The 54,946-nt window shown below is 69.6% G+C and carries 60 protein-coding genes (1 of these 60 running past the window's edge); 26 read left to right on the top strand and 34 right to left on the bottom strand.

Annotated features, from left to right (window positions below; all coding sequences use genetic code 11):
• A protein-coding gene (locus SD37_RS36185) for a serine hydrolase domain-containing protein (protein ID WP_044854583.1) crosses the window boundary here: on the top strand, positions 1–240 show its 3' end. 798 nt of this gene lie to the left of the window's left edge; 240 of the gene's 1,038 nt are visible here — the last part of the coding sequence; its start codon lies off the left edge, out of view; the stop codon is at positions 238–240.
• A 14-nt stretch (positions 241–254) separates the two neighbouring features.
• Here the strand turns inward: SD37_RS36185 and SD37_RS36180 are convergent, their stop codons facing one another.
• Positions 255–743 carry a hypothetical protein gene (locus SD37_RS36180; RefSeq protein WP_044854584.1) on the bottom strand — a complete coding sequence of 163 codons (489 nt, stop codon included), beginning with the start codon at positions 741–743 and terminating at the stop codon, positions 255–257.
• Positions 744–892: 149 nt separating this feature from the next.
• Positions 893–1,345, bottom strand: a complete 453-nt coding sequence (locus SD37_RS36175; protein WP_044854766.1) for an adenylyltransferase/cytidyltransferase family protein — start codon at positions 1,343–1,345, stop codon at positions 893–895.
• A 94-nt stretch (positions 1,346–1,439) separates the two neighbouring features.
• On the opposite strand from SD37_RS36175, the gene SD37_RS36170 reads away from it, so the two are divergent.
• The gene (locus SD37_RS36170; RefSeq protein ID WP_044854585.1) at positions 1,440–2,336 is read left to right on the top strand and encodes a DNA-3-methyladenine glycosylase family protein; all 897 of its coding nucleotides are present in this window, start codon (positions 1,440–1,442) and stop codon (positions 2,334–2,336) included.
• 10 nt (positions 2,337–2,346) lie between these two features.
• On the opposite strand, the gene SD37_RS36165 is transcribed toward SD37_RS36170, so the two are convergent.
• The 7 genes from SD37_RS36165 to SD37_RS36135 all read right to left on the bottom strand — a co-directional run bounded on the left by SD37_RS36165 (position 2,347) and on the right by SD37_RS36135 (position 7,297).
• Positions 2,347–2,535 carry a hypothetical protein gene (locus SD37_RS36165; protein WP_037316151.1) on the bottom strand — a complete coding sequence of 63 codons (189 nt, stop codon included), beginning with the start codon at positions 2,533–2,535 and terminating at the stop codon, positions 2,347–2,349.
• A 28-nt stretch (positions 2,536–2,563) separates the two neighbouring features.
• Positions 2,564–2,914 (bottom strand): GntR family transcriptional regulator, encoded by a 351-nt coding sequence (locus SD37_RS36160; protein ID WP_044854586.1) that lies wholly within the window; start codon positions 2,912–2,914, stop codon positions 2,564–2,566.
• A gap of 83 nt (positions 2,915–2,997) precedes the next feature.
• Positions 2,998–3,669, bottom strand: a complete 672-nt coding sequence (locus SD37_RS44170) for a hypothetical protein (protein ID WP_145926814.1) — start codon at positions 3,667–3,669, stop codon at positions 2,998–3,000.
• Between the two features lie 26 nt (positions 3,670–3,695).
• The gene (locus SD37_RS36150; protein ID WP_044854588.1) at positions 3,696–4,241 is read right to left on the bottom strand and encodes an NUDIX hydrolase; all 546 of its coding nucleotides are present in this window, start codon (positions 4,239–4,241) and stop codon (positions 3,696–3,698) included.
• Positions 4,238–5,575: a coenzyme F420-0:L-glutamate ligase gene (locus SD37_RS36145; protein WP_044854589.1), complete on the bottom strand. Its 1,338-nt coding sequence runs from the start codon at positions 5,573–5,575 to the stop codon at positions 4,238–4,240. Before SD37_RS36145 ends, SD37_RS36150 begins: the two co-directional genes overlap by 4 nt.
• Entirely contained in the window at positions 5,568–6,566 is a 999-nt protein-coding gene (gene cofD, locus SD37_RS36140) for a 2-phospho-L-lactate transferase (RefSeq protein WP_044854590.1), read from the bottom strand. The genes SD37_RS36145 and cofD overlap by 8 nt, the downstream gene beginning before the upstream one ends.
• Positions 6,563–7,297, bottom strand: coding sequence for a GNAT family N-acetyltransferase (locus SD37_RS36135; protein WP_083255178.1), 735 nt, complete (start codon positions 7,295–7,297; stop codon positions 6,563–6,565). Before SD37_RS36135 ends, cofD begins: the two co-directional genes overlap by 4 nt.
• Positions 7,298–7,350: 53 nt before the next feature.
• Here SD37_RS36135 and SD37_RS36130 point away from each other — a divergent pair, with 53 nt between their 5' ends.
• The 3 genes from SD37_RS36130 to dapC all read left to right on the top strand — a co-directional run bounded on the left by SD37_RS36130 (position 7,351) and on the right by dapC (position 9,058).
• Complete coding sequence (locus tag SD37_RS36130) at positions 7,351–7,539, top strand: hypothetical protein (protein ID WP_044854592.1); 189 nt, start codon at positions 7,351–7,353, stop codon at positions 7,537–7,539.
• A gap of 110 nt (positions 7,540–7,649) precedes the next feature.
• Positions 7,650–7,970, top strand: a complete 321-nt coding sequence (gene fdxA, locus SD37_RS36125; protein ID WP_016331413.1) for a ferredoxin — start codon at positions 7,650–7,652, stop codon at positions 7,968–7,970.
• Complete coding sequence (gene dapC, locus SD37_RS36120; RefSeq protein WP_044854593.1) at positions 7,967–9,058, top strand: succinyldiaminopimelate transaminase; 1,092 nt, start codon at positions 7,967–7,969, stop codon at positions 9,056–9,058. The genes fdxA and dapC overlap by 4 nt, the downstream gene beginning before the upstream one ends.
• 104 nt (positions 9,059–9,162) lie before the next feature.
• On the opposite strand, the gene SD37_RS36115 is transcribed toward dapC, so the two are convergent.
• Positions 9,163–9,771, bottom strand: coding sequence for a TetR/AcrR family transcriptional regulator (locus tag SD37_RS36115; protein WP_044854594.1), 609 nt, complete (start codon positions 9,769–9,771; stop codon positions 9,163–9,165).
• A gap of 79 nt (positions 9,772–9,850) precedes the next feature.
• On the opposite strand from SD37_RS36115, the gene SD37_RS36110 reads away from it, so the two are divergent.
• A complete protein-coding gene (locus SD37_RS36110; RefSeq protein ID WP_044854595.1) occupies positions 9,851–11,257 on the top strand; it encodes an FAD-dependent monooxygenase in 1,407 nt (468 codons plus the stop codon).
• Here the strand turns inward: SD37_RS36110 and SD37_RS36105 are convergent.
• From SD37_RS36105 to SD37_RS36095, 3 genes are all read right to left on the bottom strand, one after another.
• Entirely contained in the window at positions 11,244–12,212 is a 969-nt protein-coding gene (locus SD37_RS36105) for a CHAD domain-containing protein (protein WP_044854596.1), read from the bottom strand. The genes SD37_RS36110 and SD37_RS36105 overlap by 14 nt on opposite strands.
• 249 nt (positions 12,213–12,461) lie before the next feature.
• The gene (gene dapD, locus SD37_RS36100) at positions 12,462–13,448 is read right to left on the bottom strand and encodes a 2,3,4,5-tetrahydropyridine-2,6-dicarboxylate N-succinyltransferase (RefSeq protein ID WP_044854597.1); all 987 of its coding nucleotides are present in this window, start codon (positions 13,446–13,448) and stop codon (positions 12,462–12,464) included.
• Positions 13,449–13,476: 28 nt separating this feature from the next.
• Complete coding sequence (locus SD37_RS36095; RefSeq protein ID WP_236725200.1) at positions 13,477–13,866, bottom strand: hypothetical protein; 390 nt, start codon at positions 13,864–13,866, stop codon at positions 13,477–13,479.
• Positions 13,867–13,914: 48 nt separating this feature from the next.
• Here SD37_RS36095 and dapE point away from each other — a divergent pair, with 48 nt between their 5' ends.
• Positions 13,915–15,000, top strand: coding sequence for a succinyl-diaminopimelate desuccinylase (dapE, locus tag SD37_RS36090; protein ID WP_044854599.1), 1,086 nt, complete (start codon positions 13,915–13,917; stop codon positions 14,998–15,000).
• A 145-nt stretch (positions 15,001–15,145) separates the two neighbouring features.
• On the opposite strand, the gene SD37_RS36085 is transcribed toward dapE, so the two are convergent.
• Positions 15,146–16,402 (bottom strand): helix-turn-helix domain-containing protein, encoded by a 1,257-nt coding sequence (locus tag SD37_RS36085; protein ID WP_044854767.1) that lies wholly within the window; start codon positions 16,400–16,402, stop codon positions 15,146–15,148.
• 111 nt (positions 16,403–16,513) lie between these two features.
• Between SD37_RS36085 and SD37_RS36080 the strand changes: the two genes are divergently transcribed.
• Positions 16,514–17,296 (top strand): DUF3152 domain-containing protein, encoded by a 783-nt coding sequence (locus SD37_RS36080; RefSeq protein WP_044854600.1) that lies wholly within the window; start codon positions 16,514–16,516, stop codon positions 17,294–17,296.
• Positions 17,297–17,357: 61 nt separating this feature from the next.
• Here the strand turns inward: SD37_RS36080 and SD37_RS36075 are convergent, their stop codons facing one another.
• From SD37_RS36075 to SD37_RS36055, 5 genes are all read right to left on the bottom strand, one after another.
• A complete protein-coding gene (locus SD37_RS36075) occupies positions 17,358–18,413 on the bottom strand; it encodes a chitinase (protein WP_044854601.1) in 1,056 nt (351 codons plus the stop codon).
• Between the two features lie 204 nt (positions 18,414–18,617).
• Positions 18,618–20,216 (bottom strand): M28 family peptidase, encoded by a 1,599-nt coding sequence (locus SD37_RS36070; RefSeq protein WP_044854602.1) that lies wholly within the window; start codon positions 20,214–20,216, stop codon positions 18,618–18,620.
• A gap of 94 nt (positions 20,217–20,310) precedes the next feature.
• A complete protein-coding gene (locus SD37_RS36065; RefSeq protein ID WP_145926812.1) occupies positions 20,311–22,575 on the bottom strand; it encodes a M4 family metallopeptidase in 2,265 nt (754 codons plus the stop codon).
• 278 nt (positions 22,576–22,853) lie between these two features.
• A complete protein-coding gene (locus tag SD37_RS36060) occupies positions 22,854–24,176 on the bottom strand; it encodes a helix-turn-helix domain-containing protein (RefSeq protein ID WP_083255177.1) in 1,323 nt (440 codons plus the stop codon).
• A gap of 37 nt (positions 24,177–24,213) precedes the next feature.
• Positions 24,214–24,423, bottom strand: a complete 210-nt coding sequence (locus SD37_RS36055; protein WP_044854603.1) for a DUF397 domain-containing protein — start codon at positions 24,421–24,423, stop codon at positions 24,214–24,216.
• A 182-nt stretch (positions 24,424–24,605) separates the two neighbouring features.
• Here SD37_RS36055 and SD37_RS36050 point away from each other — a divergent pair, with 182 nt between their 5' ends.
• The 3 genes from SD37_RS36050 (at position 24,606) to SD37_RS36040 (ending at position 27,944) form a co-directional block, all read left to right on the top strand.
• Positions 24,606–26,468, top strand: a complete 1,863-nt coding sequence (locus SD37_RS36050; RefSeq protein WP_044854604.1) for a glycoside hydrolase family 9 protein — start codon at positions 24,606–24,608, stop codon at positions 26,466–26,468.
• Positions 26,469–26,580: 112 nt separating this feature from the next.
• Positions 26,581–27,366, top strand: a complete 786-nt coding sequence (locus SD37_RS36045; protein ID WP_034324028.1) for an LOG family protein — start codon at positions 26,581–26,583, stop codon at positions 27,364–27,366.
• Positions 27,366–27,944 carry an LOG family protein gene (locus tag SD37_RS36040; protein ID WP_044854605.1) on the top strand — a complete coding sequence of 193 codons (579 nt, stop codon included), beginning with the start codon at positions 27,366–27,368 and terminating at the stop codon, positions 27,942–27,944. The genes SD37_RS36045 and SD37_RS36040 overlap by 1 nt, the downstream gene beginning before the upstream one ends.
• A 408-nt stretch (positions 27,945–28,352) precedes the next feature.
• Here SD37_RS36040 and SD37_RS36035 read toward each other — a convergent pair whose 3' ends face one another.
• Positions 28,353–29,027 carry a lysophospholipid acyltransferase family protein gene (locus SD37_RS36035; protein WP_044854606.1) on the bottom strand — a complete coding sequence of 225 codons (675 nt, stop codon included), beginning with the start codon at positions 29,025–29,027 and terminating at the stop codon, positions 28,353–28,355.
• 51 nt (positions 29,028–29,078) lie between these two features.
• Between SD37_RS36035 and SD37_RS36030 the strand changes: the two genes are divergently transcribed.
• Positions 29,079–29,984 carry a glucosyl-3-phosphoglycerate synthase gene (locus tag SD37_RS36030; RefSeq protein WP_044854607.1) on the top strand — a complete coding sequence of 302 codons (906 nt, stop codon included), beginning with the start codon at positions 29,079–29,081 and terminating at the stop codon, positions 29,982–29,984.
• A gap of 346 nt (positions 29,985–30,330) precedes the next feature.
• Here SD37_RS36030 and cydC read toward each other — a convergent pair whose 3' ends face one another.
• From cydC to SD37_RS36010, 4 genes are read right to left on the bottom strand one after another with little or no spacing between them, the layout of a single operon-like run.
• Complete coding sequence (cydC, locus tag SD37_RS36025) at positions 30,331–31,884, bottom strand: thiol reductant ABC exporter subunit CydC (RefSeq protein ID WP_044854608.1); 1,554 nt, start codon at positions 31,882–31,884, stop codon at positions 30,331–30,333.
• Positions 31,881–33,440 carry a thiol reductant ABC exporter subunit CydD gene (gene cydD / locus SD37_RS36020; protein WP_044854609.1) on the bottom strand — a complete coding sequence of 520 codons (1,560 nt, stop codon included), beginning with the start codon at positions 33,438–33,440 and terminating at the stop codon, positions 31,881–31,883. Before cydD ends, cydC begins: the two co-directional genes overlap by 4 nt.
• Before the next feature lie 9 nt (positions 33,441–33,449).
• Entirely contained in the window at positions 33,450–34,442 is a 993-nt protein-coding gene (locus tag SD37_RS36015) for a cytochrome d ubiquinol oxidase subunit II (RefSeq protein ID WP_044854610.1), read from the bottom strand.
• Between the two features lie 3 nt (positions 34,443–34,445).
• A complete protein-coding gene (locus SD37_RS36010; protein ID WP_044854611.1) occupies positions 34,446–35,624 on the bottom strand; it encodes a cytochrome ubiquinol oxidase subunit I in 1,179 nt (392 codons plus the stop codon).
• Positions 35,625–35,764: 140 nt separating this feature from the next.
• On the opposite strand from SD37_RS36010, the gene SD37_RS36005 reads away from it, so the two are divergent.
• Genes SD37_RS36005 through SD37_RS35975 form a run of 7 tightly spaced genes read left to right on the top strand, consistent with a single transcriptional unit; the run spans position 35,765 to position 39,446 of the window.
• Entirely contained in the window at positions 35,765–36,091 is a 327-nt protein-coding gene (locus SD37_RS36005; RefSeq protein ID WP_005155407.1) for a helix-turn-helix transcriptional regulator, read from the top strand.
• On the top strand, positions 36,088–36,762 hold the full coding sequence (locus SD37_RS36000; RefSeq protein ID WP_044854612.1) for a permease prefix domain 1-containing protein: 675 nt from the start codon (positions 36,088–36,090) through the stop codon (positions 36,760–36,762). Before SD37_RS36005 ends, SD37_RS36000 begins: the two co-directional genes overlap by 4 nt.
• Positions 36,759–37,433, top strand: a complete 675-nt coding sequence (locus tag SD37_RS35995) for a permease prefix domain 1-containing protein (RefSeq protein WP_044854613.1) — start codon at positions 36,759–36,761, stop codon at positions 37,431–37,433. The genes SD37_RS36000 and SD37_RS35995 overlap by 4 nt, the downstream gene beginning before the upstream one ends.
• A gap of 28 nt (positions 37,434–37,461) precedes the next feature.
• Positions 37,462–38,136, top strand: a complete 675-nt coding sequence (locus tag SD37_RS35990; protein ID WP_083255176.1) for a permease prefix domain 1-containing protein — start codon at positions 37,462–37,464, stop codon at positions 38,134–38,136.
• On the top strand, positions 38,133–38,435 hold the full coding sequence (locus SD37_RS35985; RefSeq protein ID WP_044854614.1) for a DivIVA domain-containing protein: 303 nt from the start codon (positions 38,133–38,135) through the stop codon (positions 38,433–38,435). The genes SD37_RS35990 and SD37_RS35985 overlap by 4 nt, the downstream gene beginning before the upstream one ends.
• Positions 38,432–38,881 carry an SRPBCC family protein gene (locus SD37_RS35980; protein ID WP_044854615.1) on the top strand — a complete coding sequence of 150 codons (450 nt, stop codon included), beginning with the start codon at positions 38,432–38,434 and terminating at the stop codon, positions 38,879–38,881. Before SD37_RS35985 ends, SD37_RS35980 begins: the two co-directional genes overlap by 4 nt.
• The gene (locus SD37_RS35975; protein WP_044854616.1) at positions 38,874–39,446 is read left to right on the top strand and encodes a DNA-3-methyladenine glycosylase I; all 573 of its coding nucleotides are present in this window, start codon (positions 38,874–38,876) and stop codon (positions 39,444–39,446) included. Before SD37_RS35980 ends, SD37_RS35975 begins: the two co-directional genes overlap by 8 nt.
• Here the strand turns inward: SD37_RS35975 and SD37_RS35970 are convergent.
• Positions 39,443–39,931 (bottom strand): hypothetical protein, encoded by a 489-nt coding sequence (locus tag SD37_RS35970; RefSeq protein WP_044854617.1) that lies wholly within the window; start codon positions 39,929–39,931, stop codon positions 39,443–39,445. The genes SD37_RS35975 and SD37_RS35970 overlap by 4 nt on opposite strands.
• Positions 39,932–40,041: 110 nt before the next feature.
• Positions 40,042–40,836 carry an enoyl-CoA hydratase-related protein gene (locus tag SD37_RS35965; protein ID WP_044854618.1) on the bottom strand — a complete coding sequence of 265 codons (795 nt, stop codon included), beginning with the start codon at positions 40,834–40,836 and terminating at the stop codon, positions 40,042–40,044.
• 196 nt (positions 40,837–41,032) lie between these two features.
• On the opposite strand from SD37_RS35965, the gene SD37_RS35960 reads away from it, so the two are divergent.
• Together SD37_RS35960 and SD37_RS35955 are read left to right on the top strand one after the other, a co-directional pair.
• Positions 41,033–41,200 (top strand): DUF3117 domain-containing protein, encoded by a 168-nt coding sequence (locus SD37_RS35960; protein ID WP_005155393.1) that lies wholly within the window; start codon positions 41,033–41,035, stop codon positions 41,198–41,200.
• A 90-nt stretch (positions 41,201–41,290) separates the two neighbouring features.
• A complete protein-coding gene (locus tag SD37_RS35955; RefSeq protein WP_044854619.1) occupies positions 41,291–42,766 on the top strand; it encodes a leucyl aminopeptidase family protein in 1,476 nt (491 codons plus the stop codon).
• A 182-nt stretch (positions 42,767–42,948) separates the two neighbouring features.
• Here the strand turns inward: SD37_RS35955 and SD37_RS35950 are convergent, their stop codons facing one another.
• Together SD37_RS35950 and SD37_RS35945 are read right to left on the bottom strand one after the other, a co-directional pair.
• Positions 42,949–43,560: a phosphatase PAP2 family protein gene (locus SD37_RS35950; RefSeq protein WP_044854620.1), complete on the bottom strand. Its 612-nt coding sequence runs from the start codon at positions 43,558–43,560 to the stop codon at positions 42,949–42,951.
• A gap of 69 nt (positions 43,561–43,629) precedes the next feature.
• Positions 43,630–44,514: a LysR family transcriptional regulator gene (locus SD37_RS35945; protein WP_418189836.1), complete on the bottom strand. Its 885-nt coding sequence runs from the start codon at positions 44,512–44,514 to the stop codon at positions 43,630–43,632.
• Between the two features lie 105 nt (positions 44,515–44,619).
• Between SD37_RS35945 and SD37_RS35940 the strand changes: the two genes are divergently transcribed.
• Positions 44,620–45,855: an MFS transporter gene (locus SD37_RS35940; protein ID WP_174567930.1), complete on the top strand. Its 1,236-nt coding sequence runs from the start codon at positions 44,620–44,622 to the stop codon at positions 45,853–45,855.
• Positions 45,856–45,881: 26 nt separating this feature from the next.
• On the opposite strand, the gene SD37_RS35935 is transcribed toward SD37_RS35940, so the two are convergent.
• On the bottom strand, positions 45,882–46,535 hold the full coding sequence (locus SD37_RS35935; RefSeq protein ID WP_037316264.1) for an O-methyltransferase: 654 nt from the start codon (positions 46,533–46,535) through the stop codon (positions 45,882–45,884).
• 198 nt (positions 46,536–46,733) lie between these two features.
• On the opposite strand from SD37_RS35935, the gene sigE reads away from it, so the two are divergent.
• Both sigE and SD37_RS35925 read left to right on the top strand, forming a co-directional pair.
• Complete coding sequence (sigE, locus tag SD37_RS35930) at positions 46,734–47,336, top strand: RNA polymerase sigma factor SigE (RefSeq protein WP_044854623.1); 603 nt, start codon at positions 46,734–46,736, stop codon at positions 47,334–47,336.
• The gene (locus SD37_RS35925; protein ID WP_044854624.1) at positions 47,333–48,028 is read left to right on the top strand and encodes an anti-sigma factor family protein; all 696 of its coding nucleotides are present in this window, start codon (positions 47,333–47,335) and stop codon (positions 48,026–48,028) included. Before sigE ends, SD37_RS35925 begins: the two co-directional genes overlap by 4 nt.
• A 9-nt stretch (positions 48,029–48,037) precedes the next feature.
• Here the strand turns inward: SD37_RS35925 and SD37_RS35920 are convergent, their stop codons facing one another.
• Positions 48,038–48,694 carry an LppU/SCO3897 family protein gene (locus SD37_RS35920; protein ID WP_044854625.1) on the bottom strand — a complete coding sequence of 219 codons (657 nt, stop codon included), beginning with the start codon at positions 48,692–48,694 and terminating at the stop codon, positions 48,038–48,040.
• Between the two features lie 161 nt (positions 48,695–48,855).
• On the opposite strand from SD37_RS35920, the gene SD37_RS35915 reads away from it, so the two are divergent.
• Together SD37_RS35915 and tatB are read left to right on the top strand one after the other, a co-directional pair.
• On the top strand, positions 48,856–50,397 hold the full coding sequence (locus SD37_RS35915) for a trypsin-like peptidase domain-containing protein (RefSeq protein WP_044854771.1): 1,542 nt from the start codon (positions 48,856–48,858) through the stop codon (positions 50,395–50,397).
• A 55-nt stretch (positions 50,398–50,452) separates the two neighbouring features.
• Positions 50,453–50,872 carry a Sec-independent protein translocase protein TatB gene (gene tatB, locus SD37_RS35910; RefSeq protein WP_065913047.1) on the top strand — a complete coding sequence of 140 codons (420 nt, stop codon included), beginning with the start codon at positions 50,453–50,455 and terminating at the stop codon, positions 50,870–50,872.
• 126 nt (positions 50,873–50,998) lie between these two features.
• Here tatB and SD37_RS35905 read toward each other — a convergent pair whose 3' ends face one another.
• From SD37_RS35905 to SD37_RS35890, 4 genes are read right to left on the bottom strand one after another with little or no spacing between them, the layout of a single operon-like run.
• Positions 50,999–52,144 carry an Mrp/NBP35 family ATP-binding protein gene (locus SD37_RS35905; protein ID WP_044854627.1) on the bottom strand — a complete coding sequence of 382 codons (1,146 nt, stop codon included), beginning with the start codon at positions 52,142–52,144 and terminating at the stop codon, positions 50,999–51,001.
• Between the two features lie 9 nt (positions 52,145–52,153).
• Entirely contained in the window at positions 52,154–52,663 is a 510-nt protein-coding gene (locus tag SD37_RS35900) for a DUF1003 domain-containing protein (RefSeq protein ID WP_044854628.1), read from the bottom strand.
• Positions 52,656–53,975 (bottom strand): magnesium transporter MgtE N-terminal domain-containing protein, encoded by a 1,320-nt coding sequence (locus tag SD37_RS35895; RefSeq protein ID WP_044854629.1) that lies wholly within the window; start codon positions 53,973–53,975, stop codon positions 52,656–52,658. Before SD37_RS35895 ends, SD37_RS35900 begins: the two co-directional genes overlap by 8 nt.
• A gap of 44 nt (positions 53,976–54,019) precedes the next feature.
• Positions 54,020–54,931, bottom strand: a complete 912-nt coding sequence (locus tag SD37_RS35890; protein ID WP_044854630.1) for an aminoglycoside phosphotransferase family protein — start codon at positions 54,929–54,931, stop codon at positions 54,020–54,022.
• Between the last annotated feature and the right edge of the window lie 15 nt (positions 54,932–54,946).

Genomic DNA, 54,946 nt, shown 5'->3' with positions numbered 1-54,946 from the left:
AAGGAGTTCCTCACGCCGCAAGTACTGCACAGCAGTGGCGTCTGGTACGGCTTCGGCCTCGAATTCGTCCTGGAGCCGGACGGCTCGGTCTGGAGCTACTACAAGGACGGCGGGAACGTCGGGGTCTGCTCACTCGCGCGGCACTATCCGGGCAAGGGGCTGGATGTCGCGCTGCTGTCCAACGCCACCTACGGCGGGGGTGCGGCGATCAAGGAGATCGACCGGGTGATCCTTTCATAGCACGCGCGAGGGGGCTAGATGCCGTCCAGCCGCCGCGAAAGGTTCGACCGCCCCGAAGGGTTCTGCTTGACCGTCGGCACCAGGCCGCCGATCTCGTTCTCGGCCGTCTCCTGTTCCTGCTCCGGCCGCTCGACCAGCGGGCTCTGCACCGGGGCGGCGGGCGGCCTGCGGGTGAGCGGGGTCGTCGCCTGGGGCATCGGCCGCGTCGGCTGGGCGCCGGGCTGCCGGGGATACGGCTGCGGCCGCGTCACCGGTGCCACGTCCAGCCGCGTCGTCGGCTCCGCGCCGGCCAGGTGGTGATCGTTCTCCGCGATCAGCGAGGCCGGTAGCTGAGTGGTGGTGTCCGGGTCCGACGACCGGTCGATCTCCGTGACCACCGATCGGGGGATCTGCTGAGTGTTCGCGGAGTCCATCGGCGACGTCGCGTTGTCCGGTGTCACGACGAAGGCTCCACGCGCGCTGGCACGTGCGAGCAAGGCGTCCGCCCGAGCACGGGGGTCCATCCCCTAGGCCTCCCGACTGACCTGGGGCCCTCTGGGTTCAGGGCCGACTGTGTGGTGTCCAGGGTAGGCCCTCGGAGCGGTCGCCGTCAGTAGACCCGCAAACGTCGTCCGACAAATCTCGGTGTGACGAGCGGTACCGCTCCCGGGGATCAGGCTTCCATGTCCGAAAGGATCCGGGTGCTGGAGTCCGCCTTGTCCGTGCCGCCGATCCCGTAGTGCAACGAGATGCCGTTGCGGGCGCTCGCCTCGATCTCGTCGGCGGGCACGTCGTCGACGCTGCGCCGGTCGCCGCCGTTGCAGAACTCGAGTTCCGTGTCGGGGTACGCCTGGCGGATCAGGTCGAACGACTTGTCGATGCCCGGCCCCTGCTCGACGGCGATGTACACGTCGTCGACGACCCGCAGCGCGCGGACGATCCGGGCGCGGATGTCCTCGGTTTGGATCACCCGGCCCTTCTTGAGGACCTGCTGGTGATCGTTGTTGACGATGACGATGAGGTAGCCGGACCGGGCCTGCGCGTCCTCGAACAGGTCGAGATGACCCTGGTGGAGCGGGTTGAAGTACCCGCTGACGATCGAGGCCTTCGCCGGTCGCTCGGTCATCGTCCAGTCCTCCATAGGCTTACGTTCGGGGGCATCAGCTTAGCGTCGGGAATGCCGGGCGTAACCCTAGCCGAGTGCCGGGTAGGTTCGACGCGTGCTGTTCCGCCCCGGCTACGAACTCGACCTGGACACGGTGCTGGGTCCGCTGAGCCGTGGGTCGCGCTCGCCCAACCTCGTCCGCACCGAGGGCGGGGTCACCTGGCTGGCCGCCAACACCGCCGACGGCGCGGGCACGATCGCGCTGCTGCGGCGCTCGGACGGCGAGATCGAGGCCGAGGCGTGGGGACCCGGCGCGGACAGGCTGCTCGACGGCGTACCGGCGATGCTGGGCGCGCACGACGACGACTCCGAATTCGTGGCGCACCACGACGTGATCGCGTCGGCGCGGCGGCGCAATCCGGGGCTGCGGCTCGGTTCGACCGGCCGGGTGTGGGACGCGCTGGTGCTCGCCGTGCTGGAGCAGAAGGTGACCAGCGCGGAGGCGCTGCGGTCATGGAGTGAACTGTGCCGCTGGTTCGGCGAGCAGGCACCGGGTCCGGGGCCGTCCCGGCTGCGGGTGCCGCCGACGCCCGTCGCGATCAGGTCCATTGTGGACTGGAAATGGCATCGCGCCGGGGTGGACCTGAAAAGGCGGACGACGCTGCTCAACGCCGCCCGCGTCGCGCCCCGGCTGGAAAAGGCCGTCGAGCTGAAGGGTGTCGAGGGCCGGGCCTGGCTGCGGAAGGTCTCCGGCATCGGCGTGTGGACCGCAGCGGAGATCGCGCAGCGGGCCTGGGGCGACCCGGACGCGGTGAGCTTCGGGGACTACAACATCCCGTCGATGGTCGGGCACGCGCTCGTCGGCACGAAACTCGACGACGCCGGGATGTCAGAGGTGCTGGCGCCGTATTCGCCGCAGCGGCAGCGCGCGGTGCGCTACCTGGCGACGGCCGGGTTCCGTCGTCCCCGGTTCGGTCCGAAGATCGAACTCCGCGACTACCGCGCCATGTGACCGGGTCGCTCTAGTTTCCCCAGCCCTGCGGCGGATAGGGCTGCTGCTGGCTCGGGTACTGCGGCGGCTGCTGCGGATACTGGTGGTGGGGCAGGGCGGGCGGCCGCGGTTTGCTGTTCGACTTCACCAGGAAGAAGATTCCGACCCCGACCCCGGCCAGGACCAGGAAGCCGACCACCAGTACCAAAAGGAAGACCATGCCGAGAGACTAACGGCCGGCTCCGGATTCAGCCGAGCGCGGCGTCGACGATCGCCTTGGCCTCGGCGCGGTCGAGCCCCAGCTTCCTGGTCAGCGCCGCGTAGTCGGCCGCCGCCTGCCTGGCCCGCTCGCGGGTCTCGTCGCCGACGGCGCTGACGAACGTCCCCGCCCGGCCGCGGGTCTCGATCAGGCCCGCTTCTTCGAGTTCCCGGTAGGCCTTGGCGACCGTGTTCGGGGCGATGCCGAGGTCTTCGGCCAGTTTCCGCACGGTCGGGAGTTTCGCCCCGACGGGCAGCGTGCCGTCATTGATCCGTGCCGCGTAGGCGGTGCGGACCTGTTCGAACGGCGGGACCGAGGAATTCGGGTCGACCCTGACCATGCGGTTTCTCCCTGCTGGAATGCCGTGAAGGCCTCCTTGAGGGACCCAGGGTCCCTCAAGGAGGCCTTCACGGACAGTCGGGGCTACTGGCGGGGCGGGACCACCTGGGTGGCGTCACCCGCGCCGCCGGATACGACCTGCGTCCGGTCGCCGTCGGCCGGGGAGACGACCTGGGTCCGGTCGGCGTTCGCGGGCGAGACGACCTGGGTGCGATCGGCGCCGGCGTCCGCCTGCTGCTGCGGGGAGACGACCTGCGTGCGGTCGGCGCTGCCGTCGATCGGCGGCCCGGCCTGCGGAGGCGGGGGCGGGAAACCGGGCTGGGACATCGGCGGCTGGGGCATCGGCGGCTGAGCCATACCGGGCGCACCGAACGGACTGGGTGCCGGAGCACCGGGCGGCGGCGGGAAACCTGCCGGAGCCGGCGCCGGCGGTGGCGGGAAGCCGGGCGCCTGGCCGTAACCGGGCTGAGGCGGCGGGAAACCGGGCTGCTGCTGCCAGTTGCCCTGCGGCGCCGGACCACCCGCGGGCGGAGGCGGCGGCGGGAAACCCGGAGCCGGGCCGCCACCGCCGAAGTTCGGGTTCTGCGGGAAGGTCATCGGCGGTTTCTTCGCCTGGTTGACCTTCACGATGATCACCACGATCACGATGATGATAATGATGATCGCCAGGACCAGCAGGACCCAGCCGGCGCCGTCGCCGTCACCGCTGCTGTGTACCCGGACCCGATCCAGGTATGGCGTCAGCGTCGTCAGCATCATTCCCCCTTACGTCAGCCGACACCCTAACGGCCGGACGGCGCGGGGAGGGCGGCTTCCACCAGTTCGGCGAGATCTTCCGACCCTTTCGGCAGGGAATTCACCGGCCACCAGCGAAGATCGTCCGATTCGTCGCTTTGTACGGGCTGGGCGCCCCGGGGTGCGCGCACGGTGAAACGCACGTCGAAATGCCGGGTCGGCACGCCAAGGGAACAGGTGATCGGGTGGACGTCGAGATGTACCGGGGCCGGATCGATGACTAGGTCCGGAATGCCCGATTCCTCCCGCGCCTCCCGCAAAGCCGCGTCCGCGAGGGTCGCGTCACCCGGTTCGCAATGCCCGCCGAGCTGGAGCCAGCGGCCGACTCGCGGATGCAGGGTGAGCAGGACGTTTTCCGCGTCGGCGTCCAGAAGTACGGCCGAAGCGGTGATGTGCCCGGCCGCGCATTCGCGACGGCAGACGTCGTCCCGGGCGGCGAGGAAGCCCAAATAGGCCTGTCGCAGGGATTCCTGGGCCGCGTCCACGGGGCGCCAACTGGACAAAGTGGACACGACGTCTTCATGCAGGGTCACAGCTCGAGAAGTCCTTCACCGGGTTCGCCCGCGCCACGGGCGGGCGGCAGGGCGGCGGGATGTCCGATCGCGACCGCGCCGAGCGGTTCCCAGCGCGCGTCCAGGCCGAGGACCTCGCGGACGACGTCCGCGGCGAAGATGGTCGACCCGATCCAGCACGAGCCGAGGTCTTCGGCGGCGAGCGCGACCAGCAGGCCCTGCACCGCCGCACCGCCGGCGACGGTGAACATCGTGTGCTCACAGGCGTTCCGCCGGTCGTCACGGTAGGTGTGGGCGCCCTCGGCGACGAGGAACGGCACCACGACCTCGGGCGCGTTGTACAGGATGTCGCCGCGGCTGAGGCGTTTCGCGACCTGCTCCGGAGTGAAGCCGTCCCCTTCGAGATCGGCCTGCCACGACGCCTTCATCGCGTCGAGAAGCTTGCGCCGCAAGCCTTCCTCGCGCAGCCACACGAACCGCACCGGCTTCGTGTGGTGCGGGGCGGGCGCGGTCAGCGCCGTCGCCACGGCGCGGCGCAGCACCTCGGGATCGACCGGTTCGCCGGTGAACGACCGGATCGACCGGCGGGCGAGCACGGCTTCCCGGCGGCCCTGCGCGATCGCTTCGTTGGTGCCGAGGCGGAACAGGTCCTCTTCGATCGGCCGGATCAGCGCGCGGGCGGTGGATCCGTCGTCGGTCAGCTGGAGGCCGCGCACGACGGCGACCGGTGTCCCGCCGAGTTTGCCCTTGACCAGATCCGCCGCGGCGGCCAGTTCGTCGGCGATCGCCACCTCGGTGACCGCGAGTTCGTTGCCCTGGCCGTCGATCTCGCCCGCGTACGAATGCAGCACCCGCAGGCCGGACGCGCCGATCGCGGCGTCGGTCTGGCCGATCCGCCACGCGCGGCCCATGGTGTCGGTGACCACGACCGCGACCTCGACACCCAGCCGCTCGCGCAGCCCGTTCCGCAGCGCGAGCGCGGACGCGTCCGGATCGGACGGCAGCAAAGCGACCTCACCGGAGGCCACGTTCGACGCGTCCACGCCGGACGCCGCCTGCACGATGCCGAGTTTGTTCTCGGTGATCACCGTCCGGTTGATCCGCGCGATCACGCGGACGGACTCCTCCTCGACGAGCCGGCGCCGGGCGGCGTCACGCTCTTCGGGGTCGGCCGGGACGCGGATCAGCATGCCCTCGGTCTTGGAGACGATCTTGCTGGTGACGACCAGGACGTCGCCCGAGCGCAGCCACGGGGCCGCCGAGACGATCGCCCCGGTGAGGTCGTCGCCGGGGCGGAACTCCGGCAGCCCTTCGACCGGCAGGATCTCGATCTTCGCCGAAGCGTGGTCAGTCAACGGAAACTCCAGCCAGATCGAAAGCCGCGCGCACCATCGCCTCGGTGGCGTCCACATCGGACATCAGCAGGGGGACGTCGCGCACGGCGACCCCCGGTACGTCGACGGTTTCGCCCTCGGCGACCAGCCAGCCGTCGAGCACGCCTTCCGAAGACTCCTTGCGGGAGCCGTAATGCCGTCCCACGGCTTCCGCGGACGTCTCCACGCCGATCGCGGTCAGGCAGGCGTCGGCCATGCCGCGCAACGCCTTGCCGCCGATGATCGGCGAGACGCCGACGACCTTGGCGCGCGTCTTCCGCAGCGCGTCGCGCACGCCGGGGACGCCGAGGACGGTGCCCACGGACACGACCGGGTTCGACGGCGCGAACAGCACGATGTCGGCACCCGCGATCGCGTCCAGCACGCCGGGCGCGGGTTTGGCCTCCTCGGCACCGACCGCGATGATCGAATGCGCCTTCGGCTCGGCGCGGTAGCGCACCCACCACTCCTGGAAGTGGATCGCCTTGCGCTGCTCCTGGTTCTCGGGATCGTCGATCACGACATGCGTCTCGACGCGGTCGTCCGACATCGGCAGCAGGCGCACGCCCGGCTGCCAGCGGTCGCACAGCGCCTCGGTGACCTGCGAGAGCGGATATCCCGCGCGCAGCATCCGCGAACGGATGAGGTGCGTCGCGATGTCCTTGTCGCCCAACCCGAACCAGGTCGGTTCGGCGCCGTATTCGGCGAGTTCCTCCTTGACCGTCCAGGTCTCCCCGGAGTGGCCCCACCCGCGCTCTTCGTCGATCCCCCCGCCGAGGGTGTACATGCAGGTGTCCAGGTCCGGGCAGATGCGCAGACCGTGCATCCACACGTCGTCCCCGGTGTTCACCAGCGCGGTCACCTCATGCGGCGATTCCGGGGCGGAACCGACCGCGGGCAGACCCAGTGCTTGCTTGACCCCCAGCAGGAACCGGGCTCCGCCCACCCCGCCGACCAAAATGACGACCTTCACGACGGGCGATCCTCGCACGCGCCCGGAGCCGGGGCCCAGTAGCGGTACCTGTGGTGCTCCGTACAGCCCAAGTTCTCGTACAGCTTCAGCGCGCCGGAGTTGCCCAGCGCGACCTGCAGGACGACGCCGGTGGCGCCCTGGGCGGCGCCCCAGGCGCCGATCGCGTTCATCAGCCCGCTCGCCAGCCCCCGCCGCCGGAACTCCTCTCGGACCTCCAGGCGGGCGATGTGCAGCCACTCGCCGACGATCCCGCCGCGCACCGCCCCGGCCGTGCCGCCGTCGGACTCCACGACCCCGAAACCGACCTTGCCGGTGCCGAGGACGTGCCGCGGCGCCTCCGCCGGTTCGGCGCCGCCCGTCGTCAGCTCCCACCATCCGGGCGTCGGCTCGTCGAGGACCACCGCTCCCGCCGAGGTCCCGCGCGGAAGCGGCCCGGTCATCACGCGGACCTCGTGCGCGGGCCGGTGTTCCACATGGTGGACCCATCCGTGGGCGGCGATGGCGTCTTCGGTGGACGTGTTCTGGATCACCTGCACGACGGGCGGGACGCCGTGATCGTGGGCGAAGTCACAGACCGCCCGCAGGGCCTCTGGCAGCGGTTTTCCCGGGTCACCGATCGCCAGGGCGCTGTTGGCGCGGGCGGTGAACCCGTCCGCCCAGCGCAGCCGCCAGTCGCCGATCCGGTCCTCAAGCAGGGGTGGCCAGGCCTGACTACAGGTGAGCTCGAGCAATTCCGCGCTGTTCACGGTTAGATTGTGCCAAGGAAGGCAGTGGAGGGACCCCGATGAGCATCGCGCGCAAGGACGACCGGCACAACGAAGACCTGGTCCGCGAGATCTCAGACGGCTTCAACCGGGCGTTGGGCGCGGAAAAGGCCGTCGAGGACGCGGAGGTGGCGAAGCCCGCCGCGCCGAAATTCGTCATCACTGGGGACAGCAGGGCCACTCCGCCGCCTCGCCGGAAGGACCGCTGAAAGCCCATACCCGGAGTACGGATAAGGGTGGCCTAAGCGGGCCGGTGGCGCCCGTGGGCGCGTAATGTCCGTTGCAGACTGGTGAAGCAGAGATAAAGCAGGAGTGCGCAGTGACCTACGTGATCGCCGAGCCCTGCGTCGACGTGCTCGACAAGGCGTGTATCGACGAGTGCCCCGTGGATTGCATCTACGAGGGTGACCGCATGCTGTACATCCACCCGGACGAATGCGTCGACTGCGGTGCCTGCGAGCCGGTCTGCCCCGTCGAGGCGATCTACTACGAGGACGACGTCCCCGACGAGTGGAACGACTACACCAAGGCCAACGTCGACTTCTTCGACGAACTCGGTTCGCCCGGTGGCGCCTCCAAGGTCGGCAAGACCAGTCACGACCCCGCCTTCATCAAGGCTCTTCCCCCGCAGGGCGAATGAGCCGGGTCGCTCTTCCCGATTTTCCCTGGGACTCCCTCGCCGAAGCCAAGGCGAAGGCCCAGGCACACCCCGGCGGCATCGTCGACCTGTCGATCGGCACGCCGGTGGACCCGGTCCCCGAGAGCGTCCGCACGGCACTCGCGTCCGTGTCGGACATCCCGGGCTACCCGACCACGCACGGGATCCCCGAGCTGAGGGCCGCCGCGGTCGCCGCGCTTTCGCGGCGGCACGGCGTCGAAGGCGTTCCCGAGGCGGCCGTGCTGCCGACGATCGGTTCGAAGGAACTGGTCGCCTCGCTGCCGCGGCAGCTGGGCTTCGGCCCCGGTGATCTCGTCGTCATCCCCGAGGTGGCGTACCCGACCTACGAGGTCGGCGTGCTGCTGGCGGGTGCTTCCCTGCTGCGCGCCGACAGCACGATCGCGCTCGGCCCGCAGCGGCCGTCGATGCTGTGGCTGAACTCGCCCTCGAACCCGACCGGGCGCGTGCTCGGGGTCGACCATCTCCGCAAGGTCGTCGACTGGGCGCGGGAACGCGGCGTCGTCGTGGTCTCCGACGAGTGTTATCTGGCGCTGGGCTGGGAAAGTGAGCCCGTGTCGATCCTGCACCCGTCGGTGCACGGCGGCTCCCTCGACGGCCTGCTGGCCGTCCACTCGCTGTCGAAGTCCGCGAACCTCGCCAGCTACCGCGCCGGGTTCGTCACCGGCGACCCGAAGCTCGTCGCCGGGCTGCTGGAGATCCGCAAGCATTCCGGGCTGATCGTCCCGCGTCCGGTGCAGGAGGCCATGGTCGCCGCGCTGAAGGACGACGAAGCGCTTGCCGGGCAACGGGAACGCTACGCGCGACGGCGGCTGGTGCTGCGGAAGGCGTTGCTGGACAGCGGTTTCGAGATCTCGCACTCCGAGGCGGGGCTGTATCTCTGGTCCACGCGCGGGGAGTCCGCGCTCGACACGGTCGACTGGCTCGCCGAGCGCGGGATCCTCGCCGCGCCGGGCACCTTCTACGGGCCGACGGGTGGACAGCACGTCCGGATCGCCCTGACGGCGACGGACGAGCGGATCGACGCGGCCGCGGAACGCCTCGCCTCCTGAGTTTGACTCGGTTCACGCCCCCTGTAGCGCGCTATGAAAGGTCCTTTCCTTGCAAATTTTGCAAGGAAAGGACCTTTCATAGCGCGCGGGGGTGACAGGGGAGCTCAGGTGACGTCGCGACCTGTGAAGCCCCGGTAGATGAACCGCGTCAGCGCCTCGACGGCCTCCTCTTCGGAGACCGAGGTCGGGTCGAGCAGCCACGTGTGCGCGAAGCCGTTGACCAGCTCCGCCATCATCGCGAGCGTGAGGCGTTCCGACGCGGGCAGTTCCATGCCTGCCTCGGTGATGTACCCGAGGTGGCCGATGATGTCGGCCGCCTGATCGGCGCCGAACTTCGCGAAGGTGTGCGCGAACTCGTCGCTGACCATCGCGGCCTGGCGCAGCGCGAGCATCGTCGCGGCGTTGTCGCGGTGGAAGTTCCAGTACTCGCGGACGTGCCAGCGCACGGCGTCCGGGTCGGTGAAGTCGGCCTTGTGCTCCGGCGAGGTCGCGTTGACGTCGCTCGCCGCCGCGAGGTCCGCGAGTAGCGCTTCGAGCAGCTCTTCCTTGCTCGCGAAGTGGTTGTAGAACGATCCCGCCGCGCGACCGGCTTCCGCCGTGATGTCGGTGATCTTGGTGTTCAGGTATCCCTTCGCCGCGAAAACGCGCTTCGCCGCGTCCTTGAGCGCGGCCTCGGTCTCCGCCGCCTTCTCCTTGCGGCTCGTCACCGTCATCGGCACCTCCTTGACACGGAAGGCTAGCAACGGTCATAGTGAATCTAGATTCACTGAATTCTAATTCACTGGAGGAGAGATGACCGAAGTCCTGATCGCGGGAGCCGGGCCGACCGGGCTCACGCTGGCCATCGACCTCGCGCGCCGCGGCGTCGGAGTGCGGATCGTGGAGAAGGCTGAAACGTTCTTCGAGGGCTCGCGCGGCGACGGTCTGCAGCCGCGCACGCTGGAGGTCTTCGAAGACCTCGGCGTCCTGGACGCGGTGCTGGCCGCCGGGCAGCCGCCCGTGGCGATGAAGATCCATCTGGGCGGCGAGGTCGTCGGCGAGCGGATGATGGCCGAACTCGCCGAGCCGACGCCGGACGTGCCTTACCCGAACGGCTGGTTCCTCGGCCAGTCCCGGACCGAGGGGATCCTCCGCGACCGGCTCGCCGAGTTCGGTGTCAAGGTGGAACTCGGGACCCCGCTGATCGGCTTCGCGCAGGACGCCGACGGCGTGACCGCCGAATTGCCGGGTGAGCGCGTCCGGGTCGATTACCTCGTCGGCGCGGACGGCGGGAAGAGTTTCGTGCGCAAGGCGCTCGGGATCGCGTTCGAAGGCACGACCGACGAATCGATCCGCATGCTGCTGGGCGACGTCCAAGCCGAAGGGCTCGATCGCGCCTACGGGCACTGGTTCGCGAAGCCCGAAGATCCGATGTCGGGGATCGTGCTCACGCCGCTGCCCGGCGTGCCGCACTTCCAGTTCGGCGCGCCGCTGGGCGAGGAAGAGGTCGAGGCGTCGCTGAGCACGCTCCAGGCCCGGCTCGACGACCTGTCCGGCGGCGGGGTCCGGCTGCACGACCTGGCGTGGTCGACGGTGTGGCGGCCCAACATCCGGCTCGCTGCGCGGTTCCGCGAAGGCCGCGTGTTCCTCGCCGGCGACGCGGCGCACGTCCACCCGCCCACCGGCGGGCAGGGGCTCAACACCGGCGTGCAGGACGCGTACAACCTGGGCTGGAAGCTCGCCGACGGGTCACGGGAGCTGCTCGACAGCTACGAGCCGGAGCGCCGTGGGGTCGCCGCGCGGGTGCTGAAGATCAGCACCGAGATCCTCGAGAAGTACCGGGAGGGCGCGGACGACGCCCACGAACGCGGCGAGAACACGCGTCAGCTCGACATCGGATACCGCGGTGGCCCGCTCGCACCCGTGTCGACCGGCCGGATCCGGCCCGGCGACCGAGCGCCGGACGCGCCGCTGGTGGACGGAATCGGCAAACCCATCCGGCTGTTCGAGCTGCTCCGCGGTCCGCAAGAGACGCTGCTGGTGTTCGGCGACGGTCCCGCTCCCGAAGGCGCGCGCCGGATCCTGCCCGCGGGCAGCGCACTGTCCGATGTGGACTTCGAGGACGTCGGCGGGCACGCCTTCGCCGCCTACGAGGCCGAGAACGGTCTTCAGGTGCTGATCCGGCCGGACGGCTACCTGCGCGCGATCACTTCGGGCTGACCGCGCGGGCGGCCTTGTCGACCTCTACCCAGACGTCGTGCCACAAGGCGCGGAGCCCGGCCCGGCGCAGCAGTTCCTTCTCCGCGATCCGGCCCGCGACGAAGGCGGCTTCGGGGTCGACAGAGGTCACGACGCCACGCATGCGATCGGCCGCGACGCAGGCGTCCTGGTGGTCCCCGAGGACGGTCTGGAGGTTCTTCGTGGCCTTGATCAGCCGCTGGATCCGCTCCGCCTGCTTCTTCTTCGCGGCGGGCTTGGCCATCTCCGCGGCGTAGCGCAGCTTCTTGCCGTAGATGCGAAGTGCGTGAAGGTCGTCGTCCGGGGGATCGGCGGGAAGCGCCTTCACGGCTTTGACGAGTTTGCGGTGCGGCTTGGCCAGCCCGGCGACGAGATCCGCCGAGGTGAGCGGCGCCTCGGAGGCGGCCTCTTCGGTGGCGGGCTGCCGGGCGAGACGGCCGATGTCCTGCAGCATCGTTGCGTACCGAGGGCTGGCGAGCGCGCGGGTGAGCCGCCGCTTCGCGACCCCGCGTTCGGTGACGAACTTCGAGACCAGACGGCGCGCGGCGGGCTGGTCGCGCACCTCGAACTCCGCGACGACCTCGCGCAGATGCCTGATCAGGACGTCGTAATCCCGGACTTCCCCGAGCGACTGGCCGAGCCAGCCGAGTTCCGCGCGCACCGGTTCGGCGTCCGGGCCGACGAGGCGGCCCGACAGCTTGAGGACGCTCCGCATGCGGCGCAGCGCGACCCGCATCTGGTGCAGATCCTCGGGGTCGGCGCCGGATTTGGTGCCCGGCTCGTGCGCGAGGAGCGCGCGGATCTCGACGTCGAGCTTGACCCGGACATGGGTGGCCGCCGGATCGTCCGGCCCGGCTTTCGCGGGGCGGTCGCCGAGGCCCAGCGCGGCAGGAGTGGTCGAAGGGACGTTCTTGCGCGGCAGGGTCTCGGCTGTCACGAAATGAATTCTAGGTGAACCGGCAAGGTGGTCCGGGCCGTGAAAGAAGCAAGGGACCTTTGCTATCGCTCTCCGGGGGAGAGTGACAGCAAAGGTCTCTTGCTCTCTCCCGCCTGAATCCCGCCCCGGCCGAGGACGTCGCGAAAGCCACTTTCGGGACATCAGACGTCGCGAAAGTGGCTTTCGCGACACCCGGGGCGAGCCGGGGAGCCAGGTGACAGCAAAGGTCCCTTGCTCTCTTTTCGCAGGTCAGTTGGCGTGCAGGGCCGCGTTCAGCTCGATGCCGACGCCGGTGCGCGCGACGACCTCGACGGCGCCGGTCCCGGAGTTCCGCCGGAACACCGCGCCCGAGATGCCGGACAGCTCCAGCGCCTTCACGACCTTGCCCTCGAAGTTCACCTTCGTGCCGGCCGTGACGTAGAGGCCCGCTTCGACGACCGAGTCGTCTCCGAGCGAGATGCCGACGCCGCCGTTCGCGCCGATCAGGCAGCGCTCGCCGATCGAGATGGTCTCCTTGCCGCCACCGGACAGCGTGCCCATGATCGACGCGCCGCCGCCGACGTCGGAGCCGTCGCCGACCACGACGCCCGCCGAGATCCGGCCCTCGACCATCGAGGCGCCGAGCGTGCCGGCGTTGAAGTTGATGAAGCCCTCGTGCATGACCGTGGTGCCGTTGGCCAGGTGCGCGCCGAGGCGGGCGCGGTCGGCGTCGGCGATGCGGACGCCGGTGGGCACGACGTAGTCCACCATCCGGGGAAACTTGTCCACGCCGTAGACGGTGACGTTGCCCCGCGCCCGCAGCCGCAGCCGGGTCGCCTCGAAGCCCTCGACGGGGCACGGCCCGTGGTTGGTCCAGACGACGTTGGCCAGCAGGCCGAAGATGCCGTCGAGGCTCGCGCCGTGCGGCTGGATCAGCCGGTGCGACAGCAGGTGAAGGCGCAGGTAGACGTCGTGCGTGTCGCCGGGGGCGTCGGCGAGGCGGGCGATGGTCGTGCGCACCGCGACGACCTCGACACCGCGGTCGGTGTCCGGACCGAGCTGGGCCGCGGCGGCCTCGCCGAGGGCCTCGGAGGCCTCTTCGGCGGTCAGCCGCACCGTGCCGGCCTTGTCGTCGGCGCTCTCGGTCAGCTTGGGCAGCGGGAACCAGGTGTCCAGCACCGTGCCGTCGGTCGTGACAGTGGCCAGTCCGACGCCGGTCGCGCCGGTGGTTTCGGGATCAGGGGTCTGCTCGCTCACGCCCTGAACGGTAACCCAGTGACCTGCCTCAACCGCCGACGAGGCTCTTCACACTGGTCAGCGCCGCCGACATGTCCACGAGCGCCTGGCCGCACGCGCCGCCGGGTGCCGGCTGGTCCTGGCAGTTCGCGGTGCGGAAGGCGGAGATCGGGCGATCGAGGACGTCGGCGCTCGCCGAAAGATCCGGCCTGCGCTTGCGGACACTGCCCGCCGCGCTGGAGAGTTCGGTGACGTACTTCTGGCAGCCCTTGGGCGATTCGGTCCCCGGTGCCAGATAGCACCGGTCGGTGGTCAGCGCCTTGAGCTTGATCGGCAGCACGTCCGGCCCGGCGCTGCGGCTGGGCTTCACCGTCACCGGGACCTCGCCCGATCCGCATCCGCTGAGCAGCAGGAGAAGGGCGACCAAGACCACTCGCATGCGCACTCCCTCACGGTAGCCCTGCCGCCCCGCCGGTACGGTGCGGGCATGCCTTCGCTCGATCTGCACGCGGACCCTGTCGACCTCACCGCCGCGCTGGTGGACATCTTCAGCGTCTCGGAGGAGGAGAAGGTCATCGCGGACGCGGTGCAAGCGGCGCTGGAGACACAGGCTCCGCACCTCGAAGTGATCCGCAACGGCGACGCCGTCCTCGCCCGCACGAACCTGGGGCGTCCGACGCGGGTGCTGATGGCGGGGCATCTCGACACCGTTCCGGTCAACGACAACCTGCCCGTGCGCCGCGAGGGGACCGGTGACGACGAGATCCTGCACGGCCTGGGCACCGTCGACATGAAGAGCGGCGACGCCGTCTTCCTCCACCTCGCCGCCGCTCTCCGGGAGCCGAAGCACGACGTCACCTTCGTGTTCTACGACTGCGAAGAGATCGAAGCGACGAAGAACGGCCTCGGCCGCATCGAGCGCGAGCTGCCCGAGTGGCTGCAGGCCGACCTCGCGATCCTCGGCGAGCCTTCGAACGGCGGCATCGAGGGCGGCTGCCAGGGCACGATGCGGATCGAGATCCGCGTCGAAGGCGCCCGGGCGCACACCGCGCGCGGCTGGATGGGCGTCAACGCGATCCACGGCCTCGCCGAACCGCTGCGCAGGCTGGCCGAGTACACGCCGCGGGTGGTCGACATCGACGGCCTGACTTACCGCGAGGGCCTGCAGGCGACCAAGATCGGCGGCGGGGTCGCGGGCAACGTCGTCCCGGACGAGGCCCTGCTCACGATCAACCACCGGTTCGCGCCCGACCGCGGTGCCGACGAGGCGGAGGCGCATCTGCGCGAGGTCTTCGAGGGCTACGACGTCAAGGTCGTCGACTTGTCGCCGGGTGCGTTGCCCGGCCTGAGCGCCCCGGCTGCCGCCGAGCTGGTCGCCGCGGCGGGTGGCAAGGCCGTCGCGAAGCTGGGCTGGACCGACGTCGCGCGCTTCGCGGCTCTCGGGATTCCGGCGGTGAACTTCGGGCCAGGCGACCCGACGCTGGCGCACACGCGTCAGGAGAACGTGCGGGCGGGGGAGATCCGGCAGGTTGCCTCGGTACTGCGCGATTTCCTCAGCGTGAGCGGCGCGTAACGCGCCCGACGTTCCCATCGTGGTCCGTGAAGGCCTCCTTGAGGGACCCTGGGTCCCTCAAGGAGGCCTTCACGGACTTCCGACGCAAGGGCCCTTTGCTCTCGCCAGGCCCTCTGGCCTGCGAAAAGAGAGCAAGGGACCTTTGCTATCGCCCCGGGAGGTCCTCTTCGGCGCCGAGCAGGAGCAGTCCTCGCCGCAGCAGGTCTGCGGCCTCTTCGGAGCGTCCCTGGTCGCGAAGCAACTCTCCCGCTTTGTCCACCGAAGCGGCCAGGACACCGCGAGCGTCGCGAAGAGCGGCGACGTCGATGGCGTGCGCGAAGCCCGCTTCGGCTGCTTCGAGGTCTCCGCGCGCCAAGGCCAGCGAGCCCTGTTGGAACGTGAGTGACGCGGAGTGCGGTGAGTCCGCCGGGATGGCTTCGGCCGCTTCGGTGAGCAGTGCGGCGGCGTCGTCGAGACGGCCGAGTTCGCGGCAGAGGTCCGCGAGCTCCAGGGTGACGGCGTGGTCGGGGGCCGCCGTCCGGGAAGCGCGAAGGTCCGCGAGGGCACCTTCGGGATCTTCGGCGCGCCGGACCAGCGCCCGCGCGTAGAGACACCGGGCCAGCACCGGCCGCAGGGCCCGTTCGTGGAGGAGGTCGTGCAGCACCGCCACGGCGGCGACGGCGTCGGTCACCCGGCCTTCGCCGAGGTAGGTCTCGGTCAGCCGGCGCTGATTCTCGGCCAGTTCGGCCAGGAACTCCTCGCCGCCGCGGGACAGCCGAAGCGCCTCGCCCGCGTGCCGCGCGGCCTGGGTGGTTTCGCCGAGGCGGAGCTGTCCTTCGGCGAGGTACGCGTGCAGCGTCAGCAGGAGCACCGGATGCGGGTGGTGCTCCCGGCTCGCGTCGAGGGCGGTCCGGAGCAGGTGCATCGCGTGGTGCGGCTCGCCCCAGCCGATCAGCACGTTCGCGCGCAGCGCGACGGCCAGCCGCCGGTACGCCGGGATGTCGTCGCCGAGCGCGGCTTCGGCGGCGGCCACCAGCCGCGGCCGGGTGTCGCCCTCGGTGTACCGCGCGAGCCACAGCCAGGCGAGCCCGGCTTGGCGGTGGCGGCCGAGGCGCTCCGCCCGCCGTGCCAGGCGCCGCAGCTTCGGCGCCGAGCCGCGTCCGGTGAGGAAGTCCGACGCGGCCGCCGCGATGTCCAGATCGAGCCGGACGTCGTCGCGGGGCGAGGTCACGCCGAGCAGTTCGCCGGTGTCCACCCCGAGCCGCGCGGCGAAGTGGCGCAACGCGTCGCCGGACGGGGTCCGCGCGCCGGTCTCGACGGAGGAAACGTACGCGGCGGTGTAATGCGGCTCGGCGAGTTCGCGCTGGGTGAGGCCGCGTTCGGCGCGCAGCCGCCGCAGTCGTCCGCCGACCTCCTCGCCCATGCCCCAGAACGATACGGCCGAACGCGCCGAAAGGTTGCGCGCGCGGTCCCACAACTTCTCGCGGCCCCGGTACGTATCTCCCAGTGTGACCGAAGACCTCCTGGGGGACCGATGAGCGCGCGCAGGGCCTTGGCCGTGCTCGTATGCGCTCTCGCGGTGGCCGGCTGTGAAGCTCATTCGATCGCTCCTCCCGCGGTGACGCCGGTACCGGTCGTCACCCCCTCGACCACGCCCTCGACGCCGCCGAGCACGTCCTCGTCGGCACCGAAGCCCGTGCTGGCGCCGCCGTCCGCCACGATCACGTTCCCGCGGGCGGGGTCCGGTCAGTGGCGGTTCCCGACCGGCGAAGGCCCGGTGGCCGGGCAGTCCGGGAGGCTGCTGCGTTACCGCGTCGCCGTCGAAGGTGACATCGTCGGCGTGAACCCGGACGCTTTCGCCGCGGCGGTCGAGTCCACTTTGGGCGATCCACGCGGCTGGACCGGCGGCGGTCGATGGCGATTGCAGCGTGTCGGCCCGGACGGTCCGTACGACTTCACGATCTACCTCGCCACGCCGACGACCCGGGACGTGCTGTGCGGCAGGCCCGACGGCTACACCTCGTGCCGCAACGGGAACAGCGTCGTGCTCAACGTCGCCCGCTGGGCGGACGGCGTCCCCGGTCACGGCGCGCCGTTGGCGGTCTATCGGCAGTACATGGTCACGCACGAGGTCGGGCACCGGCTCGGGCGCGGCCACGAGACCTGCCCCGTGCCGGGCGCGCTCGCGCCGGTGATGCAGCAGCAGACGCTGGGCCTGCACGGCTGTACGCCGAATCCTTGGCCCTACCCGGACGGGTCTCAGTATTCGGGGCCGTCAGGGGAATACGACGATCCGATCCCCCGTGGCGACTCGTGAGTGGTAATGACGGTTCTAACCGTCATTACCACTCACGAGGCGAGCCGCTGACACGCGCCTTTCAGCGGCCCTGCAGTGCCTTCACGTTCTGCCCGAACGTCCAGTTCCGTGAGCCGTCCCAGTTGATCGACCAGGTCATCAGGCCCTTGAGCGACGGAATACTGCGCCACGCCTGGGAAACCAGGCTGGGCGACATGTAGCCGCCACCGGCACCGGGCTGCGCGGGCAGGCCGGGGGCCTGCTTGTCGTAGGGCACGCGGATCGTCTGCCCCTGGATCACCAGGCCCTTGTCGAGGCAGTTCGTCTGCGCGACGAAACCCTGAACCGTCCCGGCCTGATAAGAATCGCCCGAGCAGCCGTACATGCTTCCGTTGTAGTACTGCATGTTCAGCCACCACAGTCTGCCGTTGTCCGCGTACTTCTTGATGATCGGCAGGTACGCGCCCCAGATCGAGCCGTAGACGACGCTGCCGCCCGTGACGTACGCGGTCTCGGGTGCCATGGTGAGCCCGAAATTCGGCGGCATCGCGGCGAGGACGCCGTCGATGATGCGGATGAGGTTCTTCTGCGACGTGGAAAGCGTGGAGATGTTCCCGCTGCCGGTGAGGCCGGTTTCGATGTCGATGTCGATCCCGTCGAAGTTGTACTTCTTCAGGATCGGCACGATGGTCGCGACGAATTTGTCCGCCACGGTGGCCGAGTTCAGGTCGATACCCGCGGTGGCGCCGCCGATGGACATCAGGATCGTCGCGCCCGCGTCCTTGGCGGCGCACATTTCGGCCGGGGTCGCGACCTTCACAGTCGCGTCCATCCCATCCTCCCATTTTGCCGTTCCGTCGGACAGGATGACCGGAAAGGCCGCGTTGATCACGTTGTACCCGTTGGCCTTGATGCGGGCGTCGGTGATCGGGATCCAGCCCAGCGGCGGATGGACGCCGTTCGAAGCGCCGTCCCAGTTCTCCCAATAGCCCTGCAGGACCTTGCCCGCGGGCTTCGATTTGACCGCGCAGACGTCGGCGTCCACCGAGGCCTGTGCCGAGGGCAGGACGACGAGTGTGGTGACGGCGAGTACCGCCGCGCCGGTGATTGCGAGCAGCCGTGAGACGCGACCGAACATACCCAGCTCCCATCTCGAAAGCGGTTTGAACGAACAGGAAGCGGCCGTTCGGCTCAACATAGGTCGCCGTGCATGAGTGGCGCTACCGACGATCGGGTGGTCTAGACCAGATACGGAAAAGTTGTCCGCGAATCGCCCTTCACGCACGAAGGCCATCTCACGAGGCCGGGTGTCCTCGTGAGATGGCCTTCGCCATTCGGATGGTCAGACGGTGATGGTCCAGCTGTCGAGCGTGCCGGTGTCCTGGGCGTACGCGTCGTAGAGCACGAGCGTCCAAGTGCCGGAAGCGGCCTCGTTGGTCACGTTCACCGAGTAGTTCCGGGTACCGAGGTCGGTGCACGGAAGGGAACCGGTGGGCTTGACCGAGTACGTGCTCCCGTCAGGCGCCTTCAGGCTGATCCGCAGGTCCTCGGAGCAGGTGTGCGTCCCGGTGATCGAAACCTTCACCGGCGACGTCGCCGTGCCCGTCGCGGTCGAGGTGATCGGGCTGTTGACCGTGGCGTAGTCGTTCAGCGCGTAGTCGGTGCCGTTGGTGAACGTGCGCACGCCGCCGGTGCCGACGGTCAGCGTGTACTGCGCCGTGCGGTCCACCGAGACGCCGTCACCGGTCACCGTGATCGTGCTGGTGCCGTTGGGTGTGCTCGCCGACGTCGCGATGGTGAGCGTCGAGGATCCGCCCGATTGGACCGACGCCGGGTTGAACGTCGCGGTCGCCCCGGCGGGAAGACCACTGGCGCTCAGCGAAACCGCTTGCGCCGAACCGGAAGTCGTCGTGGTGTTGACCGTGACGGTCGCCGACTGCCCCGCTTCGACGGTGCCCGAGGTCGGCGAAAGCCCCAGCGAGAAGTCGTTGCCCGTCGGTGCGCCGACAGCGAGCTTCCAGAGCGCGTAGGCGATCGCGTCGCTGTTCTTCTCCACCGGGGTGTCCGGGATGTTCGACAGCGTGTCGCAGGCACGGTGGTAGCAGCTGTCGAACGGTCTTCCGGCGGTGCCACCCCATTTCTGTTGCTGCGCGGCGCTCTTCGTGTACCCGGCACCGGTCGCGAGTCCGCCGACCGGGATGCCCGCGCTCTTGAACGACGCGTGGTCCGAACGGCCGTCGCCCTCGGTGTCGCCTTCGGTCTGAATGCCGATCGAGGTGAAGTACTCGTCGAACACGGCCTTGACCGAAGCCACGTCGTCGTAGACGAAGTAGCCCCAGTTGTCGGAGCCGATCATGTCGAAGTTCAGGTAGGTCTTGATCTTCGTGCGCTCGGTCGAGGGCAGGTTGCTGACGTAGTACTTGGACCCGCGCAGGCCGGACTCCTCGTCGGCCCACCAGCCGAAGCGGACCCGCTTGGCCAGCGTCGGGTTCTCGCGGGCCAGCGTCAGCGCGACTTCGAGGATCGACGCCGATCCCGAACCGTTGTCGTTGATCCCGGGGCCCGCGCTCACGCTGTCGAGGTGCGCGCCGAGCATGATGACCTGGTTCGGGTCACCCTGCGGCCATTCCGCGATCACGTTCTGGCTCGAACCCGCGCAGGTCGTGCAGGTCTGCAGGGTCACGTTGTATCCGGCGGCGCGCAGCTTCTGCTCCACATAGGACACAGAGGCCGGATAGCCTGGCCGTCCGGAGGCGCGGTTCCCGCCGTTCTGGTTGGCGATCGTCTGCAGTGCGCTCAGATGTGCCTTGATGTTGGCGAGGGAGATGTCCGGTGCGGCGGTGCTGGTCGCGGCCGTGACCGCTTGCGCGGGCGCCGTGACGACACCCAGTACGGCGGCCATGCCGACGACGGCCGCTCCTATTCGCTTTCCCCACTTCATGCCGGGGTTTCCTTCCGGTAGTGGTCCGTGAAGGCCACCTTGAGGGACTCAGGGTCCCTCAAGGTGGCCTTCACGGATTGTTGGTGCGGAGGAGCTAGAGGGTGATGGTCCAGCTGTCGAGCGTGCCGGTGTCCTGGGCGTAGGCGTCGTAGATCACGAGCGTCCAGGTGCCGGCGGCGACCTCGTTGGTCACGTTCACCGAGTAGTTCCGGGTACCGAGGTCGGTGCACGGAAGGGAACCGGTCGGCTTCACCGAATACGTGCTGCCGTCGGGGGCCTTCAGGCTGATGCGAAGGTCCTCGGAGCAGGTGTGCGTCCCGGTGAGGGAGACCTTCACCGGCGACACGGCGTTGCCCGTCGCGGTCGAGGTGATCGGGCTGTTGACCGTGGCGTAGTCGTTCAACGCGTAGTCGGTGCCGTTGGTGTAGGTCCGTTCGCCGCCGCCGGTGCCGACGGTCAGCGTGTACTGCGCGGTGTGCGTGCCGCTGGCCGCCGTGCCGGTCACCGTGATCGTGCTGGTGCCGTTGGGCGTGCTCGCCGACGTCGCGATGGTGAGCGTCGAGGACGCGCCGGACTGGACCGACGCCGGGTTGAACGTCGCGGTCGCCCCGGCGGGAAGACCACTGGCGCTCAGCGAAACCGACTGCGCCGCACCGTTGACGGTCGCGGTGTTCACCGTGACGGTCGCCGACTGTCCAGGCTGGACGGTGCCGGAGGTGGGGCTGACACCGACCGAGAAGTCGTTGCCCTGCGGGGTGCACGAGGTCGGCTCACCGGACGCCGCGGTGACGCTGATCGCTTCCCACGCCGCCTTGGTGGTGTTGAACTCGGTGCAGGAACCCGGGTACAGCGCGAGCGCCGCTTCCAGGGTCGCCTTGCGGGCGGCCTTGTGGTTCCAGCTGGAGGTCTTCTTCAGAAGGCCGTTGTAGAAGATCTTCGCGGCCTTCTGGATGCCGAGACCGGTGATCGAGGTGTTGTTGCAGGTCGGGCTGGCGGGCTTGCCCACCGGCGCGGTCCCCTCGGCCAGCAGGTAGAACCAGTGGTTCTGCGGGCCCGCGGCCGCGTGCACCTCGGTGTTCGGGATGGACGACGAGTAGCAGTTGGGGTTCCCGGAGATCTTGCTCGGCTGGTACATGTAGCGGATCGGGCCCTGGCCGACCAGGTTCACGCCCTCGCCGACCTCGTAGTCCGGGGTGTCCTTGGCGTTGTTGGCGTAGTGCTCGGTGATGGCGCCGAAGATGTCACCGGTGGACTCGTTCAGCCCGCCGTTCTCGTTGCCGCTGCCCGCGCCGCCCGGCGTGGTCTGGAAGATGGCGTGGCCGTACTCGTGCGCGACGACGTCCATCGAGGTGGCCTGGCGCTGGTTGTCCTGCGAGTGGCCGAAGGTGGTCGAGGAACCGTCCCAGTAGGCGTTGACCTGGTTGAGGCCGACAGAGGCGGGGAAGCCGCCGCCGCTGCCGTTGATGCCGTTACGGCCGAGCCACTCGCCGAGCATCTTCCACTCGGTCTGCACGCCGAAAAGCGTGTCGACGCAAGCGGTTTCGAGGTTGGTGCCGGAACCGTTGCCCCAGTTGTCGTCGGGGCCGCTGTACACCGCGCCGTTCTGCGGCTTGCAGCTGATGTTGGTGCGCTGCGGGTCGCGCATGCTGTAGGTGCCGCCGGAGTTCGTCGTGTCGATGGTGACGTTGCCGACGTAGTAGCTGTTGCCCGCGCCCAGGGTGCTGACGTCGTTCGACGTGCCCTGCGCGTGGGTCGGGATGTTGGACTGCTTGACGTCGTCACGGGTCTCGAGAACGGCGCCGGTGACGCCGTCCACGAACACGTGCAGGTTGCTCGGCGCGGTCGCCTTGGTGCCGGCGACGACGACTTCGTAGGCGAGCTTGGGAGAGTTCCCCGCCAGCACGACGAGCTTCGGCGCGGTCACCTTGTCCACTGTGGACAGCTGGCCGCGGGCGACCTCGGTCGCCTTCGCCGCGGTGATCTTGGCCTTGGTGTCGACCGAGATCGTCGCGGTCTCCGCGGAGCTGGTGCCGCGGACGCGCCCGGCGCCGTCGGCGACCACCACCGCGTCCCCGCCGACCACCGGCAGGCCACGGTAGGTTCGTTCGTAAGCGGCGTAGAAGAGTCCTCCGCCACCCTGGGTCAGTCCGACGCGGCGGAAGCCCTCCTGGGCGCCCTTGCGCAACTGGTCTACACCAGCCGCGGCGGCCTGGTCGGCCGCGCTCGCGGCCACGGCGTCGGGGCTCGCGGGCTGGATGGTGGCGGTGGTCGCGTTCGCCGGGATCGCCGGGAACGTCATGCTCAGGGCGAGGCCGGCGATGGCCGCCAACCCTGTTCTGAGCCCTCGCTGAACGGTCATGGGAACCTTCCATGGGCAGGACCGTGCCCCCGTACGGCCAGCGGCGCGGCGGGGAATCGACCGGAGTGGGGAGCACGGCGGGGGACGGGGAGCGTGTCCGCCGAAGATAACTGGAGTTATCCCGATGGACACGTCCGAGTAAAGGAGCCGGTCACCGGAGGCGTCAATGGGCCGGATGGCCTAGCAAGACGGGTGAAGATCATTTCACGGGGAATAAAATCCCTGTGTAGTAAGGATTTTCCCGCCAGGTGCGATATATGGCGACTTTCGTATGGTTTTCAGTCCGGCGGCCCGGAATCGGACATAGCGGCCGCGCGAACGCCGCGTCGATACGCGGCCGCCGCTTCGTCGAGGAGCCCGCGGGCGCGCAAGGTGTCACCCAAATGCAGCGAGGTCGCCACGAGCGCGCCGCGCAGTTCGGACTTTTCCTGTGCGGTGGCGGCTTCTTCGAGCAGCGCAGTCGCCTCGGGCAGATCACCGCGAGCGCGGGCGATGAGTCCCAGTAAGCGGAGAACCTCGGCCCTGGCTTCGATGTCGGGGGATCGATCCAGAAGCGGGCGGATCCCCTCGGCGAGTGCGGCCGCCTCGTCGAGCGCGCCTTGGCGGCGGCGGACGTCGGCGAGTTCGATCGTCGCCCCGAGTACGCCTTCCCGGGAGCCGGCCTTGGCCAGGAGGTCGCGGGCGAGCAGCAGTTCGGCGTGCGCGTCGTCGAGTTTGCCCAGCCGCCGCCACAGGAAGCCGCGCGCCCAGCGACTCCGGGCGGCGTCGCGGTCGTAACCGATCGAAGTGAACAGTCGCAACGCTCGGGAAAGGTCCTTTTCGGCACGATCGACCAGGCCGATCGCCTGCCACAGTTGCGCGGCCTGCCGGTGGTAGCGCGCCGAGATGTCCTTGCGGTGGGCGGAGGCGAGCGCGCGGCGTCCCTCTTCGGCGGCCCGCCGGGCGCGGCGGAGCGCACCCATTTCGATGAGCGGGTGGATGAGCGCGGTCACCAGGGCGAGTTCGGCGTCGGGATCGACGGGGGCGGCGGCGCGGAGCTGGGCGAGCGCGGTTTCGACGAGGGCCACCGACGCGCCCAGATCGCCGGAGAGCGCGCGGCAGGCGGCGACCCGGTTGACGATCATCGCGCGCAACCGCGGCGACGCCGTTTCGGCCAGTTCCATCGCGTGGGCGAACCCCTTGGCCGCCGACGGGATGTCGTACCGCTGCCACTGGACTTCGCCGAGATAGAACCGCGCGTGACATTGGACCTCCGGCAGCCGGTATGCCGCCGCCAGCCGTTCTATTCGGGCGAACTCCCGCTCGGCCGCGTCTAGGCCGCCCTGCTGCAACTCGCGATACGCCGTCTCGAGCGCGCCGGTGAGTTCCTCGGCCGCGCCCGGCGGCCTGCCGTAACGGAGTTCGTCCGCGGTCAGCCCGAGCCGGTGCGCGAGATGGGCCAGGACGTCGTCGGAGGGCACCCTGCTGCCGGACTCGACTTTGGCGAGGAAACCGCGGTCGTAGCGGGGCTCGGCGAGTTCACGCTGGGTGAGCCCGCGCGCCTTGCGTAACCGCCGGATCCGCGCGCCGAGTGGTTCGGCCTCGGTTCGCAGGGACGGCATCGGACCACGGTAGACGATTTCCGTCCCGGTGCCCGGTTCAGCCGGACAGGTGAGTGAGAAGCGCGGCGAAACCACTCGCGGGTACCACGAGAACCGGCCTGACCTCGGCCGGGAGTTCGCGCTGCTTGGTGTCCCGGATGCCGACGAACGCGCCGTCGGTGCCGACTTCGACGCAGGCGTTCTCTTCGAAATGCGTATAGCTCGACTTGTGCCAGCCGGACAAGCGCTCGTGCCAGGTGAGGGCCATCGGAACTCCCTTCGGTCATCGGTCGGATACCCGCGAACAGTGCTTCGAATCCTGTGGCTTCCCCACGGGGAACCAAACCCTCCTGTCGGGTGAAACGGACATATTGACTCGGGGTGTCCAGCGGGCTAGCGTCTTGCGCAATAAAAAGGAAACTTTCTTAACTAATTACGAGCGGGGCGCCGATGATGGTGAGTTCCTGGTCCCGGGCGGTGGCCGCGGTTTCGGCACTGGTCCTCGGGGGTTTGACGGTGCCGGCGGTTTCGGCCGCGGCGGCGGTGCAAGGGGAGGTCCGGGTCGATCAGGTCGGCTACGGCATCACCGAAACCAAATACGCCTACCTGCTGTCCAGCGCGCCGGGGTCGTTCTCGGTGGTCGACGAACGCGGCCGGACCGTCCATCGTGGACGGACCGGGGCCTCGCTCGGCGCGTGGAACGCGAAGTACCCGGCGGTGTACCAGCTCGACCTGTCGAAGGTCTGGCTGCCGGGCAAGTACCGGATCGAGGTCAGCGGCGAGACCAAGGCGACGTCGCCGACGTTCCGGGTGGACACGAAGCAGCGGCTCTTCACGCCGCTCGTCCGCGCCACCAACGAGTTCTTCCAGGCGCAGCGCGACGGGGACGACATCGTCCCCGGCCGTCTCGACCGCAAACCGTCGCATCTGGCGGACAAACAGGCCACGATCTACGACCGGCCGGTGTTCGTCGGCGAGGGCGGCGACGAGATCGCCGAGCCGCTGAAGCCGGTCGGCGGGCCGATCGACGTCGAGGGCGGCTGGGTCGACGCCGGCGACTTCGTCAAGTTCACCTCGAACACGGCGTACTCGCTGGCGGAGATGGGTTACGTCCTGCGCGAAGGTTACGACCCCGTGCTGGCCAAGGAGGTCACGCTCGGCCTCGACTGGCTGGACAAGATGTGGGACCAGCGGACCAAGACGCTGTACGCCCAGGTCGGGATCGGTACGGGCAGCGACAAGTTCGGTTTCCTCGGCGACCACGACGTCTGGCGGAACCCGCACGACGACGACGCGCTCGACGTGAAACCCGGTGACCCCAAGTACTTCGTGAAGCACCGGCCGGTCTTCCCGGCGAATCCCGGCGGCTCGCCGCTCAGCCCGAACCTCGCCGGTCGTGTCGCCGCCGCGTTCGCGCTCGGCGCGCAGGTCGAGGCGAGGCGGAATCCGGCGCTGGCAAGGAAGTATTTCGCCGAGGCCGTGTCGGTCTTCGCGCAGGCCAAGACCAAGGACGTCGGCGAGCTCGTCACCGCGTTCCCGCACGCGTACTACCCGGAATCGTCCTGGCGAGACGACATGGAACTCGGCGCGACGCAGCTCGCTTTGGCGGGCAAGGCTTTGCGGGATCCGCGGTCGGCGGAGTGGACCCGGCAGGCGGCGCACTGGGCGAAGGCCTACATCGACCTCGAAGAGAAGAGCACGCTCAACCTGTACGACACCAGCGCGCTGGCGCACGCCGAACTGGCGAAGCTCCTGCGGCACGGTGCCCCGGGTGTCGCGCTCGGCCCGAAGGAGCTGATCGGTGACCTCCGGCGCCAGCTCGACGAAGGTGTCGCGAGTGCGGCTCAGAGTCCTTTCCGGACGGCCGTGTCGGTGAAGGACTTCGACGCCGCCAGCAAGAGCTTCGGGTTCGCCGCGACCGAACGGCTGTACGCGGAGGTGACCGGTGACCGCCAGTACGCCGCGTTCGGCTCGCAGCAGCGGAACTTCACCCTCGGCGCGAACGCGTGGGGCATCTCGCTGGTCGTCGGCGTCGGCACGACGTCGCCGAAGTGCCCGCATCACCAGGCGGCCAACCTCGCGGGTGAGGAGAAGGTGCTCTACGGCGCCGTCGTGAACGGGCCGAACGGGGCCGAGCACTTCGCGGACCTGCCGTTCCCGGCCGGGGCGAAGGAGTGCACGAAGCCGTACGACGCCTTCGACACGACCGAGTCGCGCTACACCGACGACCTCGCTTCGTGGCCGAGCAACGAGCCCGCCATCGACTTCACCTCGACGGCGATGCTCGCGTTCGCGCTGGCGGGACGGTCCTGACCGGAACGTGGGGCTCGCGGATCGGCGCGAGCCCCACGTTCGGGTAGGCGACAACTCCTGTTCGCGGCGATGCCACCGCTCCGGACGGTGACGACGTCGTAGTCTTGGCGGGGTGAGTGAGACAAGCGAGTTCCCCGACGGCCAGTACCCGGAACGTCCGATCGAGCGCCACAAGGGCCCGGTCGTGCTGCGGCGGGATCGCCGTGACCAGGGCAGCACCACCGACCAGCGCCTGCTGGACTCACGCGGGCCGAGCGACTGGGTGCACACCGACCCGTGGCGGGTGCTGCGGATCCAGGCGGAGTTCGTCGAGGGCTTCGGCGCGCTGGCCGAGGTCCCGCGCGCGGTGACGGTGTTCGGTTCGGCACGGACCAAACGGGACCACCCGGAGTACGAACTCGGCCGCAAGATCGGCGGCGCGCTCGCCAACGCCGGTTTCGCGGTGATGACCGGCGGCGGCCCCGGCGCGATGGAGGCGGTGAACCGCGGCGCCAACGAGGCGGGCGGGTTCTCCGTCGGCCTCGGCATCGAGCTGCCGTTCGAGCAGGGCCTGAACCCGTGGGTCGACCTCGGCGTCAACTTCCGGTACTTCTTCGCCCGCAAGACCATGTTCATCAAGTACTCGCAGGCGTTCATCTGCCTGCCCGGCGGCTTCGGCACGCTCGACGAGCTGTTCGAGGCGCTCACCCTGGTGCAGACGAAGAAGGTCACGAAGTTCCCCGTCGTGCTGTTCGGCAGCAAGTACTGGGGCGGCCTGTACGACTGGATCGCCAGTTCGCTGCTCGCCGAGGGCAAGATCGGCCAGAAGGACCTCGAACTGCTGCACGTCACCGACGACATCGAAGACGCCGTGCGCGTGGTGCAGGATTCGTACAAGGCTTGGGAGGACACCCACTGATGGCGGCTCCGCGCAGGGTATGCGTCTTCTGCGGTTCGTCGATGGGCTTCGACCCGCGGTATGCCGACGAGGCCAGGGCACTGGGCACGCTCCTGGCGGAGCGAGGGATCGGGCTGGTCTACGGCGGGGCGTCGGTCGGCACCATGGGCGTCGTCGCGGACGCCGCGCTGGCCGCGGGCGGCGAGGTGATTGGCGTGATCCCGGAGGCGCTGGGCAGCGTCGAGATCGCGCACGCCGGCCTGACCGAACTCCACGTCGTCGCCGACATGCACCAGCGGAAGGCGAAGATGGCCGCGCTGTCCGACGGCTTCCTCGCGCTGCCGGGCGGGGCCGGCACGCTGGAGGAACTGTTCGAGGTGTGGACGTGGGCCCAGCTCGGGCTGCACGAGAAACCGATCGGGCTGGTCGACGTCGGCGGGTACTACGCGCCGCTGCTGAAGTTCGCCGACCACATGGTGTCGGAGGGCTTCTTGTCGGCGGGGTACCGGGACATGCTGAAGATCGACTCGGACGCTTCGGTCCTTCTGGACGCCTTCGCGGACTACGTCCCTCCGCCGCGTCCGAAGTGGGCTAAGTAGGGCTTTTTCGGTAGCGCGTGAAGGCGCTGTTTTGGTGACGCCTCGATCCGTGAAGGCCTCCCTCCCTACCTTGAGGGTAGTGAAGGATGCCTTCACGTCACCTCGGCCAGACCGGCTCACGTCGCGCCCGGAATGCGCCAAAAGTCCCTTAGGCCCCACTTGCGCGCGCCAGGAAAGGCTCTTTCCTTGCAAAATTTGCAAGGAAAGAGCCTTTCATTGCATTGGTGAGCCAAGGAGCCCGAGCAGCGGGGGAGCAAGGGACCTTTGCTATCGCGTCGGGTGCGGCCAGGCCGTGAAGGACTCCTTGAGGGACTCAGACTCCCTTAAAGTTCCTCTCACCCGTCGCAGGCCACGAGTAGGTACCTGAGTGAGGTTTCGCACGACCCAAACACTCACGAGGCCCGGCGGTCAGGCAGCGCTCTGATCAGGGCGTTTGTGGTACGAGTCGACGTACTCCTGCCCCGAAAGCTCCAGGATCGCGTACATGATCTCGTCGGTCACCGAGCGCCGGATCGCCGGCGACGAGTCCTGCCCCTCGTACCGCGAGAAGTCCAAGGGCGAGCCGTAGGTGACGGTGATCTTCGCCCGGCGCGGGATGCGCTTGCCCGCGGGCTGCAGGTTCTCGGTGCCGGACAGCGCGACGGGGACGACCTTCGCGCCGGTCGCCAGCGCCAGGGCCGCGACACCGGTGTGGCCGCGGTGCAGCCGCCCGTCCAGCGAGCGGGTGCCTTCGGGGTAGATCGCGAACGCGCCGCCCGCGTCGAGCACCTTCCGCGCCGCCTCCAGCGCGGCGAGACCGGCCTGCGCGTTGCCGCGTTCGACCGGGACGTAGCCGAGGCCGCCCAGGAAGCCCGCCATCAGTTTGCCCTTGAGCCCGCGGCCGGTGAAGTACTCCGCCTTGCCGAGGAACTTGACCTGCCGCATCGCCGTGAAAGTGATCACGCCGGTGTCCAGCGCCGCCCGGTGGTTGGGTGCCAGCAGCACCGGGCCGGAGGCGGGGATGTTCTCCACGCCGCGGATCTCGGGGCGGTACAGCGCCCTGACCAGCGGGCCCAGCACGAATCGGACGAGTAGCGGTAGCAAGGTTCCTCCATCGACGGGGTGTCGGACTCCAGCATGGCACGATCACTACTCATGAGTTGGTTCGAGCGGCGTACGTGGCAGAACCCGGGGTGGACGCTCGACGACATCGTCGCTGCGAAGGGTGACCGGACGGTTTCGGTCGTGCTACCGGCACTCGACGAAGAGGACACCGTCGCCGAGGTCGTGGGCACGGTCCAGCCCTTGCTGGGGACGGTCGTCGACGAGTTGGTCGTGATGGACTCCGGTTCCACCGACGCGACCGCCGAGCGCGCCGAACGCGCCGGCGCGCGGGTGGTGCACCGCGAGGACGTGCTGCCCGCGTTCCCGCCGGTGCCGGGCAAGGGTGAGGTGCTGTGGCGGTCGCTGGCCGCGACGACCGGCGACGTGCTCGTGTTCCTCGACTCCGACCTGGTCGACCCGGATCCGGCGTTCGTGCCGACCCTGCTCGGTCCGCTGCTCTGCGAGGACGGCGTCCACCTGGTCAAGGGCTTCTACCGACGGCCGCTGAGGCTGGAGAGCAGCGGCGGGGGCCGCGTCACCGAACTGCTGGCGCGACCGGTCCTGTCGGCACTGCGCCCCTCGCTGTCCGGGCTGATCCAGCCCCTGGGCGGCGAGTACGCCGCGACGCGCGAGTTCCTCGAGTCAGTGCCCTTCGCGGCCGGGTACGGCGTCGAGATCGGGCTCATTCTCGACGCCGAAGCGCGCTACGGCCTCGATGGACTCGCACAGGTCAACCTCGGCGTACGCAAGCATCGCAACCGTTCGCTGCTTCAGTTGGGCGTCATGGCGCGGCAGATCCTCGGGACGGCACTGGCGCGCTGCGGCATCAAGTCGGACGACCCCGCCCAGCTCACCCAATTCGTGCATTTAGAGGACGAATGGCTGCCGGAGGTGGCCGAGATCTCGGTCAGCGACCGGCCGCCGATGCGGGAGGTACTCGGGTTAACCGAGAGGTGAGCCGAGCGTGATCGGCTCGCTGCCGTGAAGGTCCCTTACCTACCCTCACAGTAGCGAAGGAGGCCTTCATCACCTGGCGACAGGCAAGGGCTTCCCGCGGAGGCAAGGGGCACCTCCCCGTGACTGTCCATAAGGGACAGTTCCCAGCGAATCGATGTTCGATTGATGCCTATATGTACGGTCTTGAAGGGGGTCGTGAGTGGCAATGAGGGTTAGAACGCTATTTGCCACTCACGACCACCTCGCGAGACCGTGCGAACCGCTCAAGTCAGACATCCAGGGCCGGAAATGTCCTTTGTGGACACCCCTGGTCACACCCGGCTTCCGGCAGAGAGGGACCTGCCGGTTAACCGAGTCGTAAGACCTCGTCGAAGCCCGCCACGTGGGCTGCACGGTGCGTCACGAGGACGACGGTGCCACGCGCGGCCGCGAGGACGTCGGCCAGGACGGCGTCGCCGTGCTCGGGGTCCAGGCCCTCGACGGGCTCGTCCAGCACCAGGACCGGCGGTGCGGCCAGCACGGCCCGGGCCAGCACGAGCCGCTGGTGCTGCCCGCCTGAAAGCGTGTCACCGTCCGAGCCGACCTCGCGGTCCAGCGGCAGGTCGAAACCCGCCGTAGCGCAGGCTTCGAGCAGCTCGGCGTCCGAAGCGCCGGGCTTCGCGAGCAGCAGGTTCTCCCGGACCGTCGTGTGGAAGACGTGCGCGTCCGCGAGTGCGCCCGAAACCACCGACGGCAGCAGCGTGGGGTCGTACTCGTCGAGCGGCCTCCCGTTCAGCACCACACGCCCCGACGTCGGCGCCACGGCCCCGAGCAGCACGTTCAGCACCGTCGTCTTCCCGGCGCCGCTGGGTCCCAGGATCCCGATCCGCTTCCCCGGCGGCAGGTCGAGGTCGACGTCTTCCAGCGCCGGCGCCCGGCCGGGGAACCGCACGCCGACCCCTTCGAGCCGCAGATGCCCGGGCTCGGGCACGAGGGTGCCGCGCGGGGGAGCGGGTTCGGTCAGCAGCGCGCGCACCCGCTCGGCCGAAGCCCGGACCTCGGCCCAGCGCTGGGCCGCCGCGGTCAGCGGGAGGACCAGCTCGAACACGGTCAGCGCGCCGAGCGCCAGTGCCGCCGTCAGCGGCGGTGAAACCCCGGCGACCAGCGCGATCGTGACACAGGTGAGCAGCTGGACCAGCATCCCGGCCGCGGTCAGCAGGCTGGTCCGGTTCGCCGTCGCCCGGTCCCGCGCGGCGAGCGCGTCGACGGCGGTGTGCGCTTCGTCCACAGTGGACTCGTGGACGCCGTAGGCGATCAGCTCCCGCCGTCCGGTGATCAAGGCGACCGTCCGCTCGGCGAGGTCGGCCCTCGCCGGAGCGCTCGCTTCCGCCGCCGTGCGGGTGATCCGCACGCACAGCCACGGTAACCCGATCCCCGCGACGGCGAGGCCGAGCGCCAAGGTGAGCCCGGCCGCCGGACTGGCGATCAGCGCGACCGTGACCGAGGCGAGCCCGACGAACGCGGCGACCCCGGCGGGCAGGAGGCAGCGCAGGATCGCGTCCTGTACGGCGTCCACATCGGACACCAGCCGGGTCACCAGATCGCCGCCGGAATGCCGGGAGACCCGGTGCGGCAGCAAGGAGGTGTACACGCGAGTCCGCAACGCGCCGAGGTAGCGCAGGACGACTTCGTGCCCGGCGAGCCGCTCGGTGTACCGCAGGCCGCCGCGCAGCAACGCCAGCGTCCGGACGGCGACGATCGCCACGGTCAGCGACGCCAGCGGCGGCTGCTCGGCCGCCTTCAGCAGCAGCCACGCGGCGGTGGCCATCAGCGCGAGCCCGGCCAGTTCGGCGCCGGAGGCGATCAGCCCGGCCCGCACCAGCCGGACGAAATCCTTTGTGGACACTCCCCAGACGTTCACACCAGTTCCCGTTCCTTTATGGACCCGTCACGCACTTCAAGTACCCGGCCGGCGAGCGCGGCCATCGCCGGCCGATGGGCCACGAGTACCGCGGTCCGGCCGATGAGCAGTTCGCGGGTCGCGCGGAGCACGGCGGCCTCCGTCCCCGCGTCGAGCCGCGCCGTCGGCTCGTCGAGCAGCACCAGTCCCGCTTCGGTGCGGGCCAGCGCCCGCGCGAGGCCGAGCCGCTGCCGTTGCCCCGCCGAAAGCGGCGCGCCCAGCTCCCCGATCCGCGTCCGGTAGCCGTCGGGAAGGCCCCGCGCGACCTCGTCGAACGCCGCCGCGCGGGCCGCCGCCTGGACGTCCGGCACCTGGCCCATGGCGATGTTCTCCTCGACGGTCCCGGTGAACAACGTCGGTCGCTGCGGCACCCACGCCGTCGCGGCCCGCCGCGGCCCCGGATCCAGTTCGCGCAGGTCGACGCCGTCGACGAGGACCCGGCCGGACGTCGGCGTGACGAAGCCCAGCAGGACCGCCAGCAGCGTGCTCTTCCCGGAACCGCTGGGGCCGACGAGGGCGACGTGCTCTCCCGCCCCGATCGCCATGTCCACTTCGGACAGTACGACTTGGTCGCCGTACGCGACGCTGACCTTCTCCAGCACGATCTCGGGCGCACCGGAACGCGCCACCTGTGAACCCCGGACGATGTCCGCCGGCCGGACCGCCAGCGCCTCCCGCAGTGTCGCGAGCCCCTCCGCGCTGGCGTGGAACTTCGCCCCGGCCGCGCGCAGCGGCAGGTACGCCTCGGGGGCGAGCAGCAGCACCAGCACGGCGGTGTGCACCACCATCCCGCCTTCCAGCAGGCGGAACCCGATCGGCACGGCGACGAGCGCCACCGACAGTGTCGCCACCAGTTCCAGCACCAGCGCGGACAGGAACGCGACCCGCAGGGTGCGCATCGTGGCGTCCGTATGCGCGTCGGCCATCGCCCGCACCGTCTTCGCCTGCGCGTCGGCCCGCCCGAACACCTTCAGTGTGCCCAGCCCGCGCACGACGTCGAGGAAATACCCGCCCAGCCGGGAAAGCAGCCGCCACTGCTTGGCCGTCTTCGCTTTCGTGTGCTGCCCGACCAGGATCGCGAACACCGGGATCAGCGGCAGTGTCGCCGTGATGATCAGCGCCGACGTCAGATCCGCGGCGAACAGCCGGACGAGCACCGCGACCGGCACGATCGCCGACAGCACCAGCGTCGGCAGATAGCCGGTCAGGTACGCGTCACCGGCGTCGATCCCTTTGGTCACCAGCGTCGCGACCTTGCCGGGATTCTCCGCTTCCGCGCCGAGCAGCCGCTTGCGGAGGCCCGCCTTGACCGACGCCGCGAACCGGCCGCCGAGTGTGCCCTGGACGGCGGCGAGCAGCACCCGGACCGCGATGGCGGCCGCGAGTGTCCAGCTCACGCCGCCGCCGGTGAGCAGCGTCGCGAGGCCGTCCGCCTGGACGACGATCGCCACGGCGGTCAGCGTGCCGAGGACGGCCAGTACGCCGAAATGGCGCCGCAGTCCGGGAAGGGGTGGCATCACCGGCTCCTAGAAGTGCAGTAGCGAGCGCTGATCGACCCGGTCGGCGTTCCGCCGCCACGTCACCCATTGCACGGCGGCGATCACCACCAGCGCGGGCGGCAGGACGAGGGTGAGCAGGCCGAGCATCTCGGTGCTCGTGGCCGCTTCGGTCAGACTCAACGAGAATCCGTCGTCCACAGAGGACACCAGTGCGTCCGGAAGGCGCATCGTCCCGACCGCCAGCACTGGGGACGCCGACAAGACCATCGTGGCGATCAGCGCGGTCTTGTGCCGTCCGGCGCGCAGTGCCGCGGACGCGCTCCCCAGCGCGCCGAACGCCAGCGCGATCGCGGGCAGCACGGTCCACGACGCGGTGGTCTCGAAGGCGCCCCAGCCGACGGCCACGACCAGGAACGCCAGTGCGGGCGCGAGCAGCGCCTTGGCGATCCGGTTCGCCCTGGCGGTGAAGTCGGCGGGCGCCCGGACCGCGAGGAAAGCCGCGCCCTGCAAGGCGAACAGCGCGACGAACCCGGCGCCCCACAACAGCGCGTACGGGTCGAAGGCGGCGAGGACACCACCGATCGGCAGTCCGGCGGCGTCGAGCGGGAGGCCGAGGACGAGATTGCCGAGGAAGATCCCCCAGGACACCGCGGTCACCCAGGCGCCGACGGTGATCGCCAGTGTCCAGGTGCCGCGTCCGGCGTCCGGCCGCCTGCTGCGCAACTGCACCGCCGCGGTGAAGGTGACCAGTCCGAGCAGCAGGGTGACGACCGGGAGATAGGCCCCGGAGAACACTTTTCCTTCCAGATGCGGGAAAGCGCCGAACAGGACGCCGACCGCGGCCACCAGCCACACCTCGTTGGCCAGGAAGAACGGGCCGAACGCGCCGAGCACGCGGCGCCTCTCGCCCTCGTCACGGCTGAGCCTGCCGAGCAGCATGCCGACGCCGTAGTCGTAGCCCGCCAGCGCGAAATAGCCGGAGATCAGGAAACCGAGTACACACCACCACAAGAACACCATGGGTCAGACTCCGCTCAGGACGGGAAGTTCGGCGCCTGCCGGCGCCGCTTCTTCTTCGGGTTCCGGGCCGCGTTTGGCGACCCGCGACATCAGCACCCAGTCGGCGATCGCGAGTACCGCGAACAACAGCGTGAAAGCGATGAAGGAGAACAGGATCTGCCCCGCGGGGATCGACGCGACCGCGTCGGCCGTGGTCAGGTGCCCGCGGATCAGCCACGGCTGACGGCCGAGCTCCCGCACCAGCCAGCCGAAGATGGCCGCGACGAACGGCAGCGGGATGGCCAGCACCATCAGGTACAGCAGTGGCCGCACCTTGGTGATCCAGTTCCGGTACAGCAGCAGCGTGCCGAGGATCGAGGCGAGGAAGGCGATGAAGCCGATCTGGATCATGAACCCCAGCGGGGCGCCGACCATGGCTCCCGGTGACTTGAGCTTGTCGGGATGGTAGAGCCCGAGCGGGCCGAACTGGGCGAAGCCGAAGCCGATCACCATCGTGCTGCCGACCAGCGAAGTCAGCACGCCGATCCGCATCGAACGCCGGAAGAACTTGATCTCCTTGGTGCGCTTGATGAAGTGGTACGCGCTGACGCCGACCACGAAGAAGCCGCCGGTCATGAGCGCCGCGCTCAGCACGTGCGGCAGCGACATCGCGAGCGCCGGGTTGGTGAACAGCGCACCGAAATCGTCGAGTTCCAGCACCCCGTTCTCGGCGTGCGTGCCGACCGGGTTCTGCAGGAACGAGTTGGCCACCATGATGAACAGGGCCGAGGCGTACGCGGTGAGCGTGACCAGCCAGATCAGCGCCAGGTGGACCCATTTGTTCAGCCGTCCCCAGCCGAAGATCCACAGCCCCAGGAAGGTGGATTCGGCGAAGAACGCCACCAGTGTCTCGATGGCCAGCGGTGCGCCGAAGACGTCGCCCGCGACCGCGGACAGACCGGTCCAGGTCAGGCCGAACTGGAATTCCATCACGATTCCGGTGACGATTCCCAGCGCGTAATTGATCACGTAAAGCCTGCCCCAGAAGCGCGTCATCCGCATCAGCTCGGGCTTGCCGCCGAGTGCGGAGCGTGTCTGCATCACCGCGACGAGTGTCACGAGCCCCAGTGTGAGCAGCACGAACAGGAAGTGGAACGAGGTCGTCGTCGCGAACTGGAGTCTCGCGATCGGGAGTGCGTCCATGCCGATGCACTGTATACGTAGGCTGCCTACATGTAGCCATCAAATCTATGAAATCAGGGTGATCTGGGGGACATTCCCTGAGCCGGATCCGGGAAAGACCCGGCTACCCTGGTGGGCGGCGATGTGTAGACTGTCTATCTATGAAGGCCGACAGCCTGCGCGGGCACCTCGACGCGTTGCTTCTCGCCGTCCTCGACGGCCGGAAGCTGCACGGATACGCCATCATCGAGGCGCTCCAGCTCCGCAGCGACGGCGCCCTCGACCTGCCGACGGGCACCGTCTACCCGGCGCTTCGCCGGTTGGAACGCGCCGGCTTCCTCGCCAGCGAGTGGGACGTCGTGTCCGGCCGCAAACGTCGTACGTACAAGCTGACCCGCTCCGGGCAGAAGGCGCTCGCCGCGGAACGGGCGGAGTGGCAGGAGTTCACCACTGTCATAGGTGGTGTCCTCGGGGGGAGCACGGCATGAGCGCGATCGAGGCGTACGTCTCGGAGCTGGACAGACGGTTGAGCGGGTCGGCGGGGGCCAAGGCCGATCTGCTCACCGAAGCCCGGGACGGTCTGCACGACGCGGCCGAGGCCTACCGCGAAGGCGGGATCGACGAGCCGGAAGCCGAACGCCGGGCCGTCGCCGACTTCGGCCCGGCCGAGTTGATCGCCCGCGCCTATCAGGCCGAATTGGCCTTGCGCGGCGACATCGGCACCTTGTGGAAGGTCATCGTCGGCGTACCGCTGTTCCAGCTGAGCTGGGAACTGGCGCGGATCTGGACTTACGGGGACTGGGGAGGGCTGGGGAAGCCCACCCCGGAGTGGTACCTGGCCGTCGTCGATCTTTCCGGGGTGTTCGTCGTGGTGTCGCCCGTCATCGGGGTCGCCGCGCTGCTGGGCACCCGCTGGCTGGGCCGCAGGCTCGACGGCACGCGCCTGGCGAACTTGGCGCGCTGGACCGTCGGCGCCGCGGCCATCGCGAACCTGGTGGCCATGCTCCTGCTCGCGATCGGCACCGCGGTCCTGGACCCGTCCAGGATGAACATGAGCCTGGCGTGCAACGTGCTGTCCGTCGGCTGGGCGGCGTTCAGTTTCTGGCTGCTGCCGCTGGCCCTCCGGTCCTGGCGACCGCGACCCCTGCTCGCGGCATGAGCGCCATCGAGGTCTACCTCGGCGACCTGAAAAGCCGGTTGAGCGGGTCCGCGGCGGCGAAGGCCGATCTGCTGACCGAGGCGAGGGACGGTCTGCACGACGCGGCCGAGGCCTACCGCGCAGGCGGGGTCGAGGAGCCGGAAGCCGAACGCCGGGCCGTCGCCGACTTCGGCCCGGTCGACGTGATCGCCCGCGCCTACCAGGCGGAACTGGGCCTCCGGCGCGACATCCGCGTGCTGTGGGAGCTGATCGTCGGTGTGCCGGTGCTGATGTTCGCCTGGGATTTCGCCAGGGCGCTGAGCTTCGGTGACTGGTCGCGGTTCGGTGACCCGCCGCCGTCCTGGTACCACCGTGTGATCGACGTGGCCGACACCTTGGCGGCACTGGCCCCGGTCGTCGCGGTCGCCGGGGTGATCGCGGCACGACTGCTCTCCCGGCGCGGCGACGGCGGGCCCACCGCCCGGGTGGTTTCGCTGGCGCTGGCCGCGGCAGTGGGGGCGAACCTGCTCGCCGTCACGATGTACGGCGGCGCGACCGGGGTGTTGGAGCCCGCCCGGCTGGTCGTCAGCGTGCCGTGCGTGGTGATGTCCGCGGCGTGGATCCTGTTCAGCTTGCGGCTCACGGTCGCCGCGCGCCGCCACCGGCGGCCGGCAAGGGCGATCGCGGCCTGACCGCGCGGAGTTTCGGGAGAACTACGGCATGAGTGTGATCGAGGCCTACCTCGGTGATCTGCGGGCGCGGCTGGACGGCCCGGCGTCGGCGAAGCGGGATCTGCTGCGTGAGGCCAGGGACGGGCTCACCGATGCCGCCGACGCCTACCGCGAGGGCGGCTGGAGCGAGCACGACGCGCAGCGGCGCGCCGTCGACGACTTCGGCCCGGTGCACCTGATCGCCCGGGACTACCAGGCCGAACTGGGCATGCACAGCGGCACCCGCACGCTCTGGAAACTGATCATCGGCGTGCCGTTGATGCAGATCGCCTGGGACTACGCCCGCAAGTGGACTTTCGGCGACTGGTCGCAGCTCGATACCCCGACACCGGCCTGGTACCAGTACGTCGCCCACTTCACGCACGGCTCGGTCTTCCTCGTGCCCGTGCTCGGCGTCTTCGTGCTCGTCTGCATGCGCTGGCTCTCGCGGCGGATGGACGGGGTCCGGCTGGTCCGGACCGCCGGCGTGCTGATCGGGGAGGCCGTCGGGCTGAACCTGCTTTCGGTGGCCATGCTGGTGTTCGCCACCGGGATCATCGACGCGTCGAGGCTGTTCCTGTCCGTGCCGTGCGGGATCCTGATGATCCTCTGGGTGGTGCTCAGCGTGCGACTCGCGTTGCTGGCGCGACGATCCTGGCGTTCGTGTGCCACGATCGTGACGTGACGACCGCCCTGATCTACCTCGTAGTCATGCTGCTGGTGGCCGCAGTGGTGTTTCTGCTGGCCGCCGTGGTGTTCGGCCGGGGTGAGGAACTGGCCCCGCTGCCGCCCGGCAGCTCGCCGACCAGGCTGCCCGCCGAGGACATCACCGCCGAGGACGTCTACGCCGTCCGCTATCAGCTGGTGCTGCGCGGCTACAAGATGTCCGAAGTGGACTGGGTGATGCGGCGCCTCGGCGTCGAGATCGACGAGCTGCGGTCGCGGGTGGCCGAACTGGAGGCCGAGCGCGAGGGCGCCAGGTGACCGATGTCGTCGTCTCCGTCGACGTCGCGGTGCCGGCCGGGACGGCTTGGCTCGCGCTGACCGACTGGGAACGCCAGGGCGAGTGGATGATCGGCACCGAAGTCAAGGTCGTCGAGGGCAACGGGCGCAGCGTCGGCTCGAAGCTGTCGGCCTTCACCGGCGTCGCCGGGATCGGGTTCACCGACACCATGGAGATCACCGGCTGGGAGCCGCCGCTGCGGTGCGTCGTGCGGCACCTCGGCAAACTCGTGCAGGGCACCGGGGTGTTCCAGGTGATCGAGAAGGGGCCGCATTCGTCGACGTTCGTCTGGGCGGAGCATCTGCGGCCGCCGTTCGGCGTCGTCGGGAGGCTCGGCTGGCCGGTCGCGAAACCGGGGTTCGAGCTGGGACTGCGGCTGTGCCTGCAAAGGTTCGTGAAGTACGCGGAGGGGTACCGGGTTGGCTGAGGCGGGTCTGCTGGGTTCGGACGGCGTCAAGCGGTGTTCGTGGGGCAATTCGGCCCCGGATTACGTGGAGTACCACGACACCGAATGGGGTGTCGTGCTGCACGGCGACGAGGAGTTGTACGAGCGGCTGTGCCTGGAGTCGTTCCAGTCCGGGCTCTCCTGGATCACGATCCTGCGGAAGCGGGAGGCGTTCCGGAAGGCGTTCAAGCGGTTCAAGCCGAAGAAGGTCGCGGCCTTCACCGACGACGACGTCGCCCGGCTCATGGAAGACGCGTCGATCGTGCGGAACCGGGCGAAGATCCTGGCGGCGATCAACAACGCCCGTGCGATCGAGCGACTCGACGGTTCGCTGGACGACCTGCTGTGGTCGTTCGCGCCCGAGTCGCATGTCCGGCCCCGCACGATGGCGGACGTCCCGGCGATCACCGACGAGTCGAAGGCGATGGCGAAGGAACTCAAGAAGCGCGGCTTCGTGTTCCTCGGCCCGACGACGTGCTACGCGCTGATGCAGGCGACCGGGATGGTCGACGACCACGTGAAGGACTGCTTCCGCGCGAAGGGCTAGCTCGCTCGGGTGTGCAGGTCTTCGGCCAGCCGTTGGAGCGTTCGATAGGTGCCGTCGAACTCGATCACGCCACCGTCGCGCAGTTCGACGGTGCATCTCGCGGCGTACCCGAGGGGGACGATGTAGTTGAACCAGTACTCGGTGCTCTTGTAACGCACTGAGCGGACTTCGGCCCACCTGATCGCGTGCGGGACCTTGCGTCCGTAGACCTCCGCGAAACCGCCGGTGAAGACGTAGAGGCCGCCGTCGAGACGTTTCCGCGTCGACACACACCACCACAGGAAAAGCGGTGACCACACGAACAGCACGACGGCCAGCGCTCCGGTCATATCGCCTTCGCGGATGCCGAGGGCCAAAGCGCCCGCGAGTGGCGCGAAGGCGAAGAAGGTGCCGATGACGCCCGGTCTGCGGCGGTAGCGACGAAGGCAGTCGCCGAGGTCGTGTTCCGCGGCTTTCGCCTGGAGGTGGGGCGGCGTCGGGATCACGCCAAGACGCTAGCCGCTGTTGCCCGGTACCTGTCCCGGTAGTGCAATGAAAGGTCCTTTACTCGCAAATTTTGCAAGGAAAGGACCTTTCATTGCACGCCGCGAGGGGGCTACTTGCCCTGGAAGTTCGGCTTGCGCTTGCCCACGAAGGCCTCGACGGCCTCGGTGTGGTCGGCGGTCGCCCCGAGCGCGGTCTGGGCTTCGTCTTCAGCGGCAAGCGCGGTTTCGAGGGACGACTCGGCGGCCACCGAAAGGACGTTCTTGATCTTCGCGTACGCGACCGTCGGACCGGCCGCGAGCTTCGCGGCGACCTTCTGCGCGCGGGCCGCCAGTTCCTCGTCCGGGACGACCTCGCCGACCAGGCCGAGCGTCAGGGCCTCGGCGGAGTCGACCGTGCGCGCCAGCAGCATCAGCTCGGCCGCGCGGCCGAGGCCGATCAGCCGCTGCAGCGTCCACGACGCGCCGGAGTCCGGGCCGAGGCCGACGTTCGCGAACGCCATCAGGAAGTTCGCCGACGTCGCCGCGATCCGGAGGTCGCTCGCGTAGGCGAAGGCGGCGCCCGCGCCGGCGGCCGGGCCGTTCACCGCGGCGATGACCGGCTTCGGCATCCCGATGATCGTCTTGACGATCGGGTTGTAGTGCTCCTTGACCGTGTGTAGCGGCGCCGGGTCACCCGCTTGCAGCAGCCCGACGTGCTCCTTCAAGTCCTGCCCGGCGCAGAAGGCATTGCCCGAACCGGTCAGCACGACCGCGCGGACGCTGTCGTCGGCCGCGGCCTCGGTCAGCCCCGCAAGCAGCAGTTCCTTGAGTTCGACGGTCAGCGAGTTGTACGCCTGCGGCCGGTTCAGCGTGAAGGTGCGCACGCCATCGGCGTCGGCGGTCAGCAGAACGTCGGATGTGGTCACGGGATCTCCTAGTCGGCGAAACTGCGGTCTGATGCGAAGTCTTTCAGCCTCGCGAGCCGCATACCAGCACCGATACGGCGGCAAAAGATCGGTCCGCGTTCGCGCTCGGCCGCTGATGAGGGACAATGGACAGTAGACCCGGCTGGCTTTGACGAGCGCGACCCGGGCGCGCCGGTTGAGACGGAGGGAGCACGCTATGGCGGCCATGAAGCCCCGGACCGGAGATGGTCCCCTCGAAGTGACTAAGGAGGGGCGGGGCCTCGTGATGCGCGTACCACTCGAAGGTGGTGGGCGCCTCGTCGTCGAACTCTCCGCGGAAGAAGCGAAGGATCTCGGCGCGGCCTTGCAGGAGGTCACCGGCTGAGCCGGACCGCACCTACGTACAACCATCCGCACCCCGGTCTCCCTTCGGAGGCCGGGGTCGCGGCTCATCTGCGCCCGGAGGTCGCTCACTGTGCGTAACCCGCTACCCCCCGTTCCGGGGAAGCTGCTCGAACTCGAGGTCTCGGACGACATCCGGCGCGGTACGCCGCTGGCCACGCTGATCGTGGCGCCGTCCGAAGAGGACGGTGACGCCGGACTCGACGAGATCGGCGGCGTGCGGCCCACCGGCAAGGCCGGTGACGTGCAGACCGTGCCGACCGGCGGCGTCCGCTGGCTGGCGGGCGTCGGCGACGGCGAGCCGCGGCACTACCGCAAGGCCGGTGCCGCGCTGGTCCGCGCCGTCACGGCGGCGCTGGACGAAGACGTCGAAGCGGGGAAGAAGGCGTTCCGCACCTTCGCCGTCGAACTGCCCGCAGACGCCGGCGCCGAGCATGTCGAGGAACTGGCGTTCGGGCTGCTTCTCGGCGGCTACCGGTTCACGGTGACGGCCGAGGAACCGAAGCCGGGCCTGCGGACCGTGCGGTTGCTCACCCGCCACGAGCGTGCCGTGCCCGCGTACGACAAGGCGCTGGAGCGGGTCCGCGAACTCGCCGCGGCCGCCGCGTTCGCGCGCGACCTGGCGAACACGCCGTCGAACATCAAGACCCCCGCCTGGCTCGCCGACACCGCCGCCCGTGCGGCGGGCGGCATCGCCGATCTGACCGTGACGGTCCGGGACGAGAAGTGGCTGGGGGCGCAGGGCTTCGGCGGCGTCCTCGCCGTCGGCGGGGGTTCGGCCGCGCCGCCCCGGCTGATCGAGCTGGAGTACCGGCCGCGCGGGGCGGCGACGCATCTGCTGCTGGTCGGCAAGGGCATCACCTTCGACACCGGCGGTCTTTCGATCAAACCGGCCGACGGCATGCACCTGATGCGCACCGACATGGCGGGCGGCGCGGCCATCATCGCCGCGGTCCGCGCGATCGCCGCGCTGCGCCTGCCGGTCAGGGTGACCGGGCTGGTGCCCGCCGCCGAGAACCACGTGTCCGGCTCGTCGTACCGGCCCGGCGACATCGTCCGGCACTACGGCGGCAAGACGACCGAGGTGGGCAACACCGACGCCGAGGGCCGCATGGTCCTGGCCGACGCGCTCGTCTACGGCATCAAGAAGCACAAGCCGGACGCCGTGATCGACGCGGCGACGCTGACCGGTGCCATGAAGGTCTCGCTCGGCGTCCGCACCGGCGGAGTGTTCGCCACCGACGACGCGCTCGCGGAGCGGGTCACGAAGGCGGGCGAGCGGGTCGGCGAGGCGTGGTGGCGGATGCCGCTACTGGAAGACCTTGCCGAGACCGTGCAGGGCTCGCTCGGCGACGTCCGGCAGGCGCCGGGTGGCCCTGGCGGCATCGTCGCGGCGCTGTTCCTGCGGGAGTTCGTCGGCGACGTGCCGTGGGCGCATCTCGACATCGCCGGTCCGGCGCGGGCCGACAAGACCTACGCCGACGTCGTGCCGGGTGCCACCGGATTCGCCGCGCGGACGTTGGTCGAACTGGTCGCCTCCTACGCCTGACCCGCAGGGTCCCGGCAAAGTCGCGGAGCCGCTGGTCAGCGCTGTTCTTGGCGGTCCGGATGTGGCATCGCCGGCGCCTGTGGGGTTCGAGTGTGGAGGATTTGGGACGTTGAACGTCCCAAATCCTCCACACTCGGGGGTGCGCCGGGTTCCGGGGCATGACCCTGCGCCTGACCCGCGGTTCACCTGCGGGGCGGGAGCAAGGGACCTTTGCTATCGCCCCGCAGGTCCACCTTGGGCATGGGCTGGGTCGGCGCGTCACCGGCGTGGGCGGTGAGCCTGCGGGCGAACCTGGTCGTGGGGCCGGTCAGGTACCGGTACACGAGCCAGGCCGTCACGGCGCCGAGGACGAGTCCGGCGAGAACGTCGTGCGGGTAGTGCGCGCCGACGAAGACCCGTGAGAAGCCCATCAACGCCGCACCCGGGAGCACCCACGGCGCGAGTCGCCGCCAGGCGAGTGCCAGCCCGACGGCGGCCGCCGCGGCGATCGTGGAGTGGTTGCTCGGGAAGGACCAGTCGTCGAGCGGCGGGCAGTGGACGAGCGTGACGAGGTTCCGGCACGGCCGGTCCTCCTGGATCACGCTCTTCACCCCTTCGCTGATCAGGTACGCGATCGCGGTCGCGGCGGGCGGCAGCAGCGCCACGGCGAGCCGGACGGGCGAAGTGCGTGCCCTCCACGACATCCAGGCGAAGAGCGCCACGAAGACAAGCAGTCCCGCTTCGGTGAACACGATTCCCGCCGCCTGGAGCCAGCTCGGGCTCTCACCCGCCAACTCCACGATGTCGTCGTACATTCACCCGAAGTTAGCGAAAACATCGCGTGGGCGGGGTGGACGAACGGCAGTGACCGACCCTGACGATCGTCACCGGGGCTGAGCGCGCACCCGTTCCCGGAACCGCAGCACGGCGGGCGGCAGGGCGACATCCTTGCGCCACGCCAGCCCGATGGTCCGCCCGACCGGTGGCACCAGCGGGACTTCGGCGACGCCCGCCGGGCTGCCGGGTTCGAACCGGGGGAGCAGCGCGACCCCGAGCCCGGCCGCGACCAGTCCGCGGACGGTGTCGGACTCCTGCCCCTCGAAGGCGATCTTCGGTTCGAAGCCTGCCGCGGCGCACAGATCGTCGGTGATGGTGCGAAGGCCGTAGCCGGTTTCGAGAAGGACGAACTCCTCGTCCTTGAGGTCTTCGATGGCGGCGCTGGGCCGGTCGGCGAGGCGGTGCGACGTCGGCACGGAGAGGAAGATCTCCTGCTCGGCGAGCACGGCGGTGTCGAGGAGCGGGTCGTCGATGGGGGCGGGCGCGAGCAGGGCGAGGTCGAGTTCGCCGCTGGTCAGCCTGTCGACCATGTCCTGGCGTGAGCCCTGGACCAGCGTAAAGCGCACGTGGGGATGGTCCGCGCGGTAGCCGCGGAGCAGGGTGGGGACCAGCGACCGGCCGAGCAGATGCAGGAAACCGAGGACGATGTGCCCGGATTCGGGGTCGACCTCTTCCCGGGCCTGCCGGACCCCGGCGTCGACGGCGGCGAGGGCGCGCTCGGCGGCGTCGGCCAGCAGTTCGGCGGCGCGGGTGAGCCGGATGCCGCGCCCGTCGGGGACCGTCAGCGGGGCGCCGAGGGCGTCGCCGAGCGCCGAGATCCGGCGGCTCACCGTGGGCTGCGGGACGCCGAGAAGTTCGGCCGCGCGTGTGACGTTCGTCGTGCGGCGCAGTGCGGAGAGGAGTGCGAGCTGCGGAGCTAGCTGGGCGGTCATCCTTTCATTCAGCATGGTATCGATTGTGGCAGATGAGCGTATTAGACGTATCGTTTAGCCAGGCTTAGCTTCGAGGTCGTGCCTGCCACCGGAACCACCCGCCGCGTGACGATCGCCGTCGCCGCGGCCGGGATCTCCTCGTTCGCCCTGCTGTACGCGCCCCAGCCGGTGCTGCCGCAGCTGGCCGAGCAGTACCATCTCGACCCCGGCGGCGCTTCGCTCGCAGTGAGCGTCGCGACCGGCGCGCTCGCGATCGCCGTACTGCCGATCGCGGTGCTCTCCGAGGTCGTGGGACGGCGTCCGGTGATCATCGCCTCGGTGGTCGCCTCGGTCGTGTTCGGTTTCCTGCTGCCGCTGGCGCCCAGTTATCCCGCGCTGCTCGTGCTGCGCGCCCTGCAAGGGGTCGCCATCGCGGGGTTCCCCGGAGTCGCCGCGGCCTACCTCGCCGAACGGCTCGGCAAAGCGGGGGTCGCGGCGGCGGTGGGCGCGATGATCGCCGGGAACACCGTGGGCGGGATGGTCGGCAGGCTGGCGGCGGGGTTCACCGCCGGGCCCTTCGGGTACCACGGCGCGCTGATCGTCGTCGCGGTGATCGGCGCGGTCTGCACGGTGGTCACGGTGCTGGCCCTGCCGCCGGGGGAGCAAGGGAACTTTGCTATCGCTTTCGCCGATCGCCGCAGGTCAGAGGTACTGCGCGAGCAAGGCCGGGCGGTACTGGCGGGGCTCGGGGCGGCTGTCCGCAAGCCGGTGCTGCTGGTCCAGTACGCGGTCGCGTTGCTGGCGATGGGCTCGTTCGTCGCGCTGTACAACGCGGCCGGATTCCGGCTGACCGGGGAGCCGCTGGACCTCTCGCCCGCCGTCGCGTCGCTGGTCTTCCTCGCCTACGCGATGGGCTCGGTCTCGTCGGCGACCGCGGGCAGGCTCGTCGGCCGTTTCGGACGTCGCCGGTCGCTCGCCGGGGCGCTGCTGCTCACGATCGCCGGAGCGGCGCTGACACTGTCGGACGCGCTGCCGCTGGTCATCGCCGGATTCGTGGTGCTGACCGGCGCCTTCTTCGCGGCTCACGCCGTCGCCAACGGCTGGGCGGCCGCGGAGGCGCCCGAGAACGCCCGCGGCCAGGTGGGCGGGCTCTACACGCTGTCGTACTACCTCGGCAGCAGCGTCGGCGGCGCCGTCGGGGCCACCGTGTACGGGAAAGCGGGCTGGACTTGGCTGATCGTCCTCACCGCTTGCTGGCTGGCCCTCGCGGTGGCCGCCGTGGTCTTGGTGGTCCCCAGGTCCGTGAAGGCCTCCTTGAGGGACTCTGGGTCCCTCAAGGAGGCCTTCACGGAACGGGTCTGAGGAGCGGCGATAGCAAAGGTCCCTTGCTACGCGATCGCGGCGACCAGCAGCCCGCCGCCCACCGGCAGCAGGGCCGGGACCAGCCGCTCGTCCTCCCGGAAGGCCCGCGCGACCTCGCGCAGCGCCAGCGTGTCCGGATCGCGGCGTGAGGGATCGGTCACCCTCGCCCCCGAGACGTTGTGGAACGCCAGTATCCCGCCCGGCCGCAGCAGTGCGACGGCCTTCTCGTAGCAACTCGGGTACTCGATCGGCGCCGAATCGACGAACACCAGGTCGTAGCCGCCGGGGGTGAGCCGGGGGAGGACGTCGAGCGCGCGGCCCATGATCAGCCGGGTCCGCCCCGGCGGGTAGCCCGCCTCGCGGAACGCCGCCCTCGCCGCCCGGTGGTACTCGGGTTCGATGTCGATCGAGGTCAGGATCCCGTCGTCGACCATGCCCCTGAGCAGGCACAATCCGCTCACGCCCGCCCCGGTCCCGACCTCGACCACGGCCTTCGCGCGCAGTGTCGTGGCGAGGAAACGCAAGGTCGCGCCGGCGCCCGCGCTCAGCGGACCGCACCCCAGATCGGCCGACCGCGCCCGCGCGGTGGCCAGTACCTCGTCGTCGGGGTGGTACCCGTCGACGATGAGGCCGGCGTCGGCGGTCTCGGCAGGCGAGCCCGCATGCGTCCCGGAATTCACACGCGGAGGTTAGCGCTGCTTATCGACAAAACAGCGAAGACTCCCTGGTACCGACTTCTCAGCCTCCTCTCAGTCCAGTCTCACTAGAAACATAAGCAGGCCGGACAGACTGGTCCTCGACAACGGGAACACCGTGCACATCGCCCGCGTTGGGTGGAGTAGTTGGGAGAGACGCTGATGGAGGTGCCTACTTCCCCGATGCAGGAAACGATGCAGGACGACCAGCTCGTGGGCCAGGTCACGCCGGTGACCGTGGACGAGGCCGCATGGACCCCGCCCTCGTGGGACGAGGTCGTGCGGGAACACGCCGACCGCGTGTACCGGCTCGCCTACCGCCTGACCGGTAACGCCCACGACGCGGAGGATCTGACGCAGGAGACCTTCATCCGGGTCTTCCGCTCTCTCGCGTCCTACAAGCCCGGCACCTTCGAGGGCTGGCTGCACCGCATCACCACGAACCTCTTCCTCGACATGGCCCGCCGCCGCTCGCGCGTGCGGATGGAAGGCCTCCCCGAGGACACCGACCGCATCGTCGGTGACGACCCGAGCCCGGAGCAGGTCTACTCGGACACCCATCTCGACCCGGATCTGCAGGCCGCGCTCGACGAGTTGCCGCCCGAGTTCCGCGCCGCGGTCGTGCTGTGTGACGTCGAAGGCCTCTCGTACGAGGAGATCGGCGCCACCCTCGGTGTCAAGCTCGGCACCGTGCGCAGCCGGATCCACCGCGGCCGCCAGGCGCTTCGCGCTTCCCTGGAGCGTCGTCGCGCCGCGGCGCAGGAGTCTGCGAAGGTGGGGGTATGACCGCACCGCGAGGTTGGGGACTCCCCGAGTCGCATCTGCTTCCGGACGCCATCGTCGCCTTCGTCGACGGCGAGCTGTCCCTCGGCGCCCAGGACAGGGCGTCGGCGCATATCGCCCGCTGCCAGTCGTGCGCGGCCGAGGTCGCGGCGCAGCGCCAGGCCGTCAACGCCGTGAAGCAGGCAGGAGCCCCGTCCATGTCGGCGGGTTTCCTGGCCAGCCTGTGCTCCATCCCGCAGAACACCGAACTTCCCAGCGCGCCGGACAACCTGGCGATGACCGCCGACGGTCAGCTGGTGGCCATCCAGCGGCCCGACAGGGTCGCCGGCCTTCGCGACACCGGAGTGCTGGGCGGCAAAGGGGTTTTGGGAGGCACAGCGCCGTTGGGATCAACGGCGCCACTGGGCCAGTCGCCGAACGTCCTCGGCGGCGGGCGGTTCGGCCTCGCCCGGCGCAAATACGCGCAGGGCGCCGGAGTCGTCGTTTCGGGGCTGGTGCTGAGCGCCTTGGCCCTCGTCGCGACCTCGGGTGACGGCGTCGAAGACCAGCCGAGTCCCGCTCTCGTGCCCCCGCAGGGCGTCAACGCCGGACTGCTGCCCGCGCAGCTGGGCGGCGGCGTCCAGCCGGAACCGCCGCGCAGCCCCGCGCCGAGCACGAGCCCGTCGAGCGCCCCGGTGCCCGTGTCGGCTCGCTGATCCGCTTCGTCAGGGTTTGACGAAGCAGATCGTCGCGCTCTTGAACTTCTGTGTCGCGCCGTATGCCGTGTACGAGATCACCTCTGCTGTGCCCTCTTTGCACGGGCTGGTCACGTAGCTCGCCTGGTCGAACACCTCGCTGATCTTCAGCCGCGCTCCCGAGCAGTTCGCCAGCGGCGGCGGGGTCTTGGTCTCGATGTCGTCGAAACACAGGCCGACCTGGGCGTTGATTCCCAGACAGAGGCCGACGCCTTCACCGCGCAGCGGCGTCGGTACCGAGTAGGTGTAGAAGCCCTTCGGGCAGTCGCCTTCGACCGAGCCCTTCACGCTCACGACGTACGGCGTCTGCGGGTTGTCGCAGGCGGCCTTCACCGCATCGGCCTCTTTCCCGGCGCCGGTCAGCTGGACACAGTCGCCTGCCTCCAGTTTGGTGGCCTGTTTCTCCGGCCCGGCGGCCGCCTTCATCACCAAGATCAGGCCGATTCCGCCGCCGACCACGACCAGTGCGGCGACGAGCAGCAGCACCTTCACCTTGGTGGACAAGCCCTTCTTCTTGGGCGGCTGCTGCGGCCAGCCCTGCTGTTGTGGCCACTGCTGCTGCGGCCATTGCTGGTGCTGTTGAGGGACGTGCTGGGGCGGAAAAGGAGCCCCCGGATTCTCCGACATGCCCGTTAGAATGCCAGAGGTGGGACATGGTTCCCTCAAGTGTCACACTTCTTGGCCGATCCGGGGAATCAACGCGCACTTCACCGTGGTCACGGCAGAATCAAGGGTGAGGCTTGGCGTACTCTCGCGTCCGGCCAACCAGATCTCAGCCCCGGGGAATGATGACCGAGCAGCCGAACGCGAATCCGCAGCAGCCTGGTGACCCGGCGGGGGATCGGCTGGCGCCGCGACCGCTGGCCAGGCCCGCCGTCGATCCGGCGCAGGCGGCCACGTTCGGCAGGCCGCGTGGTGTCGATGGCGCCTTCGACAAGCTGTACCAGACCGGCACGAACGGGCAGACCGCGCCGGGACTGAACCTGGCCCCGCCGACCCCGGAATCGCTCGCCGAGGCCTTCCGCCGCCCGCCAGGCGCCGAAGGTGTCGTGCTGGAGCGGCCGTACGGGACCAACGGCTCCGAGCCGTCCGCGAACGACGCGGAAGGCCCGCTCTGGACCACGACGTCGGATCCGTGGCGCGACCCCGGCTCCGGCGCGGTCCTCGCCGGGCCCGCCGTCCAGCAGGAAACGGAAGAGGCGACGGACGCGAAGCGGCCGCAAGGCGCGCTGCTGAGCCTGCCGGAGGTCCTCTTCGGACGGCGAGTGCAGACGAAGGCGCTGGCGATTCTCGCCGCGGTGGCGCTGCTCATCGGCGCCGCGGGCGGGCTGATCGGCTGGTGGTTCGCCGACACGGGCACCGAACTGACCGGTGAGGCCAGCATCTCCGAGGCCGATGCCGCCAAGGAGCGTCCGGCGGGCTCGATCGCGGACATCGCGCACCGGGTGGCGCCCGCCGTGGTCTCGCTCGAAGTGTTCAAACCCGGCGCCGACGCCGGTCAGCAGGGCTCCGGCGTCGTCATCGACACCCAGGGCTACGTGCTCACGAACGAACACGTCATCTCGGCGGCGACGGCCGACTCGGCCACCAAGATCACCGCCGTGTTCTTCGACGGCAGGCGTGTCGAGGCGAAGGTCGTCGGTGCCGACCCGAAGACCGACCTGGCCGTGGTCAAGGTCAACGTCGAGAACCTGACGGCGCTGCAGGTCGGGAAGTCGGCCGATCTGGCCGTCGGCGATTCGGTGATCGCCGTCGGTTCGCCGCTGGCGCTGCAGAACTCGGTCACCGCCGGCATCGTGAGCGCGCTCAACCGCCCGGTGACCGCGGGCGGCGACGGCGGCAGCGCGCCGGTGATCTACGAGGCCATCCAGACCGACGCCGCGATCAACCACGGCAACTCGGGCGGCGCGCTCGTCGACGCGACCGGCGCGCTGGTCGGGATCAACTCGGCGATCCGCTCGTCCAGCGCCGAGGGCGGCAGCATCGGTATCGGCTTCGCCATCCCGAGTGACTACGCGGTGAAGATCGCGAAAACACTGATCCGGGACGGAAAAGTCGTCCACCCCGACATCGGCATCAACGCTTCGTCGACCGTCGCGGGCTCCAGCACCATGGGCGCCCAGGTCCGCAATGTGGCCCCCGGCGGCCCCGCCGCGGCGGCCGGGATCAAGGAAGGCGACGTGATCACCGAGGTCGGCGGGCGCCTCGTGCGCGACTCGGCGGAACTGCTCGTCGCGGTCCGCGCGCGCGATGTCGGCGAAGTGGTCCCTGTCCGGCTTGTCCGCGATGGGTCTTCCCTTGTCGTGGACGTCAAACTGGCCTCGGACTAGCGAGTTCGGCCGGGTACCCTGAACGGGGAAGACGCCGAGGCGGAGGTTCACACAGGTGTTCGAGAGTGTCGGCTGGGGCGAGATCCTCATCATCGTCGTCGCGGGTCTTTTCATCCTCGGTCCGGAACGGCTGCCCGAAGCCGCGGCGTGGCTGGCGAAGAGCGTCCGCAAGGTCCGCGATTTCGCGACCGGGGCCAAGACGCAGCTGCGCGAGGAAATGGGCCCGGAGTTCGATCAGTTGCGCAAGCCGCTGGAGGATCTGCGCGGGCTGCGGAACTTCGACCCGAAGCGGGTCGTCACCCAGCACCTGTTCGACGGTGACCCGGATCCGCTGGGGCTCAAAGATGTCAACGGCACCAACGGTTCGAACGGGACCAACGGGGCTTCGAAGCCCAACGGCTACCCGGCGACGGCCGCCCAGCCCGAGCCCCTGAAGCCCGGCGAACGGCCGCCGGTGGACCCCGACGCGCCCTGACTCTGACCGCGTTCAGTCCTCTGGATGCGGTCGTCGCCTCCTTCGCGCGTGTTATGAACGGGACTTTCATTGCAAAATTTGCAATGAAAGTCCCGTTCATGACATCGGCGGGGGGAGCCGCGGAGGTCAGCGGCCCGCGGGAGTGACGTTCAGCATCATCCCGGCCAGCCCGCGCGCCCGGACGGTCAGCTTCTTCGCCGCCTCCTTGAGCACGAGCGCCGCCGGCGCGTCCGGCTCCGCCAGCACGATCGGCGTCCCCGCGTCACCGTGGGAGACCACGCGCGGATCCATCGGCACCTGACCGAGCAGCGGCACGGGCGAGCCGACCGACTTCGACAGCGAGTCGGCGACGGACTGCCCGCCACCGGAGCCGAAGATCTCCATCCGCCCGCCGTCGGGCGTTTCGAGCCACGACATGTTCTCGATGACGCCCGCGATCCGCTGCCGCGTCTGCAGCGCGATCGCGCCCGCGCGTTCGGCCACTTCGGCGGCCGCCTGCTGCGGGGTGGTGACGACCAGGATCTCCGCGTTCGGGATCAGCTGCGCCACCGAGATCGCGATGTCGCCGGTGCCCGGCGGCAGGTCCAGCAGCAGGATGTCGAGGTCGCCCCAGAACACGTCGGCGAGGAACTGCTGCAGCGCGCGGTGCAGCATCGGCCCGCGCCACACGACGGGCTCGTTGCCCGGGGTGAACATGCCGATCGAGATGACCTTCACACCGTGCGCCTGCGGCGGCATGATCATGGTGTCGACCTTGGTCGGCTTCTCCCGCGCGCCCAGCATCCGCGGCACGGAGTGGCCGTAGATGTCCGCGTCGACCACGCCGACGGAGAGCCCGCGCTCGGCCATCGCCGCCGCGAGATTCACCGTCACCGAGGACTTGCCGACACCGCCCTTGCCGGACGCGACGCAGTAGACCCGCGTCAGCGAACCCGGCTGCGCGAACGGGATCACCGGTTCCGCGGCGTCACCGCGCAGCGATTTTCGCAGTTCCGTGCGTTGCTCGTCGTTCATCACGTCGAGCTCGACCCGGACGTCGTTGACGCCGGGGAGCTTCGCGACGGCGTCGGTCGTGTCCTTGGTCAGCGTCGCCTTCAACGGGCAGCCGGCGACCGTCAGGTAGATCCCGACGGTGACCACACCGTCCGAGCCCACCTCCACGCCCTTGACCATGCCGAGGTCGGTGATCGGTTTCTTGATCTCCGGGTCGTACACGGCCTTCAGCGCGGTGCGGACATCGTCGACGCTGGGGAGTTGCTGCGTACTGGTCACACGTCCATGTTACGTACCGGTAGGGGCACGGTCGGGTTTGGCCTTGCGCGGCTTGGCATCAAGATCCTCCCGGAGGCGGTCGAGTTCGCCTCGCAGGAAGTCGCGGGTGGCGACCTCGCCGAGCGCGATCCGCAGCGAAGCCAGCTCCCGCGCGAGGTATTCGGTGTCCGCCTTGGTCTGCTCGGCCCGGTTCCGGTCTTCCTCCAGGGAGACACGGTCGCGGTCGTCCTGGCGGTTCTGTGCCAGCAGGATGAGTGGCGCGGCGTAGGCGGCCTGCGTCGAGAACGCCAGGTTCAGCAGGATGAACGGGTACGGGTCCCACTGCAGCGAGACCGCCACCAGGTTCAGCACGATCCAGATGATGACGATCAGCGTCTGCCAGAACAGGTACTTGCCGGTGCCGAGGAACCGCGCGACCCGTTCGGTGAGCCTGCCGAACGTGTCCGGGTCGATGTTGACCCTGAACCGGCCTTGGCCGCGGGGCTGGTCCAGCCGCCGCCCGGACGTCAGTTCAGGCACGTTCGGCCTCCTCGGTCTCCGCAGTGGTCTCTTCGGTGGTCTCGCCGGTGCTGTCGTGCAGGCCGGTCTCGCGCCAGTCCTCCGGGAGCAGGTGGTCGAGCACGTCGTCGACGGTGACCGCACCGAGCAGGTGGTCTTCGGCGTCCACCACCGGGCCGCAGGTGAGGTTGTACGCGGCGAAGTAGCGGGTGACCTCGGACAAGGTGGCGTTCGGCCGCAGTGCGGGCAGCTGGGTGTCCACCGTGCTTGCCACCATCTCCGCGGGCGGTTCGCGCAGCAGCCGCTGGAAATGGACGACGCCGACGAAGCGCCCTGTCGGCGTCTCCGTCGGCGGACGGCAGACGAACACCATGCTCGCCAGCGCCACCGGCAGGTCGGCGTTGCGGATATGCGCGAGCGCCTCCGCGACCGTGGCGTCCGGCGTCAGCACCACCGGTTCGGGCGTCATCAACCCGCCCGCGGTGTCGGAGGAGTACTCCAGCAGCCGTTTCACCGGCGCCGACTCCTGGGGTTCCATCAGCTCCAGGAACCGGCTCTGGTCGGCGGGCGCCAGTTCGGCCAGCAGGTCGGCGGCGTCGTCGGGGCTCATCGCCTCGAGGATGTCGGCGGCCCGTTCCTCGGCGAGGTAGCCCAGCAGTTCCTTCTGGTCGTCCTCGGGAAGCTCCTCGATGACGTCGGCGAGGTGCTCGTCGTCCATCGCGTCGGCGACCTCGTGCCGTCGTTTCAACGGCAGGTCCCGGACGGTGGCGGCGACGTCCGCCGGGCGCATGGTGTCGAACAGCATCAGCAGCTGCGCCGCGCCCTGGGTCTGCCCGGTCAGGTCGGTGAGCCCCAGCCCGGACACCTCCGACCACGGCAGCACCTGCATCGGCGCCCGCCGCCTGCCGAGGCCGAGTCTGCTCGACCGCTCGCGGATCGCGAGTTTCGCGAGGACCCAGTCCCGGGTCCGCGTCGGCTCCATGGCGGCGTCGACGACGGTGACCCGGGTTTCCGAGCCGGCGAGGGTGGCATAGGCGTCGAACAACTGCCCGACCACCAGGACCTCGTTGGGCCGCTGATGGAACCGGCGCATGTTGACCGACCCGGTGGCGAGCGTGATGGCGGTGGGCTCGATCGAGGTCACGCGCAACATCGGCACGAACACGCGGCGCCGCGTCGTGAGCTCGACCACGATGCCCAGGATCCGCGGCGGCTGCTGGTCGAGCCGGAGGCCCGCCACCAGATCCCGCACCTTGCCGATCGATTCACCATCGGGTCCGAAAACCGGCAAACCGGCCAACTGAGCTGCGAATACCCTGTTCACGGGTGCCATGCCCGAAGGTTATCGGCTCCTGGGGCCCCAGACGATTCGTGTGATCACCGCAATGCCCAAGCGGCGATCTCCGGGACGGTGGCGTAGGCCGGATCCTCGGCGAGGATCTCGCGCGGGGTGCCCTCGGCGAGGTCTTCGTAAAGCCAGGTCCAGTTCTGCACCGCGCGGACGAGCGTCCACGCGCGCGTGCGTTCTGCGTCCACCTCCGCCGCCGCGGTGAACCAGCGGATCTTGTCGTCCATTGTGGACTCGCCTGCCCGGTTCCAGAGGATCGAGATCGCGCCGAACTCGAGGTCGCCCGAGAGCGGCTTCGGGTCGATCACCAGCCACGGCTCGCGTTCGCCCGCCAGGACGTTCTCGAAGTGCAGGTCCTCGTTCACCATCAGCTCACCGGCGTCCGGCCCGAGGTTCACGCAGATTTCCACCGCCGCGTCGATGTACTTCCGGTCGAACGGCTCGCCGAGTTCGCTCCAGGTCTCGGCGAGTTCGCTTGCCAGCTCTTCGGCTTCCTCGCGAAGGGACCGCTGCAGTGCTTCGGGCGCCGGGACGGCCAGCCGCCGCGCGAGCGCGCCGACGGTCTCGACGGCCTCCTGGATCGGCTCGGTTTCGAGTGAGCGGGTGGCGTCGAGCCGCTCCAGGAGCAGCACGCCGTCCTCGGGCACGTTGTCGTACATCAGCACGGCACCCTGACCGGCCCAAGTGGACAGTGCGAGCGGCTCGTCGTCGGATTCCTCGTGCGGCCAGCCGAGCTTGAGGATCGCGGCGCCGCCGTCGGCCCGGCGGACTGGCTGCGCGACCCCGACGAAACCGTGCATGGCCTCGCCGTCGTAGTCGAGATCCCACTTGCGGGTGTACTTCTCGGCGAGGAAGGGCAGCGAATCGAGCCACTCGGCGGCTCCGGGGCCGAGTTCGGCGGCGCGGTCGAGGAACTTGGGCGGGATCTTGAAACCGGTCACGAACTCACCTTGGCA

Source organism: Amycolatopsis orientalis (assembly GCF_000943515.2).
GTDB classification, from domain to species: Bacteria; Actinomycetota; Actinomycetes; order Mycobacteriales; family Pseudonocardiaceae; genus Amycolatopsis; species Amycolatopsis orientalis.
This window is presented reverse-complemented; position numbering and strand designations above follow the sequence as displayed.

Bases quoted from the DNA above. Each gene is read 5' to 3' on its own strand.
- SD37_RS36180 (WP_044854584.1), bottom strand. From the start codon at position 743: ATGGACCCCCGTGCTCGGGCGGACGCCTTGCTCGCACGTGCCAGCGCG.
- SD37_RS36175 (WP_044854766.1), bottom strand. From the start codon at position 1,345: ATGACCGAGCGACCGGCGAAGGCCTCGATCGTCAGCGGGTACTTCAAC.
- SD37_RS36165 (WP_037316151.1), bottom strand. From the start codon at position 2,535: ATGGTCTTCCTTTTGGTACTGGTGGTCGGCTTCCTGGTCCTGGCCGGG.
- SD37_RS36160 (WP_044854586.1), bottom strand. From the start codon at position 2,914: ATGGTCAGGGTCGACCCGAATTCCTCGGTCCCGCCGTTCGAACAGGTC.
- SD37_RS44170 (WP_145926814.1), bottom strand. From the start codon at position 3,669: ATGCTGACGACGCTGACGCCATACCTGGATCGGGTCCGGGTACACAGC.
- SD37_RS36130 (WP_044854592.1), top strand. From the start codon at position 7,351: ATGAGCATCGCGCGCAAGGACGACCGGCACAACGAAGACCTGGTCCGC.
- dapC (WP_044854593.1), top strand. From the start codon at position 7,967: ATGAGCCGGGTCGCTCTTCCCGATTTTCCCTGGGACTCCCTCGCCGAA.
- SD37_RS36115 (WP_044854594.1), bottom strand. From the start codon at position 9,771: ATGACGGTGACGAGCCGCAAGGAGAAGGCGGCGGAGACCGAGGCCGCG.
- SD37_RS36110 (WP_044854595.1), top strand. From the start codon at position 9,851: ATGACCGAAGTCCTGATCGCGGGAGCCGGGCCGACCGGGCTCACGCTG.
- SD37_RS36095 (WP_236725200.1), bottom strand. From the start codon at position 13,866: ATGCGAGTGGTCTTGGTCGCCCTTCTCCTGCTGCTCAGCGGATGCGGA.
- dapE (WP_044854599.1), top strand. From the start codon at position 13,915: ATGCCTTCGCTCGATCTGCACGCGGACCCTGTCGACCTCACCGCCGCG.
- SD37_RS36085 (WP_044854767.1), bottom strand. From the start codon at position 16,402: ATGGGCGAGGAGGTCGGCGGACGACTGCGGCGGCTGCGCGCCGAACGC.
- SD37_RS36080 (WP_044854600.1), top strand. From the start codon at position 16,514: ATGAGCGCGCGCAGGGCCTTGGCCGTGCTCGTATGCGCTCTCGCGGTG.
- SD37_RS36075 (WP_044854601.1), bottom strand. From the start codon at position 18,413: ATGTTCGGTCGCGTCTCACGGCTGCTCGCAATCACCGGCGCGGCGGTA.
- SD37_RS36070 (WP_044854602.1), bottom strand. From the start codon at position 20,216: ATGAAGTGGGGAAAGCGAATAGGAGCGGCCGTCGTCGGCATGGCCGCC.
- SD37_RS36065 (WP_145926812.1), bottom strand. From the start codon at position 22,575: ATGACCGTTCAGCGAGGGCTCAGAACAGGGTTGGCGGCCATCGCCGGC.
- SD37_RS36060 (WP_083255177.1), bottom strand. From the start codon at position 24,176: ATGCCGTCCCTGCGAACCGAGGCCGAACCACTCGGCGCGCGGATCCGG.
- SD37_RS36055 (WP_044854603.1), bottom strand. From the start codon at position 24,423: ATGGCCCTCACCTGGCACGAGCGCTTGTCCGGCTGGCACAAGTCGAGC.
- SD37_RS36050 (WP_044854604.1), top strand. From the start codon at position 24,606: ATGATGGTGAGTTCCTGGTCCCGGGCGGTGGCCGCGGTTTCGGCACTG.
- SD37_RS36040 (WP_044854605.1), top strand. From the start codon at position 27,366: ATGGCGGCTCCGCGCAGGGTATGCGTCTTCTGCGGTTCGTCGATGGGC.
- SD37_RS36030 (WP_044854607.1), top strand. From the start codon at position 29,079: ATGAGTTGGTTCGAGCGGCGTACGTGGCAGAACCCGGGGTGGACGCTC.
- cydD (WP_044854609.1), bottom strand. From the start codon at position 33,440: ATGCCACCCCTTCCCGGACTGCGGCGCCATTTCGGCGTACTGGCCGTC.
- SD37_RS36015 (WP_044854610.1), bottom strand. From the start codon at position 34,442: ATGGTGTTCTTGTGGTGGTGTGTACTCGGTTTCCTGATCTCCGGCTAT.
- SD37_RS36010 (WP_044854611.1), bottom strand. From the start codon at position 35,624: ATGGACGCACTCCCGATCGCGAGACTCCAGTTCGCGACGACGACCTCG.
- SD37_RS36005 (WP_005155407.1), top strand. From the start codon at position 35,765: ATGAAGGCCGACAGCCTGCGCGGGCACCTCGACGCGTTGCTTCTCGCC.
- SD37_RS36000 (WP_044854612.1), top strand. From the start codon at position 36,088: ATGAGCGCGATCGAGGCGTACGTCTCGGAGCTGGACAGACGGTTGAGC.
- SD37_RS35995 (WP_044854613.1), top strand. From the start codon at position 36,759: ATGAGCGCCATCGAGGTCTACCTCGGCGACCTGAAAAGCCGGTTGAGC.
- SD37_RS35990 (WP_083255176.1), top strand. From the start codon at position 37,462: ATGAGTGTGATCGAGGCCTACCTCGGTGATCTGCGGGCGCGGCTGGAC.
- SD37_RS35960 (WP_005155393.1), top strand. From the start codon at position 41,033: ATGGCGGCCATGAAGCCCCGGACCGGAGATGGTCCCCTCGAAGTGACT.
- SD37_RS35950 (WP_044854620.1), bottom strand. From the start codon at position 43,560: ATGTACGACGACATCGTGGAGTTGGCGGGTGAGAGCCCGAGCTGGCTC.
- SD37_RS35945 (WP_418189836.1), bottom strand. From the start codon at position 44,514: ATGACCGCCCAGCTAGCTCCGCAGCTCGCACTCCTCTCCGCACTGCGC.
- sigE (WP_044854623.1), top strand. From the start codon at position 46,734: ATGCAGGAAACGATGCAGGACGACCAGCTCGTGGGCCAGGTCACGCCG.
- SD37_RS35925 (WP_044854624.1), top strand. From the start codon at position 47,333: ATGACCGCACCGCGAGGTTGGGGACTCCCCGAGTCGCATCTGCTTCCG.
- SD37_RS35920 (WP_044854625.1), bottom strand. From the start codon at position 48,694: ATGTCGGAGAATCCGGGGGCTCCTTTTCCGCCCCAGCACGTCCCTCAA.
- SD37_RS35915 (WP_044854771.1), top strand. From the start codon at position 48,856: ATGACCGAGCAGCCGAACGCGAATCCGCAGCAGCCTGGTGACCCGGCG.
- SD37_RS35895 (WP_044854629.1), bottom strand. From the start codon at position 53,975: ATGGCACCCGTGAACAGGGTATTCGCAGCTCAGTTGGCCGGTTTGCCG.